Origin of the sequence: Bosea sp. (in: a-proteobacteria) (assembly GCF_023953965.1) — a bacterium.
In the GTDB taxonomy this organism is placed as follows: Bacteria; Pseudomonadota; Alphaproteobacteria; order Rhizobiales; family Beijerinckiaceae; genus Allobosea.
In genome coordinates this window covers 56,256-113,926 of sequence record NZ_JAMLIX010000001.1, presented here as the reverse complement: position 1 = coordinate 113,926, position 57,671 = coordinate 56,256, and the positions used below count along the sequence as shown (strand labels likewise).

The following is a 57,671-nucleotide window of genomic DNA, read 5'->3' as shown; positions in this document are numbered from 1 at the left end:
TGCCACTTTAAAATTAAAGCCACTCATATTAGGTTTGTCCTATTACGATCTACCTATATGTAAGTCAGAGAATGACCGCAGAAGTGGATCTTCTGCGGTCTATTGTGTAGATTGTAGGATTATTCAGGCTTGACCATCCCTGCAAGGACGGCAGCTTCACGTGAGTTTTTCAATTTTTCAGCAATGATGTTTCGATATGCCTCTGGTGAGCTACCGTCGGCGACGAAGCCGAGCGTCGTGAGTTTTTCAATGACTTCCGGTGAATTTAATGCATCTTGAACATCGGCATTGATCTTCTTGACGATATCCGCAGGGGTCCCCTTGGGACCGGCCAGCCCATAGAAAAACGTGCTCGTGAAGTTTGGCAGCGTGCTGGACATGGGGGCAACATTGGGCAGAAGCTTGGAAGGCTGTGTCGAGCCCACTGCGACGGCCCTCAGAGCGCCGCTTTCGATATGCGGCTTTGCCGGTCCGATAGGCAGCAGAACCGCATCGGTTTGGCCTCCAACCACGTCGGTTAGCCCTGGAGCGGTGCCCGGATAGCCGATCAGCGCGGTTTCGATACCGGCTGCCTTGTTGAGACGGATCGTATCGAGGTGCAGATCGCCGCCAGTGACGACGGATACGTTCAACTGGCCAGGATGCTCCTTGGCGTACGCGATGTAGCCCGCCAAATCTTTAATCGGCAGCTTGCTGTTGACGACGAGTACGGTCGCGCCGGACGCGACTTGGCTGATATGCTCAAAGTCTTTGACGAGGTCGTAATCGAGTTTGTTCTGGACCGAAGCATTGCCGACATCAGAGGTTGACCACATACCCAGCGTATAGCCGTCCGGACGCGCGCTCTTCAGCGTGCGCACGCCGATCGCGCCGTTAGCCCCCGGCCGGTTTTCGACGATCACCTGTTGGCCCCATTTCTTGGTCAAGGCACCTGCGATCATACGCGCGATGGTGTCGGTCCCTCCGCCCGCGCTAAAGCCGACCAGAATAGTGACCGTGCGCTTGGGGAATTCCTGGGCTGATGAACTGGCCGGGGCCAGCCCCGAAAATAGGGCGGCGATGGCAGCCGCGGCAATAGCATAGACAGGCTTCATAGGTATTCCTCCCGGTTTTCGTTTGTCTGAACAGCAGCGGATAGCCGCCTGGCGACGAAAGCTCCGATTTTCCTCGCATCGACGTTCCGCTGATCATTCCACCTTGGTCGCCTTCTTTAAGGCAAAGCAGATCCGCGACCTCACCGTTCTCGTCGTCGTTATATATGCGTCGTAGTCGTCCCGAAGTCGCTCGAAGGTGCGATATTGGATTATCGTCTTGCCGTGCGCCTTGTGTATTGATTCCTCTTTGAGTGGAATACTTGCGGCGGTCTCGGCCGGGAGGACCCGGCGCTGCCACTGACCCTGAGCGTCAGGGGAAAGAATGGGGCCGCGCCCCCCCTGGCGGTCGCGATGCGTGCGCCGCTGAATCCCAGCGCGGCGCGAACGGTGTGATGTCCTGGGTGTTGATCCGCAGATTCGTGGCCGTCAGCCCATCGATCCGGGCCATGTCCACGCTCGACAGGGTGAAATCCATCACATCGAAATTCCTGCGGATATGGTCGGGTTTGGTCGACATCGTATTGATCGATACGCCTTTCTGCAGAATCCAGCGAAGTGCGATCTGCCCCGCTTCCTTTCCGTAATCTTCGCCGAGTTGCGCGAACAGTTCGTGCTTGAAGATGGCCCCGCGCGCCATCGAGCAATAGGAGGAGAGGGGGATGTTCAGCTCGCTCGCCGCCGACAGCAACTTGCCCTGATCAAGCAGGGGATGGAACTCGACCTGGTTGGTGACGATCGGCCCGTCGATGTGATCCTTGGCAATCTTCATCATGCTGACGGTGTAATTGCTGATGCCGATATGCTTCGTGTAGCCTCGTTCCTTCGCCTTCTGGAGCCATTCGAGCGAGGGCCGGACGTCTCCGCCGATCGGTGGCCAGTGCAGCAGGAGAACGTCGACGAAGGGCAGTCCAAGCTCCGTCAGGCTCTTCTCGACACTGGGGAGGAATTCGTTCGGGCCGAAGTTGCTGGGCCTCACCTTGGTCGTGATGCAGAGCTCGTCCCGCGGAATGCCGGATTCCGCTATGGCGCGCCCCACCTCGGCCTCGTTTTGGTAGCTCTGGGCCGTGTCGATGGCGCGGTAGCCGACCGCGAGGGCGTGCCCCAGCGCCTGCTTCAGCTCTTCTCCTTTCAGAGGATAGGTTCCGAAGGAGCGCTGGAAGCTCTTTCTGAAATAGATGCCGCACATCAAACCGCCCCCGGAGCGTCGCGTTCGTCTCGCAGGCGCGCCCCGAGCGGGGCGCGCCTGCAACATGTCGAGCCGGTCGTCTCAGCTCTGCAGATAGACGACGTGGGTCTGCGTATATTCGTAGAGCCCGTGCTTGCCGTCGGCTCCGCCGATCCCGGACCTCCTGGTTCCGGCGTGGAAGCCCTGCATCGCCTCGAAGTTCTCGCGATTGATATAGGTTTCGCCGAAGCGGATCTCGTTGCAGGCTCGCATCGCGACGCCGATATCGCGCGTATAGATCGAAGAGGTCAGGCCGTAGATCGAGTCGTTCGCCCGCTCGATTGCCTCGTCGAGCGTATCGAAGGTATTGACCGGGATGACCGGGCCGAAGATTTCCTTCTGCATAATCTCGTCGGCTTGCCCGCACCCGGTCAGCACCGTCGGCCGATAGTAGGATCCGGATCCGAGCTCCGCGACGGAACCGCCCGTCACCAGATTGGCGCCGGCCTTCAAGGCGCGCTGGACCAGGCCCTCGACCTTTGCCAGCCCCTTCTTGTTGATGAGAGGGCCCATGTCGACCGATTGGTTCGCCAACGGATCGCCATAGGTCGCCTGGTCCATCGCCGAAGCGAGCTTCGAGACGAACTCGTCCTCGACACGGCGATCGACATAGACGCGTTCCGCACAATTGCAGACCTGGCCGCTGTTGATGACGCGCGAGTCGCGGATGGCCTTCACCGACAGGTCGATGTCGGCGTCGGCCAGGACGATCGCCGGCGCCTTGCCTCCGAGCTCGAGATTGACCTTGGTAATGTTCTTCGCCGCCGCGGCCATGATGCGGGAGCCGGTTTCGACCGAACCGGTGAAGCTCAGCATGCCGACGTCAGGGTCGTCGCACAGGGCAGCGCCCGTGGACCCGCCGCCTCCGAAGACGAAGTTCACGATGCCGGGCGGAATATCCGTTTCCGCCACCAGCTGCGCGAACATGGCCGCGTTGTTGGGCGTCTCCTCGCTCGGCTTGATGACGACGGCGTTTCCGGTCACGAGAGCGGGCCCGAGCTTGCGGGCGATCAGGAAGAACGGGAAATTCCAGGGCAGGATGCCGCCGACGACGCCGATCGGCTGGCGGAACAGGAAGATGTTCTCGCCCGGCCGGTCGGAGGTGATGATCTCACCCTCGATGCGGCGCGCCCATTCGGCCATGTAGTCCAGATAGTCGGCCGTGAACGCCACCTCGACTTCGGCAAGGCCGAGAATCTTGCCCTGCTCCTCGACGATCGTCCGCGCCAGCGCCGTTTGGTTCTCGCGAATCTTCGCGGAGAGCGCGCGCAGCGCCGCGGCGCGCTGGATGGCTGGCAGCTTGCCCCAGCCTTTCTGCGCCGCCTTGGCTGCCGCGACTGCCTCCGCAACGACACCGGCTGGCGTGTCGGGAATTTCCGAAATCACCTGATCGGTTGCAGGGTTGAACACGGGGATGAAGTTGCCTCCCGCCGTATCGACGAACTTGCCGTTAATGAAATTGCGGTGACGCGTCGTCATGCTACCTCCAAAGACTGGACACCTCCGGCCGCAGCCCGCTCAAGACCCGCACATGCGGTTCCCGGGCCGAGAGGTGGTATTTCAGATGAACCGCTGTTGGATTCGTGGCCGGATTTATCGTGCGATCTCGCGCGCCCAGAGATCGATCCACTTGGAACGTTCGCTTACGACAGCACTCATGTCGGCCATGTAAGCTCCATCCATGATCGTCTTGCCGTAGGCCACTTTTTTCGCGAGTTCAGGATCAAGCTTGACCGATTGGGCTACCGGGCCGCCATAGTAGTATTGCGCAATCAGTTCCTGGCCATCCTGCGAAAGCAGCCAGTTCATCAGTTTGATAGCATTTTCCCTGTTCGGAGCGCCTTTTACCAAGGTTGTGCCGTTGGTGAACAGCGGAGCGCCTTCGACCGGGGTGATGAACGAAACCGGGAAGCCCGTATCGGCCACCAACGATGCGCGCACGTTATTCCACCAGCCCAGCCAGATCGTCTCTTGCTGGAATAGCAGCGTCATTTCGTCGGCGATGTTGAAGTAGACGTCGTTCTTGAATTTCTTCAGGCGTTCGAAGGCCGGCATGATATTGGTCGGGCTTCCGCCTTCGACTTTGGCGATCATCAGCAGCATCAGCACGCCCGTCGTCGTCGCCGGGGGCCAGATCGCGACACGGCCCTTCAGGTCCGGGCGCCACAGGTCCTGGACCGAGGTCGGAAGTTTCAGCCCCTTGCTTTCGAAGATTTTCGAGTTGTAGGCGATGCCGGTGGTCACCGCCTGGATCGGAACCCCATCGTCGCCCGGATAGCGCAATACGGGATAAATATCGGTGATGGCAGGAAGAATATCAGCGGTGATATGCTCGAAAAGCCCCTTCTGTCGATACTGTGCATACCCCTCTTCGGTCACCATCACAATGTCCATCTGCGGCGAAGCGCGCTGAGCTTCGAGCTTGCTGAGACCTTCCATAATGGTCGCGGGGATATACTGGACCTTGATGCCGAAGGCCTTCTCGAACTTCGGAAAGATGTTCTTCTTGTAGGTCTCGGCAGCGCTGCCGCCGACACCGCAGAAGACGACGCTCTGCGCAGCCCTGGCCACGTAAGGCATGGCGATCATCGTGGTTGCGGACGCTCCGCCGATGACAACGTTACGACGCGATATCATTCTTTTCCCCCTTGGCTCGTTCTGTTCTTCTGTTTAAGTCAGGCGGCAGCGGCTGGGCTTCTCACGCCCCCACGAACACCGGCTTTCGCTTTTCGATGAAGGCGCGTCGTCCCTCGACGTAGTCCTGGCTCTTCCAGCAGCGGTCGACGAATTCCTGACAGATGGCGCTGTCGGCAGCCGCCTCGCCGCGCAGGATCTGCGCGATGCTGACCTTGATCGATTCCAGCGTCAGCGGCGCATTGCCGCCGATCAGTTCGGCATATTCGCCGACGAACTCGTCCAGCGCCTCGTCGGGGACGGTGCGGTTGACGAGGCCCATACCGAAGGCCTCATCCGCATTGAACAGGCGGGCGGTGAGGAAGATCTCCTTGGTCTGGGCCGGGCCGAGAATGTGGACGAACCATTTCAAGGCGCTCGGGCTATATCCGAGGCCGAGCTTAGCCGCGGGCAGGCTGAAGCGCGCGTTGCTGCTGCAGATGCGCAGGTCGCAGGCCATGGCGAGGCTCAGGCCGCCGCCGACGCAATAGCCGCGGATCATCGCGATCGTCGGCTTTGGGCAGTTCAGCACCAGGCCGTAGACCCGCTCATTGGTCTCGGCGTAGTGCTTGATGCCTTCTTCCGTCGAGCGGACCTTCTCGAATTTCGAGATGTCGGCGCCCGTCACGAAGTTTCCGCCAGCGCCGGTGATGACGATGGTGCGGATGTTCTTGTCGTTCACCAGGTCGATGATAATACGCTCAAAGTCGATCAGCATCTCGAGGGAGACGGCATTCTTGCGGGCAGGATTCTCGAACGCGATATAACCAACCCGGCCCGCTTTGTGCAGAGTGACAACGCCTTCTCGTGCTTCCTCGGACGCCACCGGCATTCCTCCATATCCTGGGTCGGTATTCCGTTTTAGTAATTCCGCTAATCGGAATGTGATGCCATTTTTTTGAAAATATAGCTTGCGGGGTGCAGGCACGCAAGTTAATTCCGATGGACGGAAAACGTGATCGGCCCCGTCTCGCCTGCGGCCGGGAAGCGGCGCCAGCCACAGAAGATGTCGGAATAGATCGGTATATTCCGGTATGACTATCTGCCTAAATCCAGATTTTAAAACTACATTATACCGATATATCGAATAGAATTCGTTACAATCTGAAGTTTACTTGAATTATTACGAGGGGATGTGATGGACGTAAGACGTGCTTTTGACTTCACAGGTAGGAATGCATTGATCACCGGTGCCGCGCGCGGCATCGGATTTGCTTGTGCCAAGGCGCTGAGCGACAGCGGGGCGCGGGTCGCTCTCGCCGATATGAATGGCGAGGCGGTGGCAGCTTCCGCGAGGGAATTGTCCTCCACAGCGGTGGGGCTGGCCGCCGATATCGGCGATGCGCAGTCGGTCGCCGCGATGGTCGAGGGTGCGAAGCGGGAGCTCGGTGAGATCGATATTTTCGTCAACTGTGCGGCGATCACCCATGACAACCTGTTCCTGGAATCCGGGCCGGAGGATTGGGAGCGTATCCTGCGCGTGGACCTTTTCGGCGCCATGCTTTGCCTGAAGGCCGTCCTGCCGGACATGGTCCGCCGGGGCTATGGCCGGGTCGTCTACCTCGCCTCGGACTCCGCGCTGATCGGCCAGGCGCGCCTTTCCTATTACGCGGCCGCCAAGGGCGGCGTCGTCGCGCTCATCAAATCGGTGGCGCAGGAGGTCGGAAAGGATGGTGTGACCCTGAACGTCGTCTCGCCGGGCGCGACGAACACGCCGCTGCGCGCGCAGCGGGAGACGGCGCTGCGCGCCCAACTCGGCGAGGAGCGCTTTCTCGCGCGTGAGCGGAAGATCCTGGCGCGTTACCCGGTCGGACGTCTGGGGCAGCCCGACGACATCGCCGGCGCCGTCGCGTTCCTCAGTGCCGAGCAGTCGAGCTGGGTGACCGGGCAGGTGCTGAGCGTCAATGGCGGCTTCCTGATGGCCTGATGGGGCGCGCCGATGCGGGCCGTCGGCGCAACCTTTTGATTCTACGCCGAATTCGGCCCGGGATTGACCGCTCTGCGCCTTCAACATGATCGGGCTGCGCGCTCGAGCAGGCGTTGACAAGCCGGCGAAGGCGCAGTAGCTCAATAATCAAATATGATAACAAATTCCGTTAAACGGAATTAGAGAAGGGCGGCGCCAACTGCCGCAGCTGGGGAGACAGGTTCGTGTCCGCGAGAGTCCAGGCAGCCGAGTCGGGGGCGGGTGGCGCTGAGGCGCGCCAGGCTGCCGCCGCGCCGTTCAGCATGCCTCTGCGCGGCGTCCGCGTCGTCGAGAGCGGCGAGAGGCTGGCGGTGGGCGTCTGCGGCGCGTTGCTTCGGGAGCTCGGCGCCGAGGTCTCCTGCTCCGGCAGCTACGCTTCGGCGGCCGGCCCGGCAGGCTATGACGGCTACGCCTATCTGCGGCACGGCAAGGCGATCCTCAGCGGCGGCGCACTCGTCGCGGCCGAGAGCGATGCGGATGTCGCGCTGTTCTCGTCCGACGTCGCGGAGGCGCAGGCTGCGTCGAGCCGCGACGACGGTCGGCGGATCCTGTGCGACATCACGGCGCTCGGCCGTGCCATGGCCGGCAGCGGCGCGGCGCTGACGGAGCTCCAGATCCAGGCGATGTCGGCCATCGTGGACACCACCGGCGTGTCCGACGGTCCACCGGTGCCGATCGGCTTCCCTGTGGTCGAGATGACGACGGGGCTCTACGCGGCGGCGGCCGTTGTCGCCGCGCTGCGCGTGCGGCGGCAGAGCGGGCATGGCCAGGCCATCGACATGAGCCTGTTCGACTGCGCCTTCGTCGCCATGGCGACCTTCGTCGCCGAGCCGCTGGTCGGCGGCGAGACGCCGATTGCGCGCATGGGCAACACTCACCCCTCCGCGGCGCCCTGGAACACCTATCGCGCCACGGACGGCTCGCTCGTCATCTGCGCAGGCAACGACCAGCAATGGCAGCGTCTCTGCCAACTGATCGGCCGTCCCGAACTGGCCGCGGACCCGGACTTCGCCAACCAGTTCGGCCGCGTCGCCCGGCGCGCCCAGGTCGATGCCGCGATCCAGGCCTGGACCGAGCGGCACTCGATCGAGGACTGCGGCCGGCAACTTTCGGCGATCTCCATCGCGAACGGCCGCGTCGTCCGCAACGACGGCTTTCCGCGGGAGCCGAACCTCGTCGCACGCGGATCGGTCTTCGAGGTCGACGACGCTTCCGCCGGGGGGAAGACCTATATTTCCCGCTCTCCCATCCGGATCGACGCGGCCTCGGCCGCCCGGGTGGAAGCTACTGGGACGGCGCCGTCCGCTCGATCCGCTGCGTCCGGCCCCATGCGGCTGCCGCTGCACGGCGTGCGGGTCATCGAGATCGGCCAGTATACCACCGCGCCGCTCGTCGCGCGCTACTGCGCTGCTCTGGGTGCAGAGGTGATCAAGGTCGAGCCGCCGGGCGGCGAGAGCACGCGGACCTGGCCGCCGCTTCTGGACGGCCAGTCGATCTTCTGCCGGTTCAACAACTCCGGCAAGAAGATGATCAGCCTCGACCTGAAAGACCCGCAGGATGCAGCGATCTTCAACGAACTGGTCCGCGAGGCGGATGTCGTCGTCGAGAACATGAAGCCCGGCGCGCTGGCGAAGCTTGGCTTCTCTTTCGAGACCATGCACGCGATGAACGAGCGCCTCGTCTACTGCTCGATCAACGGCTACGGCGCGTCTTCGCTTTATCCCGGCCGGCCGGCCTATGACACGGTCATCCAGGCCGAAGCGGGCATCATGGCCGAGACCAGCCGGGACGGGGAGCCGGTCAAGGCCGGGATCTCCATCTCGGATCTGCTCGGCGCGCAGTTCGGGCTGCTGGGCATCATCGCCGCGCTGGAATACGTCGCCGCGGGCGGACCGGGGGTCAGCCTCGACATCTCCATGCAGGACGCCTCGGCATGGGTGACGCAACTGGTCTGGGACGGCCGGGCCAGAAGGCCGACAGTGAAGACGATCCCGTGCAGCGACGGCTATGTCGTCGCCGTGGAACCGCGGGGCGAATGGCAGGCCCTCCCGCTCGACCGGTTCAGGCAGATGACGCGCGCCGAGGCTGATGCCGAGTTGAAGCGGCAGGGCATCGAGGCGGCGCCGGTCCTGAGCGTTTTGGAGATGCTGAAGCTGCCGCTGGTCGCGGACAGGCGGCTGTTCGACTACCGCCATGATCGCGGTTTCGCGTGGCCGGTCCTGGCCTGTCCCTTGCGGCTCATGGAAACGCCTCCGCGCCTCATGGAGCCGGCCGCGCCGGTCGATTTCCATCGCGGCGAAATTCTCGGGGAATTGCGGGCTGCGAATGAAGGCGCGGTGCGCGGCGCGGCGTCCTAGCCGCAGGGACCAAGCAAGCCATACACGACGCATTGTCGAGGAGTGAGGCATGGACTTCGAATTGACGGATGAACAGCGGATCGCCCAGGACGCGACGCGGCGCATGGTGAGCCAGGAGATCGAGCCGCTGATCGCCGGGTACGATCCCGATCAGCCCCTGCCGAAGGACGCGACGCGCCAGTTGATCCAGATCCTCGCCAAGCAGGGCCTGACCACCGCGCGCCTGCCGGAGGAAGCCGGCGGCTCCGCCCTGTCGGCGCTGACCGTCGGGCTGATCCTCGAGCAGCTGCCGCCGGTGGCGCAATGGGCGCTCGGGGCGCAGGAAGTCACCATCGCGCGCATCTACCGGGGCAGCACGCCGGAACAGCGCGCTCGCATCCTGCCGGACCTGATCGCCGGCAACAAGATCACCTGCACGGGCACAACCGAGCCGGATGCCGGTTCTGATCCGCGCAGCATCCGGACGACGGCCGTCGAGGACGGCGACCACTACATCGTCAACGGCACCAAGATGTGGGTCACCAATGCGAGCGTCTGCGACGTGATGATGGTGACGACCTCGGTCGGGCGCGACGAGAACGGCCTCAGCCGCATGATGCGGATCGTCATCGACAAGGAGGAATCGCCCTTCACCACGCGGAAGATCCCGACATTGGGGCTCAAGTCGGGTCATCTCGGCGAGGCGACCTTCGTCGATTGCCGCGTGCCCAAGCGCAACGTCCTGGGCGAGACGGGGGACGCGTCGCGTGTCCTGACGGAGACCTGGATCGCCAACCGCCCCTTCATGGGCCTCTATGCCGTGCACCTGGCCCAGAAGGCCTATGACGCGGCGCTGGCCTTTGCCGGTGAAAGGGTTCAGTTCGGCCGGAAGATCGCAGGATTCCAGCTCGTCCAGGAGCTTCTCGCCAACATCGCCACCGCGATCACGTCGAGCCGCCTGCTCTGCTACTACGCCCTGTCCTGCATCGATCGCGGCGAGCGTTCCAACCAGATCTCGGCGATGGCCAAGCGCTATTCGCTCGCCGCCTGCCAGCGCGCCATTTCGGAAGCCATGGAAGTCCACGGCGCGATGGGCATCAGCACCGAGCTCGGGCTGGAGCGGCTCTATCGTGACGCGCGCATGCTGCCGATCCCGGACGGCACCAACCAGATCCTCACACTGATCGAGGGCCGGGAGATCACCGGCATCCCGGCCTATCGCGCCTAGCGCAACGCCATATCGGAGACCCGCCATGAGCCATGATTTCGAGGACGTCCTCTACCGCGAGGAAGGCCGCGTCGCGACCATCACGATCAACCGCCCGGACCGGATGAATTCCTTCCGCAGCTCCAACGCGACATTCGCCGGCGGCACCTATGAGGAGCTGACCGAGGCGATCCAGCGCGCCGGCTGGAACCGCGACATCGGCGTCATCGTGCTGACGGGGGCGGGCAGCCGTGCCTTCAGCGTGGGGGGCGACACTGGCGACACGCGTTCCAAAAGCACCGGGCGCGGCATCACCGGCGTTCCTGGCGAGGAGCTGCACGCCGCGATCCGCTCGGTGCCGAAGCCGGTCATCGCCAAGGTCCGGGGCTATGCGATCGGCGGCGGCAACGTCCTCGTCACGCTCTGCGACCTCGCCATCGCCAGCGAGAACGCGATCTTCGGCCAGGTCGGCCCGAAGATGGGTTCGGTCGATCCAGGCTTCGGCACGGCGCTGCTCTCCCGCGTCGTCGGCGAGAAGAAAGCCCGCGAGATGTGGTTCCTCTGCCGGCGCTATCCGGCGGCCGAGGCCCTGGCGATGGGATTGATCAATCGCGTCGTGCCCGACGATCAGCTCGATGCCGAAGTCGACACATGGTGCGAGGAGATCGCCAATATGAGCCCGACCGCGATCGGAATTGCCAAGGCTTCCTTCAATGCCGACAGCGAGCATCTGCGCGGCGTCTCGGCCCTGGGTTTCCACGCGACCGCGCTCTACCGCTATTCTGCGGAAGCGAAGGAAGCGGGCGCTGCGTTTCGCGAGAAGCGCAAGCCGGACTTCACCCACGCCAAGAACTGAAATCCCTTACTACAAGGCACGGGTGATGCCGGTATGAGCACGATTTCGATCGAGGATCTGCGTTTCGCCGATTGGATGCGCTCCGGTGATGCGGTGACCTGGCTCGGCTCGACCGCCGAGCCGGTGGCTTTGATCTCGCGTCTCGATGCACAGGCGGGCGATTGCCCGCACTTCTCGACGCTGCTCAGCCTCAGCTTCGCCGAGGATCTGCGGCCGGAGCATCCGAACGTGACGTTCAAGTCGTTCGGCGGGGCCGGCACCAACAAGCGCTTCTATCCGGCGAGTGCCGGCGGCGTCATAGCCTGCAACGTTTCCAATCTCTGCCAGCTGATCGCGGCGGGAAACATCCGCGTCGAGGTGGCCCTCGTCCAGGTCAGCGGGCCCGACGACCAGGGCCGATACAATCTCGGCCTGGGCGTCCAGCACATGCAGACGGCGATCGAGAAGGCGCGGGTGGTGATCGGCCAGGTCAACCGCAACGTACCCTGGACCTTCGGCGATACGCTCGTCGAGGGCTCCGCTTTCGACGTTCTGGTCGAGGAGGACACGCCGATCATCGAGCCGCCGCAGAGCGAACCGACCTCCCTCGACAGCGTGATCGGCGAGCATATCGCGAAGCTCGTGGCGGATGGCTCGGTGATCCAGCTCGGCATCGGCGCCGTGCCGAATGCCGTCGCGCGGGCCTTGCGCGCCAAGCGTCGGCTCGGCGTCCATGCCGGCGTCATCGGCGACGGCGTTCTCGACCTGATCGAGGCCGGCGCCATTGACAACAGCCGCAAGGAGATCGATCCGGGATTGACCGTGACCATGGGCCTGCTCGGCTCGCATCGTCTCAATCGCTACGCCGACCGGAATATGTCGCTGCGGGTACGCTCGCCGCTCTACACGCATGATCCCGTCGTATTGTCGCAGCTCAGCCGCATCGTCGCGATCAATTCTGCCCTGGAAGTGGATCTGACCGGGCAGATCAATGCGGAAACCGCCATGGGGCGGCATATCGGGACGATCGGCGGCCAGGGCGATTTCATGCGTGCCGCGATGCGCTCGCGGGAAGGCCGATCGATCATAGCCCTGCCCGCGACGGCGAGGCGGGGCACCACGTCGCGCATCGTCGCCCGCCTCGCTGACGGAGCCGTCACTACGCCGCGCGCCGATGCCGACATCATCGTCACGGAATACGGCATCGCCGAGCTTCGCGGGCGCTCGCTCGACGAGCGCGCGGCGGCGATGATCGCCATCGCCGCGCCTGAGTTCCGCAAGGACCTCTCCGCGGCGGCGATGAAGCTGTGCTGATCATGGGCGGGGTCGAAGGAGGCGCCGGGATCCGACTGACGAGGGACACGGAAGGGAAGGCGCCGCCGGGAGCGGCGGCAAAGCAAAAAACTGACATGAGGAGGGAAGGCCGATGAATTTCAGATCCAGCAGGCGCTTTATCGTGCGGATTGCTCCCTGCCATATCCGGGCGCAGGGCCGGCCCCGAAGCGCCTTCGTATCGCGAGAGGCCTGAGCATGGCCCGCGTCGAAATTCGCGGAGTGACGAAGAGCTTTGGCCGCGTTCCCGCGGTCGACAAGGTTTCGTTCGTGGCACAGGACGGCGATCTGATTACGCTGCTCGGCCCTTCCGGTTGCGGCAAGACCACCACGCTGAACATGATCGCCGGCTTCATCGATCCGGATGACGGCGAGATCTTTATCGATAACCAGGCAATTCAGACCACGCCGTCTCATAAGCGAAATCTGGGAATGGTCTTCCAGAACTTCGCCCTGTTCCCGCACATGACCGTCTTCGAGAACGTCGCCTTCGGCCTCAGCATGCGCCGAATTCCCAAGGCCGAGATCCGGCGCAAGGTCGAGGCGGCTCTCGAGATGGTCGAATTGAGCAGCTTCGAGGACCGCTATCGCCGCCAGCTCTCCGGCGGCCAGGCCCAGCGCGTCGCGCTGGCGCGCGCGGTGGTCATCGAGCCGGCCGTCCTTCTCCTCGATGAGCCGTTCTCGGCGCTGGACGCCAGCCTCCGGGCCCAGCTTCGCAGCGATGTGCGCCGCATCCAGAAGACGCTCGGCATCACCACCGTCTTCGTGACGCATGACCAGGCCGAAGCGCTCTCCATGTCGGACAGCATCGTGCTCATGCGGCGCGGCGCCATCGAGCAGATCGGCACACCGAAGGAAGTCTACGAGCACCCGCGCAACAAGTTCGTCGCCTCCTTCCTCGGCGACGCGAACCTGCTGCCGGGCAAGGTGGTGTCGCAATCCGGAGACCGGGTCGAGTTCGCCTGGGGCGGCACAGTCCTGCGGGCCATGGCGGCGGACGCGAGGATCCCCGTCGGCAGCGCCGGAACCCTCGCACTCCGGCCCGAGCGTCTCCGCATCACGGACGACCGCAACGCCGAGAACGCCATCGTCGGGACGATCAAGAGCGTGTCCTTCGTCGGATCGGCCACGACCTATGTCGTCTCCTCCGCCGCCGGCATCCTGCGCGTCGAAGCGCATAATAACGACGGTATCGCGATCCGCGAACAGGACCAGTCCGTCGTTCTCAGCTTCGCTCCCAACAGTGCGGTCGTGATCCATGAACAATAGCACGCGGGAGCGTCTCTTCAGGTTGATCCTGCTTTTGCCGATCGCCATCTTCCTCGTCTTTGCCTTCATCGTGCCGATGGGCATGATGCTCAGCAACAGCGCACGGCACTTCGATCCGCTTCTCGGTGCGACCGAGGGTTGGTCCGCCGAATATTACCAGGCCGTGTTTTCCGACCCGTTCTATTGGAGCGTGATAGCCAAGACGGGCTATCTGAGCCTGGCGGCCGTGCTCGTCTGCATCCTGATCGGCTATCCGGTGGCCGTCTGCCTGGTCCTGTTCCAGGGTCGGCACAGGACGATCATCTATACCGGCCTGCTGGCGCCGCTGTTCGTCAGCGCGATCGTGCGAACCTATGGCTGGCTCATTCTGCTGGGACAGGGCGGGCCTATCCAGTCGGCGCTGCCCTGGCTCGGCCTGAGTCCGATGACGCGCATCATCGGAACCGAGACCGCCGTGGTGATCGGGCTCGTCCACCTCTTCCTCGCGATGATGGTGCTGCCGATCGCGGCATCGCTACGCAACCTGGACCCCGCCGTCCTCAATGCCGCGCGTATCCATGGCGCCAGCCCGGTCAGGGTCTATACCCGGGTGATCTTTCCTTTGAGCCTGCCGGGCGTGCTCTCGGGCGCCGTCGCGGTCTTTGCCCTGAGCGCCGGTGCCTTCGTGACGCCGGCGATCCTCGGAGCGTCCAAGGTCAGGGTCATGTCCTATTCGATCTGGGAGCAGTTCTCCGTCCTGCACAATTTCGGGCAAGGGTCGGTGCTTTCGATCTTCCTCGTCGTCAGCGTAGCGGCGGTCGTGTTCCTGGCGTCTTCGACCTTGAGGAGCAAGAATGCCTGAGATTTCTCATGCCATGACGGCTTCTCCGGCGGGCCGCCGCAATCGCCGGCCGGCGGGCATGCTCGCCGTGCGGGCTGGCCTGATCGGCTTCTCCTATCTGGTCCTCGTCTTCATGGTCGCGCCGATGCTGACCGTGATCGCCTCCTCCTTCACATCGACCAACTTTATCCGGTTTCCGCCGGTCGGGTTTTCCTTCAAGTGGTTCGTGGCGGCCATTCAGGACGAGACCCTGTCCTATACCTTGCTTGTCAGCCTCGGCCTTGCCACGGCCTGCGCGGTGCTGTCGATCATCGTCGGCTTCCTCGCCGCCTGCGGCCTGTCGATGAGCCAATTTCGCGGGCGCGAGGTGCTGACCACCTTCTTCATGTCTCCGCTGATGGTGCCAGTGATCGTACTGGGCGCGGCGATGCTGCAGTTCTTCGCCTCGCTCGGCATGCTCGACACGGTCGGTGGCGTGCTGCTGGGGCATATGCTCGTCGCCGTGCCCTATGCCATCCGGCTCGTCGGAGTGAGCCTCGACGGCTTCGACTGGGACCTCTACCGGGCAGCCCGAAATCTGGGCGCCTCGGAGATCGTCGCGGTCACCCGCGTCGTCCTGCCGTCGGCCTATTCGGGCATCGTCGCCGGCGCGACCTTCGCCTTCATCATGTCCTTCGACGAGGTGACCATCTCGCTGTTCACGACCGGCACCAAGGTACAGACGCTGCCGGTCACGATCTACCGCAGCGTGGAATACAGCTACGAACCGGTCATCGCCGCCGCTTCCAGCATCACGGTCGGCATCGCCGCGCTGGCATTGATCGCGATCTTCGGATCGCTGGGCATCGAGCGCGTCTTCGGCGCGGAGGAAACGCGATGACGCAGGTCGGAGACGCTCAGATCCACGCTTTCGAGACGATCAAGGCCGAGCGTCGGGGGCCGGCCCTCGTGGTTATGCTCAACCGGCCCGAGCGGCGGAATGCCATCAGCATCCGCATGATGGATGAATTGGCCGAGCTCGCCGAGCGGGTCGAGACGGATGCAGGCATCCGCACGATCGTCATCACCGGCGGGGCGGCGTTCTTCTCGGCCGGAGGCGATCTCCATGAGGCTGCCAGGATCGAGACCCCGACCGACCTGATGCAGGTCGTGAAGCACTGGAAGCGGATGAATGCCGCGCTGGAAAGCTCCTCGAAGCCCGTGATCGCGGCGATCGAGGGCTTCTGCATAACCGGCGGCTGCGAGCTGGCGCTCGCCTGCGACATCCGCATCGCGGGCGCGGGAGCTTCCTTCGGCATCACCAGCTCGAAGATCGGCACCGTGCCGGGGGCGGGGGGCACGCAAAGGCTGCCGCGCATCGTTGGCGTGTCGAACGCCCTGCACATTCTGTTCACCGCGACGCCGATCGACGCCGCCGAGGCTTACCGCATCGGGCTCGTCAGCGAGCTGGTCGCGGAAGGCCAGGCGCTCCCGCAGGCGCTGAAGCTGTCCGAGACGCTGGCGCAGCGGGCACCGCTCTCGCTCGCGCTGATCAAGCGGGCCGTCTATCGCGGCGTCGAAAGCGATCTCGAGACCGGGCTCGCGCTCGAGGAAACGGCCGGCGCCCTCGCTTACGGAAGTGCCGATCGGCGGGAAGGCATCGCCGCCTTCTTCGAGCGGCGCGACCCATCCTTTCAAGGCAGGTGACAGCATGGCTGCGATCCCGACCGGAGCGCTGGAACAAGAGGAGACATGCACGTGAATCGATTGAGCCGTGTTGCCGCCGTCATCGGCGTGGGCCATAGCGATTGGGTGGGCGACTGGGCCCGCGTGCGCGCGGGCGAGCGCCCCGACGACAACTACGGCTATGGCGCCAGCGCGTTCCGCAATGCCCTGGCGGATGCCGGCATCGACCGGAGCCGGATCAACGGGCTGATCGTCGGCCCGACCACGGCCTATGAGCGCATGGCGGAGGTGCTGAACCTCAATGTGCGCTGGGGTGATCAGGCGGACGCGGTGTTGTCGGTCATCCAGGCGGTGACGGCGATCGAAAGCGGTCTGGCCGACGTGGTGGCGCTGGTCTACGGCAACGACCAGCGTTCGGTCGGCACGCAATATGGCGGGCCGCAGGCGATGGGCGGCGACATGTTCCTGTCTTACGTCTATCACGCGCCCTGGGGCATGACCTCGCAGGGGGCGCTCTATGCCCTGATGTTCCGCCGTTTCTGCGAGCTCTACGGCGTCACCGAGCGCGACCTCGGCCATGTCGCGGTCGCGCAGCGGGAGGGATCGTCCCGCAATCCGAACGCCATCATGCGCAAGACGATCTCGATCGAGGACTATATGGCGGCGCCCTATATCGTCGAGCCGCTGCGCCTATTCGACTACTGCCTGATCAATGATGGCGGCGTCGCGCTGATCCTCGCCGAAGCCAACCTGGCCAGGCGGCTTTCGGGGCGGCCCGTCTTCGTCGAGGCCGTCGGCCGCTACGATCTCAACCAGGGGGCGACGTCGCTCGAACCCCGCCTCACGGAGTTCTACCGCCCGGCCCAGCAGGCCGTCGCGGAACAGATCTTCGGCGCCAGCGGCCTCGATCGAAAGGACATCGACGTGCTGCAGGTCTATGACAGCTTCTCGGTGCATGTGCCGCTCGCACTGGAGGGCTACGGCTATTGCGGCATCGGCGAGTCCGGCAAGTTCATGCGCGAATCCGGCATCGGCCTGGCGGGCGCATTGCCGACCAATACCGGCGGCGGGCATCTCTCCGAGAGCTACATGCAGGGCTGGAACCACCAGATCGAGTGCGTCCGGCAGGTGCGAGGCGAATGCGGCGACCGGCAGGTGCCGGATTGCCGGCGTGTCCATTACTGCTCCGACGTCGCCGGCAAGGCCGTCTCCATCATTTACGGAGCCTAGAACGATGATGCTGCAGAATTCGGCCACCCCGGCTCGTGTCCTCGGGCTTTATGACGAACCGTTCTGGAAGCGGCTGAAGCAGGACGGGCGCCTGTCGCTGCAATGTTGCCGCCATTGCAGCACCTGGCGCTATCCGCCGGGGCCGGTCTGCCAGAGCTGCCTGTCGCCGGATTACGACTGGAAGCCGGTCTCGGGCCATGGCGAGATCCTGTCCTGGATCGTCTTCCACCGCTCGTATCTGCCGGAATATTCCAGCCCTTACAATGTCGTCGCGGTGCGGCTCGACGAAGGCCCGACGATGATCAGCAACCTGGTCGAGGAGCCTCCGCCCGGCTCTGTCATCGGCCGGCGTGTCGCCTTGCAGCCGGTTGAGATGGATGACGGCGTGACGCTGCCGCGGTTCAGGCTGCTCGATTAAAGGAGATTTCCGATCTTCTTCGCCGCCTCGAAGACGAGCGCCCCGTAAGCCTCGACTTTGGAGCGCTCGAATCGCACGACCGGAATGACCAATCCGATGGCCCCGAGGGGGCTGTCGTCGATGGCCCTGACGGGCGCCGCAATATAGGCGACCCCGGACGGCTCGTTCTCCTTGGAGACGGCGTATCCTTCGTCCCGGATACGCTGCAGGACCATGTCGAGCAAGCCGCCGTCAGTGGCCTTGGGAAGGACGAGACCGGCGGAGGCTGCGCTGTCGCGCGCGGCGTCGGACAGTGAGGCCAATACCGCATGGCCAAAGGCGTTGCTTTGCAGATGTTCTCTTTGGTTGAGGGGCAACCTGAAGCGTAGGGGCTGGCGACTGTCGGCCTTCGCGTGATAACTGATATCATGCCGCGATTGATGGTATAATGCGAAAGCTGATGTTTCGTCCGTCCGCTCGGTGAGATCGTTCAAGGTTGGCTGCACGATGCGGTGCAGCGGATTCTTGTAGGTGGTCGTCGCGGCGATCCGCAGGAAGTCCGGCCCGAGACTATATTTGTGAATTTTCGCGATGCGTTGAACAAAGCCGCTTTCCGACAGGAGATCCAATAGCCGATGCGTCGTGCTCATCGGCAGTTCTGCGGCCAGCGATATTTGCTTTACGCCGAGCGGCTGTGCCGCTTCAGCCAATGTACTGAGTATGGTCGCAACCCGTGAAACAGTTCCGGCCGCATCCTTTGTAGTTTTCACGTCAATCGGCCTCGTGGCTGAAAACATCGAAGATCACAGCGATCTCCTTTGCGCTCTCCCGCAGGTCGTCGGCCCAAGGACCCATTCGGTCCTCTCGGAAGCGAAAGAAGGGAATCGTCAGGCCAAGGGAGCCGACCACCTTATCCGCTTTCGTGATGACGGGGACGGCAAGGCCGGTACCATGGGGCGCGCGCTCAGCTCTTGAAATAGCGTACCCGGCACGTCTTATATTGTCCAGTTCCTGCCGAAGCTTGGCCGGGTCGACGATGGTCGCTTCGGTTAGAGGGACCAGAGGTCCTGCGAGAACCGTCTCTATCACGTCAGCGGGAAGATACGCGAGAATGGCCTTGCCGCTCGCGCCGGCATAAATCGGGGCCTGTTCGCCGACATTGTAGCCGTACCCAAGTGGATTCGGTCCATGTCGAACGACCGTAACCATCATGCTTTGCGTATCAGGCTCGTATTTATAGAATGCGCATGTCTCCCCGAGCTCCAGGGCCGCGACTTTGGCGATTTCTCCAATGCGGGAGACGAGGGATCCTTCTCCGAGAGCACCCGCCGCCAGTCGAACAAATTCGGTCCCGACCGAGTAGCACCGGGTGTCGGGGTCGTAGGCGACCATTCGCTCGGCGGTCAATGTTTGAAGAATGCGATGAGCCGTGCTGATGTTCAAGCCGGTTTTGCTCGAGAGCGTTTGAATTCTTACCCCGATCTTCTCGTCAACCAGACATTTTAGGATTGCTAAAGATCTTGAGATGGCACCCTTTGGGCTGTCCATTTATGCCTAGTCCCATCGTTAGACTGCTTCTGAAGTTGGTCGATGATGAAGCACCCTCGCTGAGTGGTCCAGTTTGTTTGTTACTGGATTGTTGGTCTGGCGGCTAGCTGAACGCTCGCAGGAACATGGCGATTTTGGCGGGCGGCAGGGCCGGGGCGCGGGAGCGGGGATGGGCGCCTGCCGGGCCTGACTGGCGACCTTTAGCGATCGATTTCGGTGTAAGTCCGTGATTCCGGACGGATTCGTCTCCCTGTGGCAGCCTGTTCGTTGTGATTCTCCTGCACCGCAGCCGCCCGCCGGAGGCCGGATTACCTCCACCGCCATTTCCGGTCAGAACCGCGAACCGGCCGCGACTTCGTGGGGGCTGCACCGGCGTGGCCGCTGCGCGGTTTCAGCCGCCGGTCTCGGCGGACTGCAGGAGCGCCGCCAGGGGCGGAAGGCCGGGTTAGTCGCGGCGAGCACGGCGAAGATGCTGGTCACACTCGGCACGGGGATCGCGGCTATGAGCGGCATGGCCGGTTTCTCGGTCTGGGATGGCATCGGGCACCTGTTGGCTCAGAAGCTTTCCCGAGCCTACGGATCCCGATGAATAGGACCATGCCGGATTTTCTGGATCGGCGGAGCAAGGCTGGATTCGGCGAACGGCCAATGAGCTTCGGTGGTGCGAGCTGCGTTAGGAACCTGTTAGCTCAAGCCTTGCCGTGCCGGAAGAACTCCTAGCCCCCTGGATTGGTCTGCGGCTCGGCGATGACCGAGAACGAATTCATTGTTGACGCCAGAGTGCCTGCGGCATTTAATCACATTTTCGAAAATCGACAATCGAGGCGAAATCGCGCATGACCATCTTCCCGACCAAGCTGCAGCAAGAGGAAATTCAAACACGGACCCTCGCCAGTGACGTTCGCGAGCGGCTGCGCGCGGATATTGTAAGCGGAATGCTGAAGCCAGGCCTGCGATTGCGTTTCGAGGAGCTCAGAGCGCGCTACGATGTTGGCTTGAGCCCGCTTCGTGAAGCATTGTTCCGCCTCGTAAGCGAAGGTCTCGTGATCTCGGAGGATCATCGCGGGTTCCGGGTTGCACCTGTATCGCGCATGAAGCTGATGGATATCAGCTTCATGCGCAAAGAACTCGAATCAATGGCTCTGAAGTTAAGCATAGAGCGAGGAGACATAGCTTGGGAAAGCGCTGTGTTGGCTTCGTTTCATCAACTTTCCTCGATATCAACAAACAACAATAATGGTTCGCTCGACCTGGAATGGGGGCGTCGCCATAAGGCGTTTCACTTTACGCTGGCATCCGCGTGCGGATCGGATTGGTTATTGCAGTTCCGTGAGACGCTGGCTGATCAATGGGCGCGCTATAGCAACCTATGCATCCAGTTCACGCGATATGAGCGCGACGTCCTGGCCGAGCACCGGGAAATCATGGAAGCGGCCCTGGCACGCGATGCGCCCGCAGGTGTCTATCTGATTGGCCGGCACATCAGCCGATCGACTCAGATCGTTCTCGATTCCGATGCGACCCTGTTCGCGCTCGACGACCCAAATTGATGAATTTTCGAATATCGGTGGACATTCGAAAAATTTGATGCGACGGTAGCGGCACTCATCATGAGGGTGTGCAGGGCGGTGAGAAAACCATCCAGTGAAGCGCCTGCGTTTGTGCGGGCGCGGGCGGCGTAAAAGTCGTCCACTGGATAGGCTGATCCCTTTCGGGGTCGGCGGGGATGTTCGCTGTGGAGGTCTACGCGGCGGTTCGCGATTTCGTTTTCAATCAGAAGCAGAGCCGACGGGAAGCGGCTCGCGTGTTCGGGCTGAGCCGCGAAACGATCGCCAAGATGTGCCGGTTCTCGATCCCTCCGGGCTACACGCGCACGAAGCCGGTCGAGAAGCCGAAGCTCGGTCCGCTGCTGCCGGTGATTGAGGCGATCCTGGACGGAGACCGGGCGTCTCCGGTGAAGCAGCGCCATACGGCGAAGCGGATCTTCGAGCGGCTGCGGGACGAGCACGGCTTTGCCGGCGGCTACACGGTGGTGAAGGACCATGTGCGGCTCTGCCGGGCGCGGGGCCGCGAGACCTTCGTTCCGCTGGCCCATCCGCCCGGTCACGCCCAGGTGGATTTTGGCGAGGCGCTGGCGGTGATCGGCGGCGTGCGGCAGAAGATCCACTTCTTCTGCCTGGACCTGCCACAGTCGGATGCCTGCTTCGTGAAGGCGTATCCGCGCGAGACGACGGAAGCGTTCCTGGACGGTCACGTCTCGGCTTTTGGCTTCTTCGGCGGTGTGCCGCTGTCGATCCTCTATGACAACACCCGCATTGCGGTGGCGAAGATCTGCGGCGATGGCCGGCGCGAGCGGACGCGGGCCTTCACGGAGCTGGTGAGCCACTATCTGTTCCGGGATCGGTTCGGGCGCCCGGGCAAGGGCAATGACAAGGGCAAGGTCGAGGGGCTGGTGAAGTATGCCCGCTCGAACTTCATGACGCCGATCCCTTTGGCGGCGAGCTTCGCCGAACTGAACGCGATGTTGGCCGAGCGCTGCCGCCGGCGACAGGACGAGCGGGCCGGCCGGCATGCCCAGACGATCGGAGAGCGGCTTGTTGCCGATCTCGGGGTCTTGCGCCCTTTGCCGGCAGTGCCGCTGGAGCCGTGCGAGAAGCGTGGTGCGCGGGTCTCGTCGACGGCGCTGGTCCGATATCGGTCGAACGACTACTCGGTCCCGACGGCCTATGGCTTCCAGGACGTGGTGGTGAAGGGCTTCGTCGAGGAGGTCGTGATCCTGTGCCGGGGCGAGGAGATTGCCCGCCATCCCCGCAATTACGGGACGGGCGTGTTCGTCTCCGATCCGCTGCACTATCTGGCGCTAATCGAGGAGAAGCCGAACGCCCTCGACCAGGCCGCGGCCTTGCAGGGCTGGGACCTGCCCGAGGCCTTCCAGCACCTGCGCCATCTCCTGGAAGCGCGCATGGGCAATCGCGGCAAGCGCGAGTTCATCCAGGTGCTGCGGCTGCTGGAGGCCTTGCCGCGCGAGGTCGTGAGCTTCGCCGTCGGCGAGGCGATCCGGCTGGGCGCGATCGGCTTCGATGCGGTGAAGCTGATCGCGCTGGCGCGGCTGGAACGGCGCCCGGCCCGTCTGGATCTGGCGGCCTATCCGTATCTGCCGAGGACTACGGTGAAGACGACCTCGGCGGCCGATTACGCCGTGCTCCTGCCGGGAGCCGCGGCATGACGGGCTCGGGGAAAGAGACGATGCCGGCGGGCACGACCGCTGGAACGCCGCAGGTCCTGCTGGCGCACCACCTCAAGCAACTGAAGCTGCCAACCGTCCTGCGCGAGTACGACAAGGTGGCACGGGAATGCTCCCGCGACGGCGTCGATCATCCCCGCTACCTGCTACGGTTGGTCGAGCTCGAACTGATCGACCGGGAGCGGCGCACGGTCGAGCGGCGGATCCGGGCGGCGCGCTTCCCAGCGGTGAAGAGCTTCGACACCTTCGACTTCACGGCGATCCCGAGCCTGAACAAGATGCTCGTGCTGGAGCTGGCGCGCTGCGGCTACATCCTGCGCCGGGAGAACATCATCGCGCTCGGCAACAGCGGCACCGGCAAGACCCATGTCGCCCTCGCGCTCGGGCTGGCCGCTTGCCAGAAGGGCTTCTCCGTCGCCTTCACGACGGCGGCTTCGCTGGTCAACCAGCTCCTCGAAGCCCGCGACGAGAAGCGCCTGCTCAGGCTCCAGCGCGAGTTGCAGGCGGTCAAGCTGCTGATCGTCGACGAGCTCGGCTATGTGCCGCTGTCGCCGACCGGCGCCGAGCTCCTGTTCGAGATCTTCTCGCAACGCTACGAGCGCGGCTCAACCATCGTCACCTCGAACCTGCCCTTCGAGGACTGGACGTCCGTCCTGGGATCGGAGCGCCTCACCGGCGCGCTGCTCGATCGCCTGACCCACCACGTCAGCATCCTCGCCATGAACGGCGACAGCTACCGCCTCAAACAATCGGCCGGCCGCCGGCGCGCCTCCGCCGCGGCGGGGCAAAAACAGACCACCGCCAACGAAGCCGATCCAGAAACCGGCGAGATCATCCCCTGATCAATCCCGACAGCGCGATATGGCAGGGGCCCCGATCGGGGCCCCTGCCATATCCGCCACCCTCAACGCCAGTGGCCTGCTTTTACTCCGCCACGCTGGCCTGGAATCCGACCGCCGTTGACACCTGGGAAGCGCCAGGAAGGGGATGGATACAATGCCCTTGCGGCAGCCACCGATATCTGAGGAGCCATCAACGAATGACTTATACCGCGCCTCTGCAGAACATGATCTTCGTCCTTGAGGATCTGTGTGATCTCGATCAGGTTGCCAGCCTTCCTGGCCTCGAGGATGCGACACCTGACATGGTGCGCGCGATCATTAAGGAGGCCAGCAAATATGCCTCCCAGGTTTTGGCCCCGATGAACCATGCGGGCGATCGGTCTGGTCTGGGTTTTGTGGACGGCTTGGTCACGACTCCGGCAGACTGGAAACCCGCGTACCGGATGCTGGTCGAGGCAGGCTGGAACAGCCCCGCTGCCAATCCCGAATATGGTGGCATGGGTTTGCCGCAACTGGTCAATGCAGCCGTCCAAGAGATGTTCCAGGGCGCCAACATGTCCTTCCAGCTGTGCCCAATGCTAACCCAGGGTGCAATCGAGGCGATTGAGGCCTATGCCTCGAATGTCCTCAAACATGCTTATCTCCCAAAGTTGGTCAGCGGCTTATGGGCCGGCACCATGAACTTGACCGAGCCGCAGGCCGGGTCCGATCTGGCGGCGGTGCGCAGCAAGGCGGTACCCGAGGGCGATCACTACCGGATTTCAGGCCAGAAGACCTTTATTACCTACGGCGAGCATGACCTTGCCGAGAATATCATTCATCTGGTTCTGGCGCGGCTGCCGGATGCGCCGGCCGGTGTAAAGGGCATATCGTTGTTCGTGGTGCCGAAAATCCTGGTCAATGCGGACGGCTCGCTTGGCGCGCGTAATGATGTCCGCTGCGTCTCGATCGAACACAAGCTAGGGATCCATGCCAGCCCGACTTGCACTCTGTCCTTCGGCGACGAGGGTGGCGCGATGGGCTATCTGGTTGGCGAGCCCAATCGCGGGCTCGAGTACATGTTCGCGATGATGAACAATGCCCGGCTGAATGTGGGCATGCAAGGCATCGGCGTGGCCGAACATGCGACCCAACATGCCATCCGGTACGCCGCAGAACGCAAGCAGGGCAAGCCTGCCGATGCCTCGAATGGTGACACCATTCTTGGCCATCCCGACGTGCGGCGCATGCTGGCTGTGATGCGGGCGCGGACTGATGCGGCACGCATCGTGGCCTATCGCGCCGCCCGCTCGCTGGACTTCGCCAAACGCGCCGAGGAAGGTGAAACCCGCGCGGTGCATCAGCGGCGGGTCGATCTGCTGATTCCAGTGGTCAAGGGCTGGTCCACGGAAATGGCTGTGGGCACTACTTCGCTCGGCGTTCAGGTGTATGGTGGCATGGGTTATGTCGAGGAAACCGGCGCGGCCCAGCATTTCCGCGATGCCCGTATCACCACTATCTATGAAGGCACGACCGGCATCCAAGCCCTGGACCTGGTCGGGCGCAAGATTCTTCGTGATGGCGGCCGGGCCGCAGGCGAACTGATTGGGGATATTCGCTCCGCGGCAAATGACGGCGATGCCGATATGGCAGCAATGGCGGCCGAAGCTGCCGACCTGATAGATGAGACTGTAGCTTGGCTGTTACGGCAAGAGCCAAAGACAGCGCTTGCTGCGGGCAGCGCTGTGCTGGAGCTTTTTGGTCTCTGCACGGGGGGCTGGGCGATGGCCGACGCTGCGCGTGCGGCCGAAACTCGGATCGCTGCTGGTCAGGAGAGCAATTTCCTTCGCGCCAAGCTGCTGCTGGCACGGATCTACGCCACCCATGTGTTCCCGCAGGCCAGGGCCTGCCGCGACGTGGCGCTGAATGGCACGGCTGCGATCCTTGAGCTGCCCGCCGCATGGCTGAAGGCCGATAACTGACGCCATTTAGTACGCATACGCTGAGGGCTGCGGGATAGGTGGCCGCGCACGCGTTGTGTCGGGGCTACGATGATCGGATCGTCGTAATAGGAGCCTTCGCGATCTTCCGTGTGCTCCGGCACGAAGAACGAGGACAAAACGAGCCAGGCGGTATCCATCCGGCGAGGGCCACGGGCGCATCCGGCCTGATCAGTTGACCTGGCGTCCGCTCTTGGCGAACGCGGCCTTGCCGATGGCGCGGCGCTTGGCGAGCTTGGCGACCCATAACTCCATCTCGATGAGATCAAGGTGAAGACGCGGGATTTCCGGTAACTTGGCAGATGCAGGTAGGGCGAAATGCCAGAATGCCAAAAACTCAAATAGGCTCCTCATCGCGTGCACGCGGTGATCATCCGGGCCGGCGCGGCTCGACAGTCGTGGCCGCCCGCAGCATCTCGATGACGAGTGCAACCCTCATCGCCCGCGTGCCGGCACGTTCCATCCAGGCCGAAGCCGGGCCACCGCCGAGCCGGGCAGCTTCCTGTTCCCAACGCCGCACGGCCTGCTCCAGAACCTCGACCGCCTGCATGGCGAGGACGAGTTCGTGTTCCGTGTCCCCCCAGTTCCGCAGAACGGAGAGGATGCTCTCGATCACCGTCTGGTCTGCGGCATGGCGCGCGATGGCGAAAGCGGGCTTGCGGGTCGGAACAATCCACATCATCCGCGCGAAGAGCGCATCGTTGCGCTCGACCTTGAGGTCCGCGAGCGCCGCCGGAACGGTCCCGATCAGAAGCGACAACCCGAACCCCTCGATCCGCCGGATATCGGCATGCATCGCCGAGGGCACATTGAAAGCATTGCCGTCATGGCCGGCGAGGACGAGTTCGCCGAGCGGCTCGCCGGGTCGGGCTGCCCGCAAGAGCTTGCCGCCCTCTTCCGCCATGTAGAACAGGCCCCGCCCGGCGACCGCAGCCTCGACAATCGCAGGCGGGGCCGTCTCGTTCACCGTAATCCGGGGCATCACAGGAGCGCTCTGCCCACCCGACCACATCGGCGATGGCGGCTCGGGCCTGCCTTCAGTTTCGGCACGTTTCGCCAGGGCGGCATGGTTCTTCAACGCGGCATCGTGAATCACCTTTTCCTGGGCGAGCTTGCCGAGGGCCTCCTGCCACCTCGCCAGTTCGCCCTCCTCGATCGTCAGCAGGGGCTTCGACAAGCTGGCCGCAACCGCCATGCGGCGCCAGCCGGCCGGCGTCACGACGCAGGCCCAGAGAGTGGGGGGTTCCGACCAGACGGCGCCGGCCCTCGCCCGCACCCGCGTGCCGATGGCGGCACCGGCAATGACGAGGAGCGCACTGGTCGCCAAGATTCGCGGAAGCGAGTGGACGCGCGCAACATCGTCGAGGCAATTCTCGATTGCCACGGGGAAGATCAATGGCGGCCGCACGGGCCGACCGACGATGCCTTCGACGACCGCTTCGTCCAGCTCGGCGAAGCCGTCAGCCGCCCCATCGTCGAAGGCGCTCGCCTCGGCGCCGACCGTGACAAGCGCCCTGGCCTGCCTGGGTTTCGCTCCCGGCGGCGCCGTGTGCGACGACGCGCTCTCGACCTCCGGCGGGTGCTGACGCCAGCCGGGATCGAGCGGACTGTTTTCTTCCGCCGCGATATCCGCGGCTTGCGGATCATGTAGAAAATTCGTCATTGGTCCCACGCCTCTTGAGGTGCACCGAGGTCGTGAGAGCCGGCTCTCGCCGCAGAAGATCGGCAGCGCCCGCGCCGATGTCTAGCCATACAATGTAGGAAAAATCAGAATATTTTCAGTCGGGTAGTTGTTATCCAGAACAGGTTCCCATGCCGGGCCACCATCACGCGCTCGATATGGAAGGCGCGATGGCCACCCAGCCAGCTTCGTCGAGCATCTTTGCCACGAGCTACGGATCGGGACCCGCGTCCTCGAGGTCTTCCTTCATCGCCGCATCGATTTCGCTGGCGTCGAGGATGCGACGCTCTACGAGGAGAGTGGCTAGGGCGACGATCTCGCGCTTGTGACGCTGCACGAGCATGATGGCCTCATCCTGAAGACGGTGCAGGTCAGCTTCCACGGCGGTCGCGAGAGCCCTGTCGGTGGCCAGCAAGCGTACGGCATCGATGGCACCACCGCGATGCGTGAGCCGGCCGCGCAGGCCGAAGGCGACGTGAGCGGCAGCGACCCATTCGGTGGCCTTCTCCAGATCGCTGACGGCACCGGCGTTCGGGCCGTCGCCCAGAACGATATCGGCAGCGCGACCGGCCAGGATCGCCACGATCTGATTGTCGAGACGGTCGCGATCCGGCGCCCGGTCGATGACCAGCTCCGCCCAGCCATCGGCATTCCCGCGCGCCTGGATCGTGACCGAGCGAACCTCGAGTCCCAGGCTCCGCGCCACGACGGCATGGCCGGCTTCGTGCAGGGCGACCAGTCCCAGCTCACGCGGCGAGCGCGTGTCCCGCGGCATCATGACGGCGCGCAGATCCCCCAGGGTGATCGCTCGACCCGCAGTGAGTGCCTTGCGACGGGCCTGCTTGATCCATTGCACGGCATCCGCTCCGGTCGAGCCCGGAACCTGACGGGCCAGCGGTAGCAGATCGATGTCGGGCAGATTGGCACCGAGATGGAGGCGCAGGATGCCGGCGAAGCCCTCCGCATCGGGCGGCGGGATCAGGAACGACCGGTCGAAGCGGCCAGGACGCCGGATCGCGGCATCGACACGGTCGACATGATTGGTCGCGCCGAGAAGAACCACGCCGCTCTTGTCGGCACGGACCTGATCGATCCGGAGCAGCACGCTGGTGATGACCGGCAGCCACCAATCCGCTCCCCTCTGCGAGATCTTCGCCCGGTCGGGCAGCGCATCGAGCTCGTCGATGAATAGCACCGAGGGGGCACAGGCGAGCGCCCGGTCGAAGACGGCGGACGCCGCCTTGATGACGCTGTCGAGGTAACCGGGCCCCGCCTTGAACCAGTCCGCGATGCTGGTCGTCACGATCGGCAATCCCGCGGCCTTTGCCACCGCACGGGCCAGGGTGGTCTTGCCGGTGCCGGGCGGCCCGTAGAAGATCGCGCTTTCCAGCTGGCTCGGCGAGATCAGGCCGGAACGCATGCGGCGCACATCCTCGACGAGATCGAGCGCCCAAGCCCTGGCCTCGCCATAGCCGGTCAGTTCCGCAAGCGGCGGGGTCTCGTCGGTGGAGCTGGTCACGGTGGTCGCCGCCGATGCGCGCTTCAGCCGTTCGACGCAGACGTGTGCCGAGCTGCCGCGGCGAAGGGCGAGACCGAGCTCGTGCAGATCGAGCCCCGCGATATCGGCTCCCGAGATCGCCGGCGCCGAGCGACCGGTCCAGCGCCGGATGGCCTTGCGCATCAGGACGGGCGTCGGGCTCTTGATGGTCATCCGGAGATCGGCCGCGCCGCGCAGGAGAGCCGGCAGGCGCTGATCGGGATCGGCGGCGATGCCGATGATGGTGCGCCCTGCCTGCAGATCCCGGATGATGTCCCGGCCCACGCCGTCCCGGGCCTTGACCTCATTCCTGCCGGTATGGATTGCGAGATGCCCATCGATGCTCTCAATCAGCCTGGCGAGTGGCTGCTCCCAGGCTTCGGTCGGAACCCGAACGACTATCACCAGCGTCCTGCCGGACGGCATCTTGCGCAGGTCCAGCCGATCAGCGCGGGCCTGCTCGTCAAAGGCCAGCTCGACGATGAGCTCGACGGGATTGTAGGCGGACTGCACGGCGCGGCCGGCCGCCACGCCGTTCGCCGGGCTGCCCGAGCTGCGGCTGCTGTCGTTCTGGTCGAGCCCTTCATCCGCCGCTTCGGGACGATCGGCTTCGAGGCGCCAGACCGTTTCGTCGTCAGCCCCGGCCTCGACCGGGGTCTCCTGATCATCAGCCGCGCGACGAGGCTGCGCGAGAGAGGCGAGGATGCCCGCGCGACGCGGATCGGTGGGTTCGGAGTTCGGCGGGATATCGTCGGACGTCATGGCGATAGCCTGGTCAGATCTGAGCGGAGGCAGGCCGGGCATTCGTCAACCGCCCGGCGGAGCGGTCGGGCCGACGATGCCACTCAACCCGACGCCGGCGCTCATGGGCGCGCGCATGATCGAGGATGAGACGGCAGGCCCCGTTCCCGTCGGCACGCAGGAGCAGGGCCGTCATCGCCAGATCGCGCCGCGTGTCGTCGTCATCATGCATCAGGTCGAGCGCGAGCCGGGATGCCATCGCCGCATCGCCCTGGAGAGCCTCGGGGAGGCCCGGCATGCCGAGGATCGCGACATGCGTCAGCAGGCTCCGCAGACGGGCCGCGACATCGGTGTGCAGCGGCAGGGCGGCGGCCGTCCACAGCCGCAACAGCGCGGGCGCATGGGGCTTCAGGATCGGGCTCGGCGGATCGGCGGGACGGTCGGTCATGGCAAAGCGGCTCCATGCGCGCGGACCGAGGTTCGCACGGCGGGTGTGCAGGAATGGCGTTGGGACGGGAGCGGTGACCTGCACCGCTCCCGTGTCGGCTACTGGATCGTCGGCCGCTGGGTCCCGGACCGCGCCTTCGCCCGCGCCATGGTGGCGTTGTCGTTCACGGCCGGCCGACGGGCGGGCTTCGGCTTAACCGGGTTGGCGAAGGGGTGCGCCTCCAGGCTGCCGTCATTCGCCGCGCCCAGCATATTCTGGGCGACGGTGAGGAGGCGGGGAACCTCGCGCAGGACCTCGGCCCGAAGGCGGTTGGTGACCGTATCGACGAGATCGCGGACCGGCACGCCGAAGAGCACATAGATGCCCTCGCGCGTGACCGTCAGGCCGTCGCTGAAGCCGCTGCGCCCGTAATAGTCGAGCAGCCAGCTCTCGTAGCTGCGCGGCTCGCAATCGAAGCGCGGCCGCAGGAAGGACGGCAGCTGCAACCTGGCGCAGCGCAGGTCGCGTTCGATCAGGCGCCGCTTGCGGACCTCGGTGATGCCACCGCCGCGCTTGATCTCGATGATCTTCGCCGCACCGGTCTTCAGGTGGATCGCGATCAGATCGAAGAACGCGACCCGCCGATACGGCCCATGCGCCGTCGCCGTCAGGCCGGCGAGAGCTTCGGGCGTGTTGGTCGCCACCAGCGCCTCGGCGGCATCCGTGATCGGCATCTCGACCTGGCGCAGCACGAGATACTCGCCGCTGCGCTCCAGCGCCTCGCAGATCGCCGCGTCGATCAGGCGCCATGCCGCTTGACGACGGAGGAGAGATACGAGTTACAAACGCTGAGGCCCGGCCCGAGCAGCGGATCGGCGACGAAATCCGCCTGCAAGGCACCCGCGGCCGTCCGCTCGACGCTGGCGATCATGTTCGAGAACGGCAAGGGGATTGGCCTCCACATCCGCTCGTCCTGAAGCAGGGCGATGCCATGCGCTCAACGAGCGATAACTGCTAGGCTGTGTGGCTGACCGTGGATAAGAAAGCCCAGTCGATCCCCTGCACGGCTTCGTCGAGCTCGCCGATGTTGACGACGCGCGGCTTGCGCTTCGTTCCGTAGCGCTTCGTCATCCCGCCTTCCGCATGCCCCATCAGCGCCTTCTTGACCTCGTCGGCGTGACCGGCACGGCTGAGCTGGTCCTGGAAGGCATGCCGGAACGAGTAGAGCGTCGTACCCTCGCTTGCGATCTCCAGATCCTTGCGGGAAAAGTCGGCCCAGAATGACGAGAAGTATCCCGATACGCGCGTGACGTCATTGTCGTGCGTCACCATCGCCGACCACAGGAACGTCTGCCCACCGGTACGGGCCGCCTCGACGAGATCGCGCAGGCCGAGGTCGAGAAGTTCGCGCCGGATCGGAACCCAGCGGCGGCGGGCCAGGGTCTTGACGCGGCGGTCTCCCGCATTGGTCACCACGAAGCAGAGGACATCCGGAGCATCGGGGTGAGGCATGATGCTGTCGGGGCCAAGCTGGATGATCTCGGAACTGATCATCCCGTGCAGGCAGGCGATCAGCGGCAGCCAGAACTGCAGTTCCGCGCAGGCCTTGACCTTCGTGAACCGCTTGCTCTGCGTGAAGATCGGGTGAGCGAAGATGCGCTTGAGCTCGGCGTCGCTGTAGGGCTCGCGACGATCCTCGTCCTCGGGGATTTCCAGATAGATCTCCTTGCCGAGCGGCGTCTCGACCCATCCCGCGTTCAAGGCCGTCGCCATCAGCGAGGAGATGAAACCGACCTTCTTGTTGATGGTCTGGATCGCATAGTCGTGCGCCGAGCCGAGATGATCGCGGTAGGCGAGCACGTGCTTGCGCCTGATCTCGCCGATATCCTTGACTTTGGCATGCGCGGTGAAGTCGGAGATGGTGTGCTTCATCTCCCGCAGATATTCCGGCCTGACCTGCTTCTTCGCGAGGCGTCGGTTCTCCTGCCATTTGGTCGCGCAATCGGCGAGGGTCTTGCCCACCGTGATCGAAGCGCCCGGAGCGCCGGGACCGACATGGAGTGCGGGCAACCCAGCCTGTGCCGGAACCGCCTTACGCCACGGGCCGGCGATCGTATCGGGATGGGCGGTGCCGATGCCGCCCCGGCGGCTCTCCCGCTGGCGGAAGACATCGAGATAGGACAGCTCGGCTTCGAGGCACGGGGCCATGAAGCGGTCGTGATGCTGCGAGGTCCTGGACAGCGAGACGCCGAGCCGGCGGACATAAGCCTGGACGAAGCCTGATCGCTCTGCCGCATAGTCGGCGATCGTCATCGTACGCAGGCGTCGTTCCCGTGTGAAATGCTCCTTCACGTCGACATTGCTCCGCCGCGGCAGGTCGGAGATGTCGGGCACCGCCGCGAAGGCGGCTCCCCTGACCTGCCGGAGGCGCTCGCGCCAGTCGTCCTCCAGCAGACTCGCACCGAACCAGCGGGCGAGCGCGTCCCAATCCTCCCAGCTCCAGCCGGACGTGTCGGTGGACGGCAACTGGTCAGCGGCGCTGGCCAGCCCGCGCCGCTGACGGGCCTCGGCGAAGCGGCGGTCCCATTCCAGGTCCAGCGCGAGCGCCTTCTCGCGGGCAATGCGCTGATCGCGCGTCTTCAGAGACAGCTGGACGCGCGCGAACGCAAACGTGCCGAGCAGGTCCTCGGGCACGCGGCGCACGTACTGGCACACACCGCTCCGCGTAGTGAGATGGTTCGCAACGGGCACGTCGTCGTCAGCCATGTTATGCACGATGTTATGCATTCGGACGGGGTGCAACCCGGCCGAAGGGCTTGTCGACGTTGAAATTCAAGGGGATGGGTCACCCCGAAGGGGTGAATGGCGCGCCCGAAAGGATTCGAACCTCTGACCCTCAGATTCGTAGTCTGATGCTCTATCCAGCTGAGCTACGGGCGCGTCTCAGAGCGTCATGACGCGTCGCGTCTGGCCTGATGACGGCCGAAATAGCCCGTCCGTTTCGTCTTGGCAACCCTCAAAATCGACAAGCCGTCGAATCGCCGGCGGAGCGGTGTTTCGCGCGGCGCGCGCGATCGACGGGCCGCCAGCCGCCCCGCCGGCTCCAGTCTCAACGGCCTCCGGCCCCCCGTGCGCAGCGGAGAGGGGGAGGGGCGATGCGCAAGCTCGGTCCCCGGCTCGATCGGCCGCGCTGCGATCGGGCCGATCGCGGCCATGCGGTGCCAGCCGGGCGCCGGCAAGGCGGGGGGAGCGTTCGCACTTGCGATCCGCGCAAAAATCCGTATACAGCCGGCATCGCATCGGTCGCACCGTGACAGGGGCGGCGGGGATCGTCGGGTCCGCGTCGCAGGCCGGAGGTTTTTGACCGGTCCGCTTTGCAAGAGCGTGCCGATGGAGTTGAGACGATGAAGATCCGCAATTCGCTGAAGTCGCTGCGCGCGCGCCATCGCGACAACCAGCTCGTGCGCCGCAAGGGCCGCATTTACATCATCAACAAGGTCCAGAAGCGCTTCAAGGCGCGCCAGGGCTGAGCCTTCGCGCGGCCCTTGAAGGCCGCGCCGGCTTCGTCTGGATCTCGGATAGGAGCGGGGCGCCGGCGGCGTGCCCGCTCTTTGCGTTGCGCGCTCGCCCGCCTGTGATTTGACGGGCCGCCGCCACGGGCTACAGTCCAGGGCCATGATCCGTCGTTATATCGCCTCCGTCGTCCTCGCGTCGCTGCTGGCCCCGGCCGGCTCGTTCGCGGGTGGCGCGGCGCTCGCCCAGACGATGCCGCCGTTGCGGCCGGGTATCGTCGCGCCCGATGACAAGGCCCAGGATCCGGCCGGGGCGGCGAAGCGCGGCCCGGCGGCGACGCTGGAGCGGCTCTTCCAGCGCCTGCACGACGCCGCAACGCAGGAAGAGGCCGAAGGCGTCGCCCGCCTGATCCAGCGGCGCTGGGCGCGCTCCGGTTCCGATACGGCGGACCTCTTGATGAGCCGTGCCCAGCAGGCGCTGAAGGACAAGCAGAACGAATTGGCGATCGAGCTGCTCGACCGGATCATCAGCCTGCAGCCGGACTGGGCCGAGGCGTGGAACCAGCGTGCCAACGCGCTCTATCTCGCCGGCGATTCGATCCGCTCCATGCTCGATATCGGCGAGACGCTGAAGCGGGAGCCGCGCCATTACGGCGCGATGATGGGGCTCGGCATGATCCTGCGCCAGCAGGGTGAGGACAAGGCGGCGATGGCGGCCTTCCGCAAGGCGCTGGAGGTTTATCCGCAGTTCGACGCCGTCAGGAAGGCCGTCGATGCGCTGAAGACCGAGGTCGACGGCCGCGACGCGTGATCGCGGCGCGCGCGCCCCTGCGTCTCCCTCACGCCTTGGCGACATGCTCCCGCGCGACGAAGGCGATGCGGACCATGTTGGTCGCGCCGGGTGTCCCGAAGGGCACGCCGGCGACGACGATGATCCTGTCGCCGAGCTTGGCGTAATGCTCGCGCACCGCGAATTTGCAGGCGCGGAAGGCCATGTCGTCGGCGTCGCTGGCATCCTTGGTGACGATCGCGTGCACGCCCCAGACCAGCGTCAGCCGGCGCGCCGTGGCGCGGTTGGGCGTCAGCGCGATCACCGTCGAGTTCGGGCGCTCGCGGGCGATGCGGAAGGCGGTGGAGCCCGATGAGGTCCAGGCGCAGATCGCCTTGAGGTTTAGCGTCTCGGCGATCTCGTGGGCCGCCTTGGCGATGGCGTCGGCGCCGGTTGCCTCGGGCTCGGCGCGCTGCGATGCGAGGATCGAGCGGTAGACCGTCTCGCTTTCCACCTCCTCGGCGATGCGGTTCATCATCGTGACCGCCTCTACGGGAAACTGGCCGGCGGCGCTTTCGGCCGAGAGCATGACGGCGTCGGCCCCCTCGAAGACGGCGGTGGCGACGTCGGAAACCTCGGCGCGGGTCGGCACCGGGCTCGTGATCATGCTCTCCAGCATCTGCGTCGCGACCACGACCGGCTTGCCCTTGAGCCGGGCCATGCGGGTCAGGCGCTTCTGCGTGCCCGGCACCTTCTCCAGCGGCATCTCGACGCCGAGATCGCCGCGCGCCACCATGATCGCGTCGGAGGCGTCGATGATCTCCTCCATGCGCGCCACGGCCTGAGGCTTCTCGATCTTGGCGAGCGCCAGCGCCCGGCCGCGCACGATCTTGCGCAGCTCCGCCATGTCCTCGGGCCGCTGTACGAAGGAGAGCGCGATCCAGTCGACGCCGACTTCGGCTGCGACCTCGGCATCGGCGCGGTCCTTCTCGGTCATGGCCGAGACGGCGATGGTGGTGTCGGGCAGGCTCACCCCCTTGCGCGAGGACAGCCGGCCGCCGACGATGACGCGCGTCACGGCTTCCTTCGGCGACGCCGTCTCGACGACGAGGCGCAGCTTGCCGTCGTCGAGGATGAGGTGGTGGCCGGGTTCGAGCGCGCTCAGGATCTCGGGATGGGGCAGGTGGACGCGGCCGGCGTCGCCCGGTGCCGGGTCGGAATCGAGGATGAAGCGGGCGCCATTCTCCAGCATGACGCCGCCGTCGCCGCCGAAGGCGCCGACGCGCAGCTTCGGCCCCTGCAGATCGGTGAGGATGCCGACCGGGCGGCGGAACCTGGCCTCCAGCCCGCGCAGCATCGCCACCTTCTCGGCGAGCGTCTCGCGCTGGGTGTGGCTCATGTTGATCCGGAAGACGTCGACGCCGGCCTCGAACAGCCTGGCGCACATCGCCTCGGTCGAGGAGGCGGGCCCCAGCGTGGCGATCATCTTGATCCGGCGTTCGCGCTTCATCGTTCCTCCCCTTGCGGCCCGCAGGCCGATTCGGACCCGGCCGGGCCCCGCATTCCCATACCTTAAGCCGAGACGGTCAGCCGGCGTAAGCCGGTCAGGGCCGCGGCGGCGCGCCGCCGCCGCCATCCGTGAGCTGGATCGTCCAGCTTCTCTGCTCGCCGGTGTCGACCTCGAAGAAGCCGGCGCGGTCATGGCCGCGGGCCAGGCAATCCTCGATGCCGCGAATCGTGAACTCCTTGTTGCGCACGCACATGATGGATTTGCCGGTCCATTCGCCGCCCTTGTCGTAATCGACGGCGTGGACGTAGTAGAAGCGCGCGGCGAGCGTCCCTCGCAGCAGCGTCTCGCAGCCGCGCGGGCTGATGTTCCACCAGCCTTCGGTGATCCAGCCCTGCGCGTCGCGATAGCCGATCGCGACGCCGACGCGGCTCGAGGTGGTGTTGCACATGCGCAGATCGGCCTTCGCCGGCGCCGCGCTCCAGAGGAGGAGGGCGGCGGCGCAGCAGGCGAGCGGCAGGGGCGTTCGGGTGCAATCCGGCATTGTCACGGTTCGATCAGGATCACGCGGCAGTCGTTGACATTGGTGAGCGTCGGTCCCGGCTCCAGCAAATCGCCGAGCGCCTCGAAGAAGCCGGTCGAATCGTTGTCGGCGAGGGATCGGGCGGGATCAAGGCCGATCGCGGCGGCCCGCGCCAGGGTCTGGGGATCGACGAGCGCGCCGGCCGGGTCGGTCGCCTCGCCGCCGCCGCCATCGGTGCCGTCGGTGTCGCCGGCGAGCGCGACGATGCCGGGTTCGCCCTGAAGCGCGATCGCCAGCGCCAGCGCATATTCCTGGTTGGGGCCGCCGCGGCCTGAACCGCGCAGGGTCACGGTGAGCTCGCCGCCGGAGAGGATGGCGGCGCGCCGGCCCTCGCGCTTCAGCCGGCGGGCGAGCGCGGCATGGGCGGCTGCGACCTCGCGCGCCTCGCCTTCGAGATCGGCGCCGAGATCGTGCACGGCGTAGCCGGCGGCCTCGGCCGCCGCGCGGGCAGCGGCGAGGGCATCGGCCGGGCGGGCGATGATGCGCAATTCGCTGTTGGCGAAAGCGGTATGGCCGGGCTTCGGCGTCTCGCTTCGGGAATCGTCGATGAGCGCGCGGGCGGCGGGCGGCAGCTTAAGCCCGTAGCGGGCGACGATGGCGCGGGCCTCGTCCATCGTGCTCGGATCGGGCACGGTGGGGCCCGAGGCGATCGCCGCCGGATCGTCGCCCGGCACGTCGGAGATGGCGAGCGTCAGGAGCCGGGCAGGCGCCGCGGCGAGCGCGAGCCGGCCGCCCTTGATCCGCGACAGCCGCTTGCGGACGATGTTCATCTCGCCGATCGGCGCGCCGGAGCGCAGCAGCGCCTTGGTGACGGCCTGCTTCTCGGCGAGCGTGAGCGCACCCGCCGGCGCGACCCAGTTGGCCGAGCCGCCGCCCGAGAGCAGGACGAGCACGAAATCGTCGGCCGTCGCGGAGGCGGCGAGCGCCAGCGCCCGTTCGGCGCTGTCGATGCTGCCCTGGTCGGGTACCGGGTGGCCGGCAGCGCGCATCGGGATCCGGCGGGTGGGTGCGGTATAGCCGTGGCGGGCGACGGCGTGACCGAGAAGACGCGCAGGCGGGAAGCCCTGGTCGAGATAATGCGCTTCCGCCAGCGCGGCCATGCTGCCGGCGGCCTTGCCGGCCGCGAGCAGGATCAGGCGCCCGCTCGCGGGCGGTGGCGGCAAGTGCTGCGGGAGGCAGCCCGCGGGATGGGCGCGGGCGACGGCCGCGTCGAGGATCGCGCGTGCGGTGGCGCGCATCGCGCTCGTTTCGGTGGTGGAATCTGGCACGCCGCGCGGCTCCCCCTGTCTCGGCCACGCAGCAGCGGGCATATCCTCGAATCCTTGTAGGTCGGCGCGAGGGCGCCGTCACCCGCCTTGCGGCATCGGGGCTGTTGAGGAAGGCGCGTTCCCGACTTGACGCCCGGCCCCGATCCGGGCGAACGCTGCCGGCCGATTTTCGTATCCGGGAAGGTTATCAGATGGATGATCCGGTTCAGGGCGACCAGCTCAAGAGCATCGTCGAGCGCATCGAGCGGCTCGAGGAGGAGAAGAAGACGATCGCCGACGACATCAAGGAGGTCTATGCCGAGGCCAAGGGCAACGGCTACGACGTCAAGGTGCTGCGCAAGGTCGTGGCGCTGCGCAAGCGCGATCTCGACGAGCGCAAGGAGGAGGAGGCGATCCTCGACCTCTATCTGCAGGCGGTCGGCGAGACGGCCTGAGACGCGCCGGGCTGCGCAGCAACCCATAATCCGCACCGAACTGCCCCCGGCATGCGCTGCCACATTGCATATTGGGGGTAGCTGGTTCCAAGGGGCCGGTCGGAAGAGCGATCCGAGGCCGCTTGGCTTCGGATGGCGAGGCGCTCTCCGTGGCGGGCCGCAGCTCCAGCCTCAATGGACAGGCTGGCATTGATCTTTGAGCGTATGAAGGATGGCGCTGCGCGCGACATGCTTTGACCGGGTGTCAGCTGCGCCGCTGGGGCAACTTCTCGGACTGAAACTTGAGCGGAGTCGAGTATCGCTTGCTTTGGTTTTTCGAGCTGGCGCGGAGAACGGTTTCAGAATGCTCCGCTCTCACGCGATCGGCAAGGAAAGGCTGACCTTGACGCGGTTCATCGCCACGAAGCTTCGAAAGCGTTTCACATTATTGTTGGTGAAGAAAAGGCGTTTCGTCAGCGCCTCGTAATCCGCCATGGTTCGAACGACGACAAGCAGGATGAAATCGACTTCGCCTGTAACATAATAACATTGTTGGACTTCGGGCGTTTCGGAAAAGATTTTCTTGGCGTTGTCGTGCATGTCCCGTTGTTCGTTGGCCATTTCGACTTCGACGAAGATCGTGATTTCGCGCTTGACCCGAGAGGGGTCTATGACGGCGACATTGGCGAGGATTGTGCCGTTCTCCTCCAGCCGCTTGATACGGCGCTGGACGGCAGGCGCCGACAACCCGATCTCCGCCGCGATGGATCGTTGCGGCGTCTTGTTGTCGAACTGCAGGATCTTCAGGATCGCCAGGTCGAAACGATCAAGGTCCGTCGTGTCCGGATTTATCCCTCTCGCCATTTTCAATCTTTCGATATCACGAAACACCTCACGCGGATCGTTCGTCTTATATCGGCGCGATCATGATCCAAGCGCCTTGTCGCAAGTCGAGCCTTGTGGCGCTTCGGGACGTTCCGCCTGACTGTCGAGCCCGTTCAGGGGGCGCTTTTCCAGGCTGCGCAGCGCCATGGTTGCGTCGATATCCACCGCTCCCGATGCGGTCAGCACGACGCCGTAGTCGGACCTCGCCTGCCGGGCGTTGAGATAGCCGCGTTGCACATCGATCGCGACGAGTTGGGGTTCACGCTGAAACGGGTCGCCGTATCCGCCGCCGCCGGGCGTCATCACCTCGACGCTTTCGCCTGCCTTCAGCAGCACGTCCTGATCCTTCGACGTGTGCGCCGGCGAAGTCGTTTTCCCGTCGCGATGAATCCTGATGACGTTCATCGCGCCGTCCATGCCGCCGAGCACCCCCGGGGGACCGACCCGGCCGTGATCCATCACGAAGCTTGCGCGCGCTTCGCCGCGAACGAGCTGGAGCTCGTAGTGAACGCCGAATCCGCCGCGCCGTTTCCCGGCGCCAGCGGAGCCCTCCCTCAGTGCGAATTTCTTGAACAGGACCGGGAACGCCTGTTCGGTGACCTCCAAGGGCGGCATTTTTGCAAGGCCGGTGGTCGAGCAGCCATTGCTCAAACCGTCTCCAGACGCGTAACCGCCGTAGCCGCCGCCGGTGATTTGATACATCACGAACATGGATTGCTGCGCCGGATCATATCCGCCAAGGGCGAAGTTGCCCGACGAACCGGCCGGAGCGGCGGTGACCTTTTCCGGAATGGCCTGAACGAGCGCCAGAAAGACCGCCTCCGCGATGCGCTGGGAGACCTCGGCGGCGCAGCCCGAGACGGGCCGCGGATAGTGCGCATCGAGGAAGGTGTTCCTGGGGCGCACGATGCGGATCGGTGCAAAGGTCCCGGCGTTGAGGAGGGTATCCGGGAAAATATGCCGCATGGCCAGATAGATCGCCGCATTCGTGGTCGCGGCGACGGAGTTCAGCGGCCCCCGGCATGGCGGCGACGAGCCACTGAGATCGAACTCGATCTCGTCACCCTGTTTGCGGGCAGTCAGGGAAATTCTCAGGATTTCATCGACCACCCCGTCGGAATCGACGAAGGTTTCCGATCGATACACCCCATCCGGGATCCGGGCGATGTGAGCCCGCATCTGGGCGGCGGCGCGCTCGCCGAATTCCTCGATGGCTGCCTCGACCTCATCGACGCCGTACCGGTCCAGCAGTTCCGTGAGGCGCTGCTCGCCGACCTTGAGGGATGCCACTTGCGCCTGAATATCGCCGCGCCGCTGCTGCGGAACCCGGATGTTTGAAAAGATGATCGACAGGATTTCCTTGTCGAGTTGCCCGCCCTTGTACAATTTGACCGGCGGCAGCCGGAGCCCTTCCTGCTCGACTTCCACCGCCTTGGCGGAAAAGCCGCCGGGGACCATGCCGCCGACATCCGGCCAATGGCCGATATTCTGAAGCCAGCAGAACATCTTGCCGCGATAGTAGAAAGGCATGGCGAAGCGGACGTCCATGAGATGGGTGCCGCCGAGATACGGATCGTTCACGATATAGATGTCGCCCGGCGCCGGCGGGGCAACTTCTCCTTCGCCGATCAGGCGCAGGAGTTCGGCGGCCGAATGCTGCATCGTGCCGACGAAGAGCGGCAGGCCCTTTTCGCCCTGACTGATCATCGCGCCGGTGTCGCGATGATAGATGCCGTTCGATCGGTCTTCGGCTTCGGCGATGATGGGAGAGAACGCCGCGCGGCAAAACGTGATGTCCATCTCGTTGCACACCTGCTGCAGCCCGGCATGGATGACCGTGATGGAAAGGGAGTCGAGCTTTTTCATCGTCAGCCGATCACGTCGATGATGAGGTTGCCGAGCTTGTCCACCCGGGCCGAGGAGTTAGGCTCGATCACGGTGGTCGCGTCCAGCTGGTGCACGATGGCCGGACCTTTGATCAGCGCTCCGACCGGAAGCATTTCGCGGTCGAGCAGCATGGCCTCCTTCCAGCCGCCGCCGGAGAACATCGGCCGGGTGCCGATCACGGCGAGGTCCGGCGTAGCGGCGCGCTTTCCCGCATCCAGCAGCGCCGCCACGGAAAAATGCCTCCGATATCCGATGACGGACGTATTGATGTTGACGAGGATGGCCTTCATTCCCGGCAGGCGCATCTGGAACCGCTGGAAGAACGCCGCGTCCAGGGCTGCTTTCAGGTCCTCACGGCCGGGCCGCGCGCTCGATACCGGCACACGGATGATATGCGTCTGTCCGACGAACTGCATGTCGGCGGAATGGAAGACGCGCGTGTCGAGGATCTTGTCCGCCTGCTTGCCATTGAGCGCCATGCCACGGTCGATCTGGTCTTGCATGATGTCGGCCACCGCCTCCATCTCGACCAGATCGAGAGGGCGGTTGATCGTCTTCACCAGATCCTGACGAAAATCGGCGACGAGGCAGCCCAGCGCATTGGTCAGGCCGGGGCGGGCGGGCACCAGCACCCGGGGGATCCCCAGCTCGCGAGCGATCGAAACCGCGTGAAGCGGGCCTGCTCCGCCGAATGCGAAGAGCACGAAATCCCGGGGATCGTGACCTTGGGAGACCGACACCATGCGGATCGCGCCCGACATATGGACATTGCCGAGATGAATGACAGCCTCGGCGGCCTCCTCGACCGTCAGCCCCAGCGGCCTGGCGAGCCTCTCGGAAAAGATGGCGCGGATGCGTTCGATCGGGGCTCCTTCGCCGACCGACAGCAATCTGGCCGGGTCGAGCCGGCCAAGCAGCAGATGGGCGTCCGTGATCGTCGGCAGTTCGCCGCCGCGGCCATAGCAGATCGGGCCCGGCTTCGAGCCGGCGCTCTCCGGACCGATGCGGAGAAAGCCCGCCGCATCGACGCGCGCGATGGATCCGCCTCCTGCCCCGACGGATCTGACGTCGATCATCGGCACATGGATCGGGATACCGTAATCGATCGTGATCTCGGACGAGACCTCGGGCACGCCGCCGCGGATAACCGCGACATCCGTCGAGGTGCCGCCCATGTCGTAGGTGATCGCGTTCGGGAAACCACTTTGAGACAGGGTCGCGGAAGCGGCAATGACACCCGATGCGGGGCCGGACATGACGGTCTTGGCCGCTTCCTCGGCAACATGGCGGGCAGGGACGGTGCCACCATTGCCGCTCATGACGAGGACGTCGTGCTGGAAGCCGCCGCGCTCGAGCTCCGCCTGGAGACGGGCGATATAGCGCTGAAGCAAGGGCTGGACCGAAGCGTTGACCGCGGCCGTCGAGCCTCGCTCGAACTCGCGGCACTCGGAAAGCAAGCTGTGGCCGAGCGTGACGTATGCGTTGGGCCAAACCTCGCGAACGATCTTCCCCGCCGCGATCTCGTGGACAGGATTTGCGTAGGCGTGGAGGAAATGAACGACGATGCTCTCGCATCCCAGCTCCAGGAGCCGTTCCGCAGCCTGCCGGACGCCGGCTTTGTCGAGCGGTATGACGACCTCGCCTTGCGCGTTGATGCGCTCGTTGGCTTCCAGCCGCAGCTCCCTGGCGATCAACGGGTTGAAACCGCCCATCAGCCCATAAGTATTTGGTCGCGTACGTCTTCCCAGTTCAAGAACGTCACGGAAGCCGCAGGTGGTAATCAGCCCGGTCCTGGCAAGCTTGCGTTCCAGCAACGCGTTCGTCGTGACCGTCGTCCCATGGATGACGAGATCGAGCGAGGCCGGGGAAAGTCCTGCGGAGTTGATGGCGTTGATCACGCCGATCGACTGATTGTCCGTGGTGGTCGGAGTCTTGGCAAATCGAACGGCAACGCCTGACGGGTTTTCCTCATAAAGGATGAGATCCGTAAAAGTGCCGCCCACATCGATGCCGGCTGTTCGAATCATCTGAAATCGCCTTTCAGGAACGCTGCTTCAGGTTGGATCTACCGTCCCGAAAGAACCGATACGTTCCATATGCCTCGGCTCCGCGCGTCGATGGGACTTCTTGCCGGCCGCTGGCCATTCTCCGCTCCGCTCAATTCCTTGCGCAAGAAAATAACTGATGGCGGCAGATTAATTCGCTTGATTTTCGATGCTGCTGCGCATGTTTGTTTCGCTTGAGGCAGGAATCTCCCTGAAATTGCCATGGGGCAACCGGAAGTCGCTCGCGCGGCCGAGAGGGCGGCATGCGGGAGATCGGCAGCCCGAGCACGGGCGGCGTGGTCCGCCGCGGCGAGCGCCGGGCATGCCGCAAGCCCGAAGGCTCAGTTCTGCACGAAATTCGTCGGCAGCGGGCGCACGGCGGGGCCGGTGAAGGTGCCGGGCTTGGCGTCGAGCGGGTCGCCATGGCTGAAGCCGAGGGAGGCCGCCGGGCTCGGGCCGGCGATCGGCGCGCGGGAGGGCGCGGCGGTGCGGGCGCGAGCCGTCGCGACGCTGACCGGCCGGCCGGAGGCGGCGCCGGTGCGGGCGACTGCGGCGAACAGGGAATCGAGGCCGCCGCGGTCGAGCTGCGACGGCTCCCCGGCTTCCTCCTCGAGAGAGCCCGCGCGCCGCGTGGCCGTGACGAAGCTGACGCCGCCCTCGCGCGGGCGCACCGGCGGCAGGGCCACGACGACGAGGCGCCCTTCCGCGCTGTCGGCGGCGCGCAGCGCGGCTATGGCGGCGTCCGCCAACTCCGTCGGCCGCAGCGGCGGCAGCGGGGCATTGACCGGCCGGCCGGCCAGGATGGTTTCGCTCGCCGCAGCAACCTCGCCGGGGCGGCGCGGCGGCAGGGAGGCGAGCACGAGCTTCTGCTCGGGCTGGGGGGCGAAGGCGAGCGCCCCGCCCGCCGCCGGCAGCGCGGCGATCTGCACGGGCGCGCCGTCGTCGGCCGGCGCGGTGAGGCCACGCGGCCGTGCCAGCGGCAGCGGCGCATCGATCAGTTGCGGGCCGCGCGGCGCCGGGGCGGCCGCGACCGCCGGCTGGTCGGCGGGTTCCGGCGTGGGCGCCGGCTGCGGCGGCTCGGTCCCGATCCGCGGCGCCAGGCGTTCCGAGCGCTCGCGGGTCAGCGTACGCGTCACGGGTTCGGGGGCGGCCGCCCTCGAGGTGGCGAAGCGGCCGCCATCGGCGGAATTGCCGTCGTCGACGGGATTGGCATAGGCCATGACCACCGGCTGCTGCTGGCGCGGCGCGGCGCGGCGGCCGCGCGCCGCCGGGCGGGCATCGGCCTCCTCGTCGTCGCCGCCGAACAGCGAGGCCCACAGGCTCTTGCGGCCGGACGCGATGACGGCGCCCTCGTCGAGATCGGCGCTGGCATAGCCGGCGACGGCGCCGCCGCCCGACAGGATCTCCGCCTTGGCGAGCTCGTAGCCGGCGAGCGGCTGGCCGTCGGCGGGCAGATGCACCGTCTTCTGGTCGGGGAAGAGGCGCACGAGCTGGTCGCGCGTCATCCGCGGCCAGGAGCGCACCGATCCGACATCGAGATGGACGAAGGGGGTGTGGGCGTTCGGATAGAAGCCGACGCCGCCGCGCTGGAGTCGCATGCCGATCTCGCGGATGCGGGCGGTCGGCGTGTCGGGCAGGTAGAAATCCATCGCCTTGCCGAGCATGTGCTGGCTGTGCTTGGCGACGGCGCGCGAGCGCCGGCGCAGCATCGCGTTGGTGCCGGGCGCGCGATAGGCCGAGACGACGTGGAAGGGCTGGTCGGAGCCGAGCTGGCGCTGCGCCTCCCAGACGACGTCGAACAGGCGCGGGTCCATGCGGATCGGCTCGTCGGTGCGCCAGTCGCGCAAGGCCCAGTTCAGCTTTTCCAGCGCGGCCGAATCGTAGCGGCCGTCACGCTTGAAGGTGACGGTCGTCTCCTCCTTGGTGTGCATGTGCCGGATGGTGATGGTGCGGGTGTCGCCGTTGGCGGCGGCGTTCTGCGTGCCGCGGATGCCGATGAGGGAGGCGGCGAGCGCGATGCCGAGCGCCAGGACATGCCGCGCGGCCGGCTTGAAGCCGGACGGCGCATGGCCTGGGAGCGTGGCGTTTGTCCTGCCCAATCTGTCTGACCCGTCTCGGTGCCCCCGCCGAAGCGGCGCGATGAACGTGAACGAACAGTTGCGGAGAAGCGTTAACGACTCGTTAGCGAGCCGGCAATCGCCGCGCCGGGAATTTCCTGCCGAAGGTGGCTAAAGACGGATCGTGGCGAAAAGGTGCCCGCCGCAAGGTGGGCGCCGTGACAGCCCGAGGGCCGGGCCAGATCGTCAGCCCTGCTGCTCCAGCGCCTGCCTGACCAGCCTGTGGAAACCGTAGACGTCGTCGAAGCGGGTGATCTGGCCGTCCTCGCCGACGACGATGGTGTTGTAGACGAGGTGGATCGCCAGCGGCTGCGGCAGGTTGATGCGGCGTTCGCCAGAGCCGATCAGGCGCTTCAGCCGCTCATGCGTCCATTCCGGGCCGAGCACCTGGTCGGCGAGCGCGAAGGGGTTCTCGACGCGCACGCAGCCATGGCTGAAGGCGCGCTTCTCGGCGCTGAACAGGCGCCGGTTCGGCGTGTCGTGCAGATAGACCGCATGCTCGTTGGGGAACATGAACTTGATCCAGCCGAGCGCGTTGCGCTCGCCCGGCGGCTGGCGCACCGAGATGCCGCCGCCCTTGGTGCGGGTCACGACATAGCCGCGCTTGGCGGCATAGTCCGGATCGGCGGCGAGGCCCGGCAGGAATTCCTTCCTCAGGATCGAGGGCGGCACGTACCAGGACGGGTTGACGATGACGTGGTCCATCCGGTGCGAGAAGATCGGCGTCGCCGATTCCGGCTTGCCGATGATGGCGCGGGCCTCGTGGACGACCTTGCCGGCGCGCAAGACGCGCACCCGCATCTCCGGCACGTTGACCATGATGCGGTCGGCTCCGAGATCGGGCGGCAGCCAGCGCCAGCGCTCCATCTGGGCGACGAGGTCCTCCTCGCCGCGCGCGCTCGCAGGTCTGCCGAGCGCGGCGAGCGTCGGCCCGCTCAGGATGCCGTTGGCCGGCAGCCCGGCCTTCTTCTGGAAATCGGCGAGCGCGAGCGCGGTCGAGCGGTCGAAGACCGGCTCCTCGCTCGGGCCGAGGCCGAGCCGCGCCCTGACCAGGGGCACGCGCGCGTCGCGCATGCCGAGCTTGAGCGGCGGGCCGGCGGGGATGCGCACGAGCGGCGTATCGTCGAGATGCTCGCGCATTTCCGCAAGCTTCGCCTTGAGGCGGCGATAGCCCTCATGCGGCGGGTTGTAGGCGGAAAGCGCCGCGCCCGCATCGCTCGCGCCGGTGAGCGTGGAGAGCACCTCCTCCGCCGAAGGCAGGTGGAGCGTCGGCGTGATCAGCTTCGAGAGCCGGCGCGGATCGAGGCGCCCGCCGCGCGCGTCGCGGGCATAGAGCACGGCGAGCGCCGAGAGGCGGATGTCGGCTGAGGCGAGCTTGTCCCGGTCGCTCGCCTCGAAGACGGGCAGGGGATAGTCGTTCGGCCGCAAGGCGTCCTCGGCGGCGCGGCCGAGCTGGGCTGCGATGCGCTTGCCGGCCTCGTTCCAGCCCTTGGCGCCGACCCAGAACGGGCGGTTCTCATTGGCCTGATAGGCGGCGGCGATCGCGGCGCGCTCGCGCTCGCCGAGGCGGTGCAGCGTCAGCGCCTCGGGCAGGGCGGCGACGACCGCGGCCGCGAATTCGGAGCCGGGCGGCAGCGTGATGACGACCTTCGGCACCTCCGGCAGCGGCACCAGCGGCTCGACGGCCCGCAGCGGGCCGGTGGCGGGCGCAAGCGCCGGGTCGGCCGCCGGCATCTCGACTGCGGGGATGTCGAGCGTGATCGTCTCGGCGGCCTCGTCGAGCGGTGCGGCGGCATCCTGCTTCGCCGGGTCCTGCGGGCGGCTCGCGGGCGTGACCGTGCCGGTCACGATCTCCGGCTCGTGAGCCTCGGAGAGGTCGAGCGGCGGCTCTTCCGGCAGCGGGATCGCGAGCACCGGATCGAAGGCCGTGCGTGTCTCGGCGCTGAGCGGAAGGCAGCCCAGCATGATGGCCAGAGCGGAGGCCGAGGCCCGGTTCGCCCAGTGGCGAGGAGGCATGGTCGCTATCCCGATTTCTGCCGAATCCCGCCATTCCTGCGTGACTCGGCTGGTTGAGACAAGATACGGCGGCGCAACAGGCCGCCGCATTCCGATTGGTCGCGGCTCAGGCCGCGTCGGTTTCCTCGGCCGGCGTTTCGCTCTCGATCAGTCCGTAATCCTTGAGCTTGCGGTAGAGCGTCGAGCGGCCGATGCCGAGCTTGCGCGAGACCTCGGACATGTGCCCGCGGTAATGCGCCAGCGCGAAGGTGATGATTTCGCGCTCCAGCTCGTCGAGCTTGCGCATGTCGGAGCCGGCGACGAGCTCGAGCGCGTTGGGATCGCGCACCGGCATCTGGATGATGCGCGGCGCAGGCTCGCCTTGCGCCTCGGGGCGGGCGAGCGGGGCCGGCGCCGGCGGGACCTCGACCGCGTAGCCGTCCATCTGCGCGGCGATCTGCGGGAATTCGGCGATACCGAGCTCGGGGCCGTCGGCGAGCACCACGGCGCGGAACACGGCGTTCTCGAGCTGGCGGACGTTGCCCGGCCAGTCATAGCCGGTGATCAGGGCGGTTGCCTCGGCCGAAAGCCCGGTGAGCTTGCGGCCCTCCTCGGCGGCGAAGCGGGCGAGGAAGCCGCGCGCCAGATCGGCGATGTCCTCGCGGCGCTGGCGCAGCGGCGGCAGCGTGATCGGGAAGACGTTGAGGCGGTAGTACAGGTCCTCGCGGAAGGCGCCGCGCTTGACCTGGTCGAGCAGGCTCTTGTTGGTGGCCGAGATCAGGCGGATGTCGACGCGCACCGATTTGCGGCCGCCGACGGGGTCGACCTCGCCCTCCTGGATGGCGCGCAGGAGCTTGACCTGGGCGTCGAGCGGCAGTTCGCCGACCTCGTCGAGGAAGAGCGTGCCGCCGTTGGCCTCGACGAACTTGCCGAGATGGCGCTCGGTCGCGCCGGTGAAGGCGCCCTTCTCATGGCCGAACAGGATCGATTCGACGAGGTTGTGCGGGATCGCGCCGCAATTCACCGTGACGAAGGGCTTGCCCTTGCGGTCGCTGGAGCCCTGGATCGCGCGCGCCAGCACCTCCTTGCCGACGCCGGATTCGCCCTCGATCAGGATCGGGATGTTCGACTTCGCCGCGCGCTCGGCCAATCTGACGACGCGGGCCATGTCGGGGCTGCGCGTCGTAAGGTCGCGGAAGCCGAGCGTGTTCGCGGCGCGGCGCTTGATGTGGCGCAGCTCGTGCTCGAGCGCGCCGAGCTTCAGCGCGTTGCGCAGCGAGACCTGGAGGCGCTCGGTACCGACGGGCTTGACCACGAAATCGACGGCGCCGGCGCGCATGGCGGCGACGACGGTCTCGATCGAGCCGTTCGCCGTCTGGACGATGACGGGGATCTCGCTGCCGCGTTCGCGCAGCGCCGCGAGCACGCCCATGCCGTCGAGGCCGGGCATGTTGAGGTCGAGCACGACCGCATCGAAGCGCGCGCCCTCGGGCGCGCCGATGAGGCTGAGCGCGGCCTCGCCGTTCTCGACGCTCGCGACCTCGCAGCCGAGGCGCTTCAGCATGGCGTCGAGCAGGCGGCGCTGGACGGGGTCGTCGTCGACGATCAGGACGGTGTCGGTCATGGCACCTCGAAAGCCCATGCAATATGAAAGAAATCTTGGCGGGCGGCGGAATCGCCTGTTCCGTTCTGGGGCATGTTCGGTGAGAAGGGTTAAGCCGGGTTTAAGCCGGGGCCGCCGTTGATCGCCGGGCCGGTGCCGGCCTAAGGATGAGACTGGCTTCAGTGCGCAGAGGTATCGAGCGAATGGGTTTTCACGACACGGTCCTGCGTTCTGGCGAGAGTGCGGCGGCGGCCCGGACGATCGGGGAGCTGCCGGAATGGGATCTGACCCATCTCTATCCCGGCATCGATTCAGCCGCGTTCAAGGGCGATCTCGACCGCGCGCATGCGGACGCGCAGGCGCTGTCGGCGCGCTATCGCGGCAAGCTCGCCGAGATCGCGGGAGAGCCCGACGGCAGCGCGACGCTCGCCGCGGCGGTGAGGAGCTATGAAGGTCTGAGCGACCTGCTCGGCCGGATCGGCGCCTATGCGGGGCTCGTCTATGCCGGCGACACCACCGATCCCCAGTGCGCCAAGTTCTATGGCGACACGCAGGACAGGCTCAACGCCGCGATCACCGAGCTTTTGTTCTTCGAGCTGGAATTGAACCGCATCGAGCCCGAGCTGATGGCGAAGGTGGCGGGTGAGGCGCCGCTTTCGCACTGGAAGCCCTGGCTCGACGATCTCGCCCGCGACAAGCCGCACCAGCTCGAGGACCGGATCGAGACGCTGTTCCACGAGAAGTCGATGACCGGCGCCGCCGCCTGGAACCGGCTCTTCGACGAGACCATCGCCTCGCTGCGCTTCACCGTCGATGGCGAGGAGCTGACGCTGGAGCTCACGCTCAACAAGCTGCAGGACAGCGATGGCGAGGTGCGGCGCAAGGCGGCCGAGGCGCTGAGCACGGTGTTCCGCAAGGAACTGCGCATCTTCGCGCTGATCACCAATACGCTCGCCAAGGACAAGGAGATCTCCGACCGCTGGCGCAAGTTCGAGGACGTCGCGGATTCGCGCCATCTCGCCAACCGGGTCGAGCGCGAGGTGGTGGATGCGCTGGTTTCGGCCGTGCGCGAAGCCTATCCGCGCCTGTCGCACCGCTATTATCGGCTTAAAGCGAAGTGGTTCGGCCGCGAGGAGCTGGATTTCTGGGACCGCAACGCGCCGCTGCCGCAGGTCGAGCAGCGCACGATCCCCTGGACCGAGGCGCGCAAGACCGTGCTCTCCGCCTATGCCGCCTTCTCGCCGGAGATGGCGGCGATCGCGCAGCGCTTCTTCGACGAGCGCTGGATCGACGCCCCGCCACGTCCGGGCAAGGCGCCGGGCGCCTTCGCGCATCCGACCGTGCCGTCCGCGCATCCATACGTGCTGCTGAACTACCAGGGCAAGCCGCGCGACGTGATGACGCTCGCCCATGAGCTCGGCCATGGCGTGCATCAGGTGCTGGCGGCGCCGAACGGGGCCCTGATGGCGCCGACGCCGCTGACTCTGGCCGAGACGGCGAGCGTCTTCGGCGAGATGCTGACCTTCCGCAAGCTGCTCGACTCGACCTCCGACCCGAAGCAGCGCAAGGCGATGCTGGCGGCCAAGGTCGAGGACATGATCAACACGGTCGTGCGCCAGATCGCCTTCTACACCTTTGAGCGCAAGGTCCATGAGGCGCGCCGCGAGGGCGAGCTGACGCCCGAGGCTTTGTGCGCGATCTGGATGAGCGTGCAGGGCGAGAGCCTGGGCCCGGCGATCCGGCTCTCGGCGGCTTACGAGCCCTATTGGTGCTATGTCCCGCACTTCATCCATTCGCCCTTCTACGTCTATGCCTATGCCTTCGGGGATTGCCTGGTGAACTCGCTCTACGGCGTCTACCAGAACGCCGCCGAGGGCTTCCAGGAGCGCTATTTCGCGCTGCTCTCGGCCGGCGGCAGCAAGCCCTATGGCGAGCTGCTCAAGCCTTTCGGCCTCGATGCGAAGGACCCGGGCTTCTGGCAGATCGGGCTGACGATGATCGAGGGGATGATCGTCGAGCTGGAAGGGATGGAGTAGCGGCTTCGCCGCTTCCCTAAAACTGCACCCTCAACCCCACCAGCGAGACGTTGGCGGTGTAATCGGAGCCCTGGGCCGTCGAGTTCAGGCGCTCATGGGTGAAGCTCGCGCGGACCGCGAAGGTGCGCGTCAGCCTGTATTCCAGCCGCGCGCCGACATTGCTGTAGTCCTCGCGCAGGCCCTGCCCGTCATATTCGGTCCGGGTGAAATTGGTGAAGCCGGTGACGGTGAGGTTGCGGCGCAGCGCATGGGCGACTTCCAGCGTGGCGCGCCGCACCGTGGTGCCCGAGGAGCCCGCGATTGTGGTGTCGCCGAGCTCGGCGCCGCCGCGCAGCGTGACGGTGGTCAGCGGCGTCGGCGTCCACAGCACGGCCGCGTCGCCGACGAAGCCGCGCAGGTTCTTCAGCCGTGAATCGTCGTATTTGCGGTTCTGATAGCCGCCGGAGACTTCGCCGGTGAGCTGCCGGCTGATCTCGAAGCTCGATCCGACGCGTCCGGTCAGGCCGTTCGAGGAGCGCTCGTAGCCGTAGAAATCCGCCTTCTCGTCGAAATCGCGGTGGTCGATCTCGGCCTCGGCGAAGGGCTTGAACCCGGGCGTGACCTCGTAGGCCGCGCGCAGGCGCAGGCCGTACTGCGTCATGTTGCGGTCCTTCTGCGACAGCATCGCGCCGTTGGAGAGCCGGGCGTCCTCGTAGTCGCTGCGGTCGACCGAGCCGCGCAGCGTCAGTTGCAGCCGGTTGATGTCGTGGGTCATGCCGGCCGAGCCGCCATATTGCCAGATCTGCGGCCGGCCGGCGACGGCGGCGGTCAGGTCCGGCGAGCCGGGGCGCTGCGTATCGAGCCGGAGGCGCGTTTCGATGAGGAAGCGGGTGTCGCGCGTCGCGTCGAGCCTGAGGTCGAGATTGCCCTGGGCGTCGGGGCGCGAGGCATCCTTGTTGCGGAAGAACTCGAGATAGCCGGCGTTGAGCCGGCCTTTCAGCTCATGGACGTTCCAGTCGGACTGGATCTCCAGCTCGCCCTCGTGCCGGCTGAAGCCCGAGCCCTTGCTGCCCGCCGCCGACGAGCGTTGCGGGTTGGTGTCGTAGCCGATCGAATTGGTGACGGAGGGGCGCAGCGTGACCGCCCCGACGCGAATGCCGAGCGCGGCATAAGGGTCTTCCTCGCTCGCGCTGCGCCGCCGTGGCGGCGGGGCCGGGGCGGGGGGAGGGGGTGGCAGCGCCGCGACGGTCGGCTGCGGCGGCCGGAACTGGCGCTGGGTGACGCCGCGCAGCGCCGGCGCCTGGACCGGATCGCTGGCGCGCGGCGGCTGCCGCGCCGAGACCGCCGAACTCTGCCCGGGCTGATTGCGCAGCGCTTCCGGCTCCGCGCCGACCGCTGCGGGATCGGGCCGCGGGGCTGCGGGCTGCTGGGCGACGTAAGCCGGCGCGCCGCTCCTCAGGCTGCCGCGCGGCATCTGCTGCGCCTCGGCCGGGCAGGCGAGCGCGAGCCCGGCGAGCGCCGTGCCGGATAGAAAGAGGATCGTCGCGCGGCCGGACACGGGCGTCGCTGGGCTCCGGATGGCAGGGCGCGCCCTCATGGCGCGCATGGTTAACGGAGTTAGAACGAACAGGGTTAAGGAGCCGTCAACGCTGGCAACGGCGCGCCGCGCCGTGCTACAGCGCCGCCATGACAGCCGATATCCGCGCCTCCGCCCTTCGCACCGTCGCGACCGAACGGGCCGGCCTCGATACCCTCCACGCGGCGCTCGCCGACGGGCTGGGAGCGCCCTTCACCGAGGCCGTCGCGCTGATCCTGGCCGCGAGCGGGCGCGTGATCGTCTCAGGCATGGGCAAGTCCGGCCATGTCGGGCGCAAGCTCGCCGCGACGCTGGCCTCGACCGGCACGCCCGCCCATTTCGTCCACCCGGCCGAGGCGAGCCATGGCGATCTCGGCATGGTCCGGCCGGAGGATGTGGTGATCGCGCTGTCCTGGTCTGGCGAGACGGCGGAGCTTGCCGCGCTCGTCGGCTATACCCGCCGCTTCCGGGTCGGGCTGATCGCCTTCACCGCCAATCCGCAGAGCACGCTGGGCAGGGAGGCGGATGTCGCGCTGATCCTGCCCAAGGCGGCGGAAGCCTGCCCGAACGGGCTTGCCCCCACCACCTCGACGACGATGCAGATCGCGCTCGGCGATGCGCTGGCGGTCGCGCTCTTGGAGGCGCGCGGCTTCTCGCGGCAGGATTTCTTCGTCTACCACCCCGGCGGCAAGCTCGGCGCGCAGCTCAAGACGGTGGAGAGCATCATGCATCGCGGCGCCGAATTGCCGCTGATCGGCCTCGATACGGCCCTGCCGGACGTCGTCGCCATGATCTCGGCGAAGAGCTTCGGCTGTGCCGTGGTGATGGGGCCGGACGGCAAGCTCGCCGGCGTCGTCACCGATGGCGATTTGCGCCGCAAGGCGGCGATGGGCGGCGGCGGCGCGCTCCGGGCGCGCGACATCATGACGGCGAACCCGCGCCGCGTCGGCCTCGACACGCTCGCGGTCGAGGCGCTGGAGCTGGTCAACCGCAGCCGGATCACGGCGCTGATCGTCGTCGATGCGCAGGACCGCCCGGCCGGGCTCGTCCATGTCCATGATCTCCTGGCGCTGGGGGTCGCCTGATGGCGGCGGGCTCCGGAAAGGCTTGGATAAGGTCCCGATGACCGGCTCCTTCGCCTTGCTTCCCTTCCGCTCGCTGCCTCCCGCCGCCCGCGCCAACGGCGTCACCGCGGTGCTCGGCCCGACCAATACCGGCAAGACCCATCTCGCCATCGAGCGCATGGTCGCCCATCCGACCGGCATGATCGGCCTGCCGCTCAGGCTGCTCGCGCGCGAGGTCTATCAACGGGTGGTCGACAAGGTCGGGCCGCAGGCCGTCGCCCTCGTCACCGGCGAGGAGAAGATCAAGCCTGAGCGCCCGCGCTTCTGGGTCTGCACCGTCGAGGCGATGCCGCGCGACCTCGCCGTCGATTTCGTCGCGATCGACGAGATCCAGCTCGCCGCCGATCTCGACCGCGGCCATGTCTTCACCGACCGGCTTTTGAACCGGCGCGGCCGAGCCGAGACCATGCTGATCGGCGCCGGCACGATGCGCCCGCTGGTCGAGCAGCTGATGCCGGGCGTGAACGTCGTCACGCGCCCGCGCCTCTCCAGCCTCGCCTTCGCCGGCGACCGCAAGATCACCCGCCTGCCGCCGCGCTCGGCCATCGTCGCCTTCTCGGTCGAGGAGGTCTATGCCATCGCCGAGCTGATCCGCCGGCAGAAGGGCGGGGCGGCCGTGGTGCTCGGCGCGCTCTCGCCGCGCACCCGCAACGCCCAGGTCGAGATCTACCAGTCCGGCGACGTCGACTACCTCGTCGCCACCGACGCGATCGGCATGGGGCTCAATCTCGACGTCGACCACATCGCCTTCGCCGGCGACCGGAAGTTCGACGGCCATCATTTCCGCCGCCTCCATCCGGCCGAGTTCGGCCAGATCGCCGGGCGCGCCGGGCGGCATCTGCGCGACGGCTCCTTCGGCACCAGCGGGCGCTGCCCGCCCTTCGACGCCGAGCTCGTCGAGGCGATCGAGAACCACCGCTTCGAGCCGGTGCGCCAGATGCAGTGGCGTAATTCGGATCTCGACCTACGCTCGGTCGCCGGCCTTCTCGACACGCTGAACCTCCAGCCTTCCGAGCAGGGGCTGACGCGGGCCTTGATCGCCGAGGACATGACGACGCTGGAGGCCCTGGCGCGGGACGCCGACGTGGCGGCGCTGGCGCAGGGCCGGGCGGCGGTGGAGCGGCTCTGGGAGGTCTGCGGCCTGCCGGACTACCGCAAGATCTCGCCGATGCAGCATGCCGATCTGGCGACGACGCTCTATCTGCGCCTGATGCGCCACGGCCGGCTCGACGTCGACTGGTATGCCCGCCAGCTTGCCGGGCTCGATCGCACCGATGGCGAGATCGACACGCTCTCGGCCCGGATCGCGCAGGTCCGCACCTGGACCTTCGTCGCCAACCGTCCCGACTGGTTGCCTGATCCAGAGCATTGGCAGGGCATGGCGCGTCTTGTAGAGGACAAGCTGTCGGACGCTCTGCACGAGCGCCTGGCCCACCGGTTTGTCGATCGGCGCACCAGCGTTCTGATGCGCCGCTTGCGGGAGAATGCGATGTTGGAGGCTGAGGTCACCGCGACGGGCGACGTGCTCGTCGAGGGCCAGCATGTGGGGATGCTGCAAGGCTTCCGCTTCACGGCGGATCCGAAGGCCGGCGGACCGGAGGTCAAGGCGCTGAACCTGGCGGCGATGAAGGCGCTCGGCTCCGAGATCGAGGCCAGGGCGGCGCGCGTCGTACTGGCGGGCGACGACGCCTTCGTGCTCGCCCATGACGGGCTCCTGCGCTGGACCGGCGAGCCGGTGGCGCGGCTGACGGCCGGCGAGAAGGCGCTCGAACCGCGCTTGCGCCTGCTGGTGGAGGAGCATCTCTCCGGCCCCGCGCGCGAGCAGGTCGAGGCGCGCCTCGCGCTCTGGCTGAAGAACCATATCACCCGCCTGCTCGGCGCCATCCAGATCCTGGAAGCGGCCGAGAGCGCGACCGGCATCGCGCGCGGCATCGCCTTTCAGGCGGCCGAGGCGCTCGGCGTGCTCGAGCGCGCCAAGGTCGGCGAGGAGATGAAGGCGCTCGACCAGGAGGGCCGCGCGGCGCTGCGCCAGCTCGGCCTGCGCTTCGGCGCCTTCCATATCTATATGCCGGCACTGTTGAAGCCGGCGCCGCGCGCGCTCGCCGCCCAGCTCTGGGCGCTGAAGCATGGCGGGCCGGAGACCGCCGGTCTCGACGATATCGCGCATCTGGCGGCATCCGGCCGCACCTCCTTCCCGGTCGACAAGGCCGTGCCGAAGGGGCTCTACCGCGCGGCGGGCTACCGCGTCTGCGGCGAGCGGGCGGTGCGCGTCGACATTCTCGAGCGCCTCGCCGACCTGATCCGCCCGGCCATCGCCTATCGCCCGGGCCTCACGCAAGGCACGCCGCCGGCCGGCGCCGCCGATCAGGACGGTTTCGTCGCCACTGGCGCGATGACCTCGCTCGTCGGCTGCGCCGGCGAGGATTTCGCCTCGATCCTGCGTTCGCTCGGCTATGTCTCGCTGAAGCGTCCGGGCCCCGCCATCACCGTGCCGCTCGCTCCGTCCCCGGCCGCGACCGAGCCGGCACAGCCTGTCGCCGCTGCCGCCGAAGCGGATGTCGCCGCTGCCCCCGAAGCCGGCACCGAGGCCGCGCAGCCCGAGAGTGACGCGCTCGAGGCCGCTGCGGAAGCCGAAGGGCCGAGCGAGCCCGCGACCGCCCTGAACGAAGAGGCGCCGGCCGGGGACGAGACGCCCGTCGCCGAAGCACCGGCGGTCGAGACGGCGGATACGCCGGTCCTCACCGAGGCCGAGCTGGACGCGGTGCGCGAGCCGGTGCCGGCCGATGCGCTCGCGGCCCTGCCCGTCGCCGCTGCCGAGGAGGCCGCGCCCGCCGAGGCCCCCGCTGTGGAGACGGCCCCCGCCGAGCCCGAGCTGATCGAGGTCTGGCGGCCGCATCGCCATCAGGGCGGGCGCCGGCCCGAGCACGGCCAGCGCGGCCGCCGCGACGGCGATGAGCGTCGGGGCGACCGGCCGCAGCGGGACGGCCGCCCCGCCGGGCAGCGCCGCGACCAGCGTCCCGGCCAGCCGCGGCCGGCGGTGGCGCGGGCCGAGGGCGAGGCCGCACAGGGGCAGCGCCAGGAGCGTCCGCGCCAGGAGCGTCCGCATCAGGAGCGTCCGCGCCGTGACGACCAGCCGCAGCGGCAGGGGCGCCCGGAGGGCAATCGCGGGCCGCGGCCCGATTTCAAGCGCGACGGCCGCCCCGGCGGCCCGCGGCGCGAGGAGCGCGGCGGGGCCGAGCGCTTCCAGCAGGCGCCGCGCCCGCGCCCGGCCAACCGCGAGCCGGACCCGGATTCGCCCTTCGCCAAGCTCGCGGCGCTGAAAGCCCAGCTCGAAGGCAAAACCTGAGGCTGGAGGCGCGGCGGCTTGCGGGAGGATCGTCAGCGCTTCGATAAATGGCTCTGGTTCGCGCGCTTCGCCCGGACGCGGCCCGCGGCCGTGCGCCTGGTGGCGGACGGCCATGTCCGCGTCGAGGGGCGGCGCGCCGACAATCCGGCCCAAGGGATTCGGCCCGGTACGGTGCTGACGCTCGCCTTGCCGCATGCGACCGTCGTCGTGCGCGTGCTCGGCTTCGCCGAGCGGCGCGGGGCTTTCGCGGTGGCGCGCGGGCTCTATGAGCGGCTCGATGGCGGCAGCGGCGATGTGTCGCTTGCTGAGGCCGGGGGCGAGGATTAAACCCGCGCCGTGTCGGGCGGCCATGCCGCGGGCGGCCGAGGCGCTAGCGCCCGCGCGCCCCGGACTGCGGAATCCTTCTGCCGACGATCGTGAAAACGGCCTTGAAACCTGCGCCGGGCAAGGGTTTATGGGGTTGTTTAGAAGCGTTGGAAGGGCCGGCCCATGACCTATGTGGTCACCGAGAACTGCATCAAGTGCAAGTACATGGATTGCGTCGAGGTCTGCCCGGTCGACTGCTTCTACGAAGGCGAGAACATGCTCGTCATCCATCCCGACGAATGCATCGATTGCGGCGTCTGCGAGCCGGAATGCCCGGCCGAGGCGATCAAGCCCGATACCGAGCCCGGCCTCGAAAGCTGGCTCACGCTCAACGGCCAATATGCCTCGAGCTGGCCGAACATCACCCAGAAGAAGGAGCCGCCGGCCGACGCCAAGGCCTTCGACGGGGTGCCCGGCAAGCTCGCCATGCTCTCGCCGGAGCCGGGCGAGGGCGACTGATCGCAGGGGTCCGCGGCGGCCCGCGCTTGCGTTAACCAAGACCTCGCCATGCTGCCGCAGGGGGGCGCCGCAGGGCGTTTACCTTTGATTCGGCGTGTTTTTTGTGCTACAAGTCGGCTTCAGTCGAAGTCGTTCCGCATGCCCCTGCGAAGA

At 66.3% G+C, this 57,671-nt stretch carries 49 protein-coding genes and 1 tRNA gene (1 of these 50 only partly in view); 24 read left to right on the top strand and 26 right to left on the bottom strand.

What is annotated here, in order from left to right:
• The 6 genes from M9917_RS00495 to M9917_RS00470 all read right to left on the bottom strand — a co-directional run.
• Positions 1-27, bottom strand: the 5' end (the start) of a protein-coding gene (locus M9917_RS00495; protein ID WP_297250272.1) for a tripartite tricarboxylate transporter TctB family protein. 447 nt of this gene lie to the left of the window's left edge; only the first 27 of its 474 coding nucleotides appear in the window; its start codon is at positions 25-27; its stop codon lies beyond the left edge, outside the window.
• 92 nt (positions 28-119) lie between these two features.
• Positions 120-1,094 (bottom strand): Bug family tripartite tricarboxylate transporter substrate binding protein, encoded by a 975-nt coding sequence (locus M9917_RS00490; protein WP_297250270.1) that lies wholly within the window; start codon positions 1,092-1,094, stop codon positions 120-122.
• 310 nt (positions 1,095-1,404) lie between these two features.
• The gene (locus M9917_RS00485; RefSeq protein WP_297250268.1) at positions 1,405-2,280 is read right to left on the bottom strand and encodes an aldo/keto reductase; all 876 of its coding nucleotides are present in this window, start codon (positions 2,278-2,280) and stop codon (positions 1,405-1,407) included.
• Between the two features lie 81 nt (positions 2,281-2,361).
• The gene (gene aldA / locus M9917_RS00480; protein WP_297250266.1) at positions 2,362-3,798 is read right to left on the bottom strand and encodes an aldehyde dehydrogenase; all 1,437 of its coding nucleotides are present in this window, start codon (positions 3,796-3,798) and stop codon (positions 2,362-2,364) included.
• A gap of 114 nt (positions 3,799-3,912) precedes the next feature.
• The gene (locus M9917_RS00475) at positions 3,913-4,956 is read right to left on the bottom strand and encodes an ABC transporter substrate-binding protein (protein ID WP_297250264.1); all 1,044 of its coding nucleotides are present in this window, start codon (positions 4,954-4,956) and stop codon (positions 3,913-3,915) included.
• A 61-nt stretch (positions 4,957-5,017) separates the two neighbouring features.
• Positions 5,018-5,824 (bottom strand): enoyl-CoA hydratase, encoded by an 807-nt coding sequence (locus tag M9917_RS00470; RefSeq protein ID WP_297250263.1) that lies wholly within the window; start codon positions 5,822-5,824, stop codon positions 5,018-5,020.
• Positions 5,825-6,130: 306 nt separating this feature from the next.
• Here M9917_RS00470 and M9917_RS00465 point away from each other — a divergent pair, with 306 nt between their 5' ends.
• The 11 genes from M9917_RS00465 (at position 6,131) to M9917_RS00415 (ending at position 18,070) form a co-directional block, all read left to right on the top strand.
• Positions 6,131-6,919 carry an SDR family NAD(P)-dependent oxidoreductase gene (locus M9917_RS00465; RefSeq protein ID WP_297250261.1) on the top strand — a complete coding sequence of 263 codons (789 nt, stop codon included), beginning with the start codon at positions 6,131-6,133 and terminating at the stop codon, positions 6,917-6,919.
• Positions 6,920-7,143: 224 nt separating this feature from the next.
• On the top strand, positions 7,144-9,315 hold the full coding sequence (locus M9917_RS00460) for a CaiB/BaiF CoA-transferase family protein (protein ID WP_297250259.1): 2,172 nt from the start codon (positions 7,144-7,146) through the stop codon (positions 9,313-9,315).
• Between the two features lie 49 nt (positions 9,316-9,364).
• Positions 9,365-10,522, top strand: a complete 1,158-nt coding sequence (locus M9917_RS00455) for an acyl-CoA dehydrogenase family protein (RefSeq protein ID WP_297250257.1) — start codon at positions 9,365-9,367, stop codon at positions 10,520-10,522.
• A 25-nt stretch (positions 10,523-10,547) separates the two neighbouring features.
• The gene (locus M9917_RS00450; RefSeq protein WP_297250255.1) at positions 10,548-11,357 is read left to right on the top strand and encodes an enoyl-CoA hydratase-related protein; all 810 of its coding nucleotides are present in this window, start codon (positions 10,548-10,550) and stop codon (positions 11,355-11,357) included.
• A gap of 33 nt (positions 11,358-11,390) precedes the next feature.
• Positions 11,391-12,650: an acetyl-CoA hydrolase/transferase family protein gene (locus tag M9917_RS00445; RefSeq protein WP_297250253.1), complete on the top strand. Its 1,260-nt coding sequence runs from the start codon at positions 11,391-11,393 to the stop codon at positions 12,648-12,650.
• 216 nt (positions 12,651-12,866) lie between these two features.
• Positions 12,867-13,937 carry an ABC transporter ATP-binding protein gene (locus M9917_RS00440; protein WP_297250251.1) on the top strand — a complete coding sequence of 357 codons (1,071 nt, stop codon included), beginning with the start codon at positions 12,867-12,869 and terminating at the stop codon, positions 13,935-13,937.
• Entirely contained in the window at positions 13,927-14,778 is an 852-nt protein-coding gene (locus M9917_RS00435) for an ABC transporter permease (protein WP_297250249.1), read from the top strand. Before M9917_RS00440 ends, M9917_RS00435 begins: the two co-directional genes overlap by 11 nt.
• A complete protein-coding gene (locus tag M9917_RS00430) occupies positions 14,771-15,637 on the top strand; it encodes an ABC transporter permease (RefSeq protein WP_297250247.1) in 867 nt (288 codons plus the stop codon). The genes M9917_RS00435 and M9917_RS00430 overlap by 8 nt, the downstream gene beginning before the upstream one ends.
• Positions 15,634-16,443, top strand: a complete 810-nt coding sequence (locus M9917_RS00425) for an enoyl-CoA hydratase/isomerase family protein (protein WP_297250245.1) — start codon at positions 15,634-15,636, stop codon at positions 16,441-16,443. Before M9917_RS00430 ends, M9917_RS00425 begins: the two co-directional genes overlap by 4 nt.
• 51 nt (positions 16,444-16,494) lie before the next feature.
• Positions 16,495-17,652 carry a thiolase family protein gene (locus tag M9917_RS00420; protein WP_297250243.1) on the top strand — a complete coding sequence of 386 codons (1,158 nt, stop codon included), beginning with the start codon at positions 16,495-16,497 and terminating at the stop codon, positions 17,650-17,652.
• 4 nt (positions 17,653-17,656) lie between these two features.
• Positions 17,657-18,070 (top strand): Zn-ribbon domain-containing OB-fold protein, encoded by a 414-nt coding sequence (locus M9917_RS00415; protein WP_297250241.1) that lies wholly within the window; start codon positions 17,657-17,659, stop codon positions 18,068-18,070.
• On the opposite strand, the gene M9917_RS00410 is transcribed toward M9917_RS00415, so the two are convergent.
• Positions 18,067-18,819 carry an IclR family transcriptional regulator gene (locus tag M9917_RS00410; RefSeq protein WP_297250239.1) on the bottom strand — a complete coding sequence of 251 codons (753 nt, stop codon included), beginning with the start codon at positions 18,817-18,819 and terminating at the stop codon, positions 18,067-18,069. The two genes, M9917_RS00415 and M9917_RS00410, sit on opposite strands and share 4 nt — an antisense overlap.
• 1 nt (position 18,820) lies before the next feature.
• The gene (locus M9917_RS00405) at positions 18,821-19,597 is read right to left on the bottom strand and encodes an IclR family transcriptional regulator (protein ID WP_297250236.1); all 777 of its coding nucleotides are present in this window, start codon (positions 19,595-19,597) and stop codon (positions 18,821-18,823) included.
• Positions 19,598-20,433: 836 nt separating this feature from the next.
• Between M9917_RS00405 and M9917_RS00400 the strand changes: the two genes are divergently transcribed.
• The 4 genes from M9917_RS00400 (at position 20,434) to M9917_RS00385 (ending at position 25,644) form a co-directional block, all read left to right on the top strand.
• Positions 20,434-21,147: an FCD domain-containing protein gene (locus M9917_RS00400; RefSeq protein WP_297250234.1), complete on the top strand. Its 714-nt coding sequence runs from the start codon at positions 20,434-20,436 to the stop codon at positions 21,145-21,147.
• Between the two features lie 176 nt (positions 21,148-21,323).
• On the top strand, positions 21,324-22,823 hold the full coding sequence (gene istA, locus M9917_RS00395) for an IS21 family transposase (RefSeq protein ID WP_297250232.1): 1,500 nt from the start codon (positions 21,324-21,326) through the stop codon (positions 22,821-22,823).
• Complete coding sequence (gene istB / locus M9917_RS00390; RefSeq protein ID WP_465246306.1) at positions 22,820-23,683, top strand: IS21-like element helper ATPase IstB; 864 nt, start codon at positions 22,820-22,822, stop codon at positions 23,681-23,683. The genes istA and istB overlap by 4 nt, the downstream gene beginning before the upstream one ends.
• 197 nt (positions 23,684-23,880) lie before the next feature.
• Positions 23,881-25,644: an acyl-CoA dehydrogenase gene (locus M9917_RS00385; RefSeq protein ID WP_297250230.1), complete on the top strand. Its 1,764-nt coding sequence runs from the start codon at positions 23,881-23,883 to the stop codon at positions 25,642-25,644.
• Between the two features lie 189 nt (positions 25,645-25,833).
• On the opposite strand, the gene M9917_RS00380 is transcribed toward M9917_RS00385, so the two are convergent.
• Positions 25,834-26,025, bottom strand: coding sequence for a hypothetical protein (locus tag M9917_RS00380; RefSeq protein ID WP_297250228.1), 192 nt, complete (start codon positions 26,023-26,025; stop codon positions 25,834-25,836).
• Positions 26,026-26,032: 7 nt separating this feature from the next.
• Complete coding sequence (locus tag M9917_RS00375) at positions 26,033-26,989, bottom strand: DUF3987 domain-containing protein (RefSeq protein WP_297250226.1); 957 nt, start codon at positions 26,987-26,989, stop codon at positions 26,033-26,035.
• Between the two features lie 15 nt (positions 26,990-27,004).
• Between M9917_RS00375 and M9917_RS00370 the strand changes: the two genes are divergently transcribed.
• Positions 27,005-27,313, top strand: a complete 309-nt coding sequence (locus M9917_RS00370; RefSeq protein WP_297250224.1) for a hypothetical protein — start codon at positions 27,005-27,007, stop codon at positions 27,311-27,313.
• Positions 27,314-27,554: 241 nt separating this feature from the next.
• Here the strand turns inward: M9917_RS00370 and M9917_RS00365 are convergent, their stop codons facing one another.
• The 6 genes from M9917_RS00365 to M9917_RS00340 form a co-directional block, all read right to left on the bottom strand.
• Positions 27,555-29,642, bottom strand: a complete 2,088-nt coding sequence (locus tag M9917_RS00365) for an AAA family ATPase (protein WP_297250222.1) — start codon at positions 29,640-29,642, stop codon at positions 27,555-27,557.
• 13 nt (positions 29,643-29,655) lie between these two features.
• The gene (locus tag M9917_RS00360; protein ID WP_297250220.1) at positions 29,656-30,069 is read right to left on the bottom strand and encodes a hypothetical protein; all 414 of its coding nucleotides are present in this window, start codon (positions 30,067-30,069) and stop codon (positions 29,656-29,658) included.
• Positions 30,070-30,167: 98 nt separating this feature from the next.
• Positions 30,168-30,800 carry a hypothetical protein gene (locus M9917_RS00355; protein WP_297250218.1) on the bottom strand — a complete coding sequence of 211 codons (633 nt, stop codon included), beginning with the start codon at positions 30,798-30,800 and terminating at the stop codon, positions 30,168-30,170.
• 47 nt (positions 30,801-30,847) lie between these two features.
• Positions 30,848-31,012, bottom strand: a complete 165-nt coding sequence (locus tag M9917_RS00350; RefSeq protein WP_297250216.1) for a hypothetical protein — start codon at positions 31,010-31,012, stop codon at positions 30,848-30,850.
• 50 nt (positions 31,013-31,062) lie between these two features.
• Positions 31,063-32,814: a DUF6538 domain-containing protein gene (locus M9917_RS00345; protein WP_297250214.1), complete on the bottom strand. Its 1,752-nt coding sequence runs from the start codon at positions 32,812-32,814 to the stop codon at positions 31,063-31,065.
• Between the two features lie 97 nt (positions 32,815-32,911).
• Positions 32,912-32,988: transfer RNA gene (locus M9917_RS00340), tRNA-Arg, on the bottom strand.
• Between the two features lie 464 nt (positions 32,989-33,452).
• Between M9917_RS00340 and ykgO the strand changes: the two genes are divergently transcribed.
• Both ykgO and M9917_RS00330 read left to right on the top strand, forming a co-directional pair.
• Positions 33,453-33,578 (top strand): type B 50S ribosomal protein L36, encoded by a 126-nt coding sequence (gene ykgO, locus M9917_RS00335; RefSeq protein ID WP_055726794.1) that lies wholly within the window; start codon positions 33,453-33,455, stop codon positions 33,576-33,578.
• A gap of 145 nt (positions 33,579-33,723) precedes the next feature.
• On the top strand, positions 33,724-34,371 hold the full coding sequence (locus M9917_RS00330; protein ID WP_297250209.1) for a tetratricopeptide repeat protein: 648 nt from the start codon (positions 33,724-33,726) through the stop codon (positions 34,369-34,371).
• A gap of 28 nt (positions 34,372-34,399) precedes the next feature.
• Here the strand turns inward: M9917_RS00330 and pyk are convergent, their stop codons facing one another.
• The 3 genes from pyk to M9917_RS00315 all read right to left on the bottom strand — a co-directional run bounded on the left by pyk (position 34,400) and on the right by M9917_RS00315 (position 37,657).
• Positions 34,400-35,839 (bottom strand): pyruvate kinase, encoded by a 1,440-nt coding sequence (gene pyk, locus M9917_RS00325; RefSeq protein ID WP_297250208.1) that lies wholly within the window; start codon positions 35,837-35,839, stop codon positions 34,400-34,402.
• A gap of 94 nt (positions 35,840-35,933) precedes the next feature.
• Entirely contained in the window at positions 35,934-36,380 is a 447-nt protein-coding gene (locus M9917_RS00320; protein WP_297250206.1) for a DUF1036 domain-containing protein, read from the bottom strand.
• Between the two features lie 2 nt (positions 36,381-36,382).
• Positions 36,383-37,657, bottom strand: a complete 1,275-nt coding sequence (locus M9917_RS00315) for a glycerate kinase type-2 family protein (RefSeq protein ID WP_297254652.1) — start codon at positions 37,655-37,657, stop codon at positions 36,383-36,385.
• 221 nt (positions 37,658-37,878) lie between these two features.
• Between M9917_RS00315 and M9917_RS00310 the strand changes: the two genes are divergently transcribed.
• Positions 37,879-38,121 (top strand): DUF2312 domain-containing protein, encoded by a 243-nt coding sequence (locus M9917_RS00310; RefSeq protein ID WP_047574439.1) that lies wholly within the window; start codon positions 37,879-37,881, stop codon positions 38,119-38,121.
• Between the two features lie 354 nt (positions 38,122-38,475).
• Here the strand turns inward: M9917_RS00310 and M9917_RS00305 are convergent, their stop codons facing one another.
• The 6 genes from M9917_RS00305 to M9917_RS00280 all read right to left on the bottom strand — a co-directional run bounded on the left by M9917_RS00305 (position 38,476) and on the right by M9917_RS00280 (position 48,653).
• Positions 38,476-38,964 (bottom strand): Lrp/AsnC family transcriptional regulator, encoded by a 489-nt coding sequence (locus M9917_RS00305; protein WP_297254651.1) that lies wholly within the window; start codon positions 38,962-38,964, stop codon positions 38,476-38,478.
• A 60-nt stretch (positions 38,965-39,024) separates the two neighbouring features.
• Positions 39,025-40,851, bottom strand: a complete 1,827-nt coding sequence (locus M9917_RS00300) for a hydantoinase B/oxoprolinase family protein (protein ID WP_297250202.1) — start codon at positions 40,849-40,851, stop codon at positions 39,025-39,027.
• 2 nt (positions 40,852-40,853) lie between these two features.
• Entirely contained in the window at positions 40,854-42,899 is a 2,046-nt protein-coding gene (locus tag M9917_RS00295) for a hydantoinase/oxoprolinase family protein (protein ID WP_297250200.1), read from the bottom strand.
• 359 nt (positions 42,900-43,258) lie between these two features.
• On the bottom strand, positions 43,259-45,016 hold the full coding sequence (locus M9917_RS00290) for a peptidoglycan L,D-endopeptidase MepK (protein WP_367273891.1): 1,758 nt from the start codon (positions 45,014-45,016) through the stop codon (positions 43,259-43,261).
• A gap of 204 nt (positions 45,017-45,220) precedes the next feature.
• Complete coding sequence (locus tag M9917_RS00285; RefSeq protein WP_297250198.1) at positions 45,221-47,050, bottom strand: L,D-transpeptidase family protein; 1,830 nt, start codon at positions 47,048-47,050, stop codon at positions 45,221-45,223.
• A gap of 106 nt (positions 47,051-47,156) precedes the next feature.
• The gene (locus M9917_RS00280) at positions 47,157-48,653 is read right to left on the bottom strand and encodes a sigma-54-dependent transcriptional regulator (protein ID WP_297250196.1); all 1,497 of its coding nucleotides are present in this window, start codon (positions 48,651-48,653) and stop codon (positions 47,157-47,159) included.
• Positions 48,654-48,835: 182 nt separating this feature from the next.
• Between M9917_RS00280 and M9917_RS00275 the strand changes: the two genes are divergently transcribed.
• Positions 48,836-50,668: a M3 family oligoendopeptidase gene (locus M9917_RS00275; protein WP_297250194.1), complete on the top strand. Its 1,833-nt coding sequence runs from the start codon at positions 48,836-48,838 to the stop codon at positions 50,666-50,668.
• A gap of 16 nt (positions 50,669-50,684) precedes the next feature.
• Here the strand turns inward: M9917_RS00275 and M9917_RS00270 are convergent, their stop codons facing one another.
• The gene (locus M9917_RS00270; RefSeq protein ID WP_297250192.1) at positions 50,685-52,205 is read right to left on the bottom strand and encodes an outer membrane beta-barrel protein; all 1,521 of its coding nucleotides are present in this window, start codon (positions 52,203-52,205) and stop codon (positions 50,685-50,687) included.
• A 128-nt stretch (positions 52,206-52,333) separates the two neighbouring features.
• Here M9917_RS00270 and M9917_RS00265 point away from each other — a divergent pair, with 128 nt between their 5' ends.
• The 4 genes from M9917_RS00265 to fdxA all read left to right on the top strand — a co-directional run bounded on the left by M9917_RS00265 (position 52,334) and on the right by fdxA (position 57,518).
• Complete coding sequence (locus tag M9917_RS00265) at positions 52,334-53,308, top strand: KpsF/GutQ family sugar-phosphate isomerase (RefSeq protein ID WP_297250189.1); 975 nt, start codon at positions 52,334-52,336, stop codon at positions 53,306-53,308.
• Between the two features lie 37 nt (positions 53,309-53,345).
• Positions 53,346-56,693, top strand: a complete 3,348-nt coding sequence (locus M9917_RS00260) for a helicase-related protein (RefSeq protein ID WP_297250187.1) — start codon at positions 53,346-53,348, stop codon at positions 56,691-56,693.
• Between the two features lie 18 nt (positions 56,694-56,711).
• Positions 56,712-57,020, top strand: a complete 309-nt coding sequence (locus M9917_RS00255) for an RNA-binding S4 domain-containing protein (RefSeq protein ID WP_297250185.1) — start codon at positions 56,712-56,714, stop codon at positions 57,018-57,020.
• 162 nt (positions 57,021-57,182) lie between these two features.
• Positions 57,183-57,518, top strand: a complete 336-nt coding sequence (gene fdxA, locus M9917_RS00250; protein WP_297250183.1) for a ferredoxin FdxA — start codon at positions 57,183-57,185, stop codon at positions 57,516-57,518.
• Positions 57,519-57,671: the final 153 nt, after the last annotated feature.

Coding starts and splice junctions, on each gene's coding strand:
- M9917_RS00430 (WP_297250247.1), top strand. CDS start 14,771: ATGCCTGAGATTTCTCATGCCATGACGGCTTCTCCGGCGGGCCGCCGC.
- M9917_RS00440 (WP_297250251.1), top strand. CDS start 12,867: ATGGCCCGCGTCGAAATTCGCGGAGTGACGAAGAGCTTTGGCCGCGTT.
- istA (WP_297250232.1), top strand. CDS start 21,324: ATGTTCGCTGTGGAGGTCTACGCGGCGGTTCGCGATTTCGTTTTCAAT.
- M9917_RS00415 (WP_297250241.1), top strand. CDS start 17,657: ATGATGCTGCAGAATTCGGCCACCCCGGCTCGTGTCCTCGGGCTTTAT.
- M9917_RS00320 (WP_297250206.1), bottom strand. CDS start 36,380: ATGCCGGATTGCACCCGAACGCCCCTGCCGCTCGCCTGCTGCGCCGCC.
- M9917_RS00260 (WP_297250187.1), top strand. CDS start 53,346: ATGACCGGCTCCTTCGCCTTGCTTCCCTTCCGCTCGCTGCCTCCCGCC.
- M9917_RS00300 (WP_297250202.1), bottom strand. CDS start 40,851: ATGAAAAAGCTCGACTCCCTTTCCATCACGGTCATCCATGCCGGGCTG.
- M9917_RS00475 (WP_297250264.1), bottom strand. CDS start 4,956: ATGATATCGCGTCGTAACGTTGTCATCGGCGGAGCGTCCGCAACCACG.
- pyk (WP_297250208.1), bottom strand. CDS start 35,839: ATGAAGCGCGAACGCCGGATCAAGATGATCGCCACGCTGGGGCCCGCC.
- M9917_RS00465 (WP_297250261.1), top strand. CDS start 6,131: ATGGACGTAAGACGTGCTTTTGACTTCACAGGTAGGAATGCATTGATC.
- M9917_RS00350 (WP_297250216.1), bottom strand. CDS start 31,012: ATGTGGAGGCCAATCCCCTTGCCGTTCTCGAACATGATCGCCAGCGTC.
- M9917_RS00310 (WP_047574439.1), top strand. CDS start 37,879: ATGGATGATCCGGTTCAGGGCGACCAGCTCAAGAGCATCGTCGAGCGC.
- fdxA (WP_297250183.1), top strand. CDS start 57,183: ATGACCTATGTGGTCACCGAGAACTGCATCAAGTGCAAGTACATGGAT.
- istB (WP_465246306.1), top strand. CDS start 22,820: ATGACGGGCTCGGGGAAAGAGACGATGCCGGCGGGCACGACCGCTGGA.
- M9917_RS00405 (WP_297250236.1), bottom strand. CDS start 19,597: ATGGACAGCCCAAAGGGTGCCATCTCAAGATCTTTAGCAATCCTAAAA.
- M9917_RS00455 (WP_297250257.1), top strand. CDS start 9,365: ATGGACTTCGAATTGACGGATGAACAGCGGATCGCCCAGGACGCGACG.
- M9917_RS00295 (WP_297250200.1), bottom strand. CDS start 42,899: ATGATTCGAACAGCCGGCATCGATGTGGGCGGCACTTTTACGGATCTC.
- M9917_RS00385 (WP_297250230.1), top strand. CDS start 23,881: ATGACTTATACCGCGCCTCTGCAGAACATGATCTTCGTCCTTGAGGAT.
- M9917_RS00360 (WP_297250220.1), bottom strand. CDS start 30,069: ATGACCGACCGTCCCGCCGATCCGCCGAGCCCGATCCTGAAGCCCCAT.
- M9917_RS00305 (WP_297254651.1), bottom strand. CDS start 38,964: ATGGCGAGAGGGATAAATCCGGACACGACGGACCTTGATCGTTTCGAC.
- M9917_RS00485 (WP_297250268.1), bottom strand. CDS start 2,280: ATGTGCGGCATCTATTTCAGAAAGAGCTTCCAGCGCTCCTTCGGAACC.
- M9917_RS00265 (WP_297250189.1), top strand. CDS start 52,334: ATGACAGCCGATATCCGCGCCTCCGCCCTTCGCACCGTCGCGACCGAA.
- M9917_RS00435 (WP_297250249.1), top strand. CDS start 13,927: ATGAACAATAGCACGCGGGAGCGTCTCTTCAGGTTGATCCTGCTTTTG.
- M9917_RS00330 (WP_297250209.1), top strand. CDS start 33,724: ATGATCCGTCGTTATATCGCCTCCGTCGTCCTCGCGTCGCTGCTGGCC.
- ykgO (WP_055726794.1), top strand. CDS start 33,453: ATGAAGATCCGCAATTCGCTGAAGTCGCTGCGCGCGCGCCATCGCGAC.
- M9917_RS00425 (WP_297250245.1), top strand. CDS start 15,634: ATGACGCAGGTCGGAGACGCTCAGATCCACGCTTTCGAGACGATCAAG.
- M9917_RS00450 (WP_297250255.1), top strand. CDS start 10,548: ATGAGCCATGATTTCGAGGACGTCCTCTACCGCGAGGAAGGCCGCGTC.
- M9917_RS00445 (WP_297250253.1), top strand. CDS start 11,391: ATGAGCACGATTTCGATCGAGGATCTGCGTTTCGCCGATTGGATGCGC.
- M9917_RS00400 (WP_297250234.1), top strand. CDS start 20,434: ATGACCATCTTCCCGACCAAGCTGCAGCAAGAGGAAATTCAAACACGG.
- M9917_RS00365 (WP_297250222.1), bottom strand. CDS start 29,642: ATGACGTCCGACGATATCCCGCCGAACTCCGAACCCACCGATCCGCGT.
- M9917_RS00490 (WP_297250270.1), bottom strand. CDS start 1,094: ATGAAGCCTGTCTATGCTATTGCCGCGGCTGCCATCGCCGCCCTATTT.
- M9917_RS00470 (WP_297250263.1), bottom strand. CDS start 5,824: ATGCCGGTGGCGTCCGAGGAAGCACGAGAAGGCGTTGTCACTCTGCAC.
- M9917_RS00285 (WP_297250198.1), bottom strand. CDS start 47,050: ATGCCTCCTCGCCACTGGGCGAACCGGGCCTCGGCCTCCGCTCTGGCC.
- M9917_RS00280 (WP_297250196.1), bottom strand. CDS start 48,653: ATGACCGACACCGTCCTGATCGTCGACGACGACCCCGTCCAGCGCCGC.
- M9917_RS00345 (WP_297250214.1), bottom strand. CDS start 32,814: ATGGCTGACGACGACGTGCCCGTTGCGAACCATCTCACTACGCGGAGC.
- aldA (WP_297250266.1), bottom strand. CDS start 3,798: ATGACGACGCGTCACCGCAATTTCATTAACGGCAAGTTCGTCGATACG.
- M9917_RS00275 (WP_297250194.1), top strand. CDS start 48,836: ATGGGTTTTCACGACACGGTCCTGCGTTCTGGCGAGAGTGCGGCGGCG.
- M9917_RS00315 (WP_297254652.1), bottom strand. CDS start 37,657: ATGCGCGCCACCGCACGCGCGATCCTCGACGCGGCCGTCGCCCGCGCC.